At 70.3% G+C, this 57,031-nt stretch carries 50 protein-coding genes (2 of these 50 running past the window's edge); 29 read left to right on the forward strand and 21 right to left on the reverse strand.

From position 1 onward, the window contains the following. Positions 1 to 342 carry the 5' portion of a DUF3515 family protein gene (locus ACYVGD_RS14830; protein WP_460744549.1) on the reverse strand. It extends 150 nt beyond the left edge of the window, so the window shows 342 of its 492 coding nt (coding positions 1–342); its start codon is at positions 340 to 342; the stop codon falls past the left edge of the window. 2 nt (positions 343 to 344) lie between these two features. Then, positions 345 to 584, reverse strand: coding sequence for an Lrp/AsnC family transcriptional regulator (locus ACYVGD_RS14835; protein WP_460744550.1), 240 nt, complete (start codon positions 582 to 584; stop codon positions 345 to 347). 138 nt (positions 585 to 722) lie between these two features. Between ACYVGD_RS14835 and ACYVGD_RS14840 the strand changes: the two genes are divergently transcribed. Continuing rightward, the gene (locus tag ACYVGD_RS14840) at positions 723 to 1,694 is read left to right on the forward strand and encodes a thiamine-phosphate kinase (protein ID WP_460744551.1); all 972 of its coding nucleotides are present in this window, start codon (positions 723 to 725) and stop codon (positions 1,692 to 1,694) included. Positions 1,695 to 1,797: 103 nt separating this feature from the next. Beyond that, positions 1,798 to 4,485 carry an FtsK/SpoIIIE family DNA translocase gene (locus tag ACYVGD_RS14845; RefSeq protein WP_460744552.1) on the forward strand — a complete coding sequence of 896 codons (2,688 nt, stop codon included), beginning with the start codon at positions 1,798 to 1,800 and terminating at the stop codon, positions 4,483 to 4,485. 103 nt (positions 4,486 to 4,588) lie between these two features. On the opposite strand, the gene ACYVGD_RS14850 is transcribed toward ACYVGD_RS14845, so the two are convergent. Continuing rightward, the gene (locus ACYVGD_RS14850; protein ID WP_460744553.1) at positions 4,589 to 5,020 is read right to left on the reverse strand and encodes a cytidine deaminase; all 432 of its coding nucleotides are present in this window, start codon (positions 5,018 to 5,020) and stop codon (positions 4,589 to 4,591) included. A 178-nt stretch (positions 5,021 to 5,198) separates the two neighbouring features. On the opposite strand from ACYVGD_RS14850, the gene ACYVGD_RS14855 reads away from it, so the two are divergent. The 5 genes from ACYVGD_RS14855 to ACYVGD_RS14875 all read left to right on the forward strand — a co-directional run bounded on the left by ACYVGD_RS14855 (position 5,199) and on the right by ACYVGD_RS14875 (position 8,887). Further along, positions 5,199 to 5,945 carry a DUF1361 domain-containing protein gene (locus ACYVGD_RS14855; RefSeq protein WP_460744554.1) on the forward strand — a complete coding sequence of 249 codons (747 nt, stop codon included), beginning with the start codon at positions 5,199 to 5,201 and terminating at the stop codon, positions 5,943 to 5,945. 65 nt (positions 5,946 to 6,010) lie between these two features. After that, a complete protein-coding gene (gene rimO / locus ACYVGD_RS14860) occupies positions 6,011 to 7,453 on the forward strand; it encodes a 30S ribosomal protein S12 methylthiotransferase RimO (protein WP_460744555.1) in 1,443 nt (480 codons plus the stop codon). Then, on the forward strand, positions 7,450 to 8,043 hold the full coding sequence (pgsA, locus tag ACYVGD_RS14865; protein ID WP_460744556.1) for a CDP-diacylglycerol--glycerol-3-phosphate 3-phosphatidyltransferase: 594 nt from the start codon (positions 7,450 to 7,452) through the stop codon (positions 8,041 to 8,043). The genes rimO and pgsA overlap by 4 nt, the downstream gene beginning before the upstream one ends. Then, positions 8,030 to 8,548, forward strand: a complete 519-nt coding sequence (locus tag ACYVGD_RS14870; RefSeq protein WP_460744557.1) for a CinA family protein — start codon at positions 8,030 to 8,032, stop codon at positions 8,546 to 8,548. The genes pgsA and ACYVGD_RS14870 overlap by 14 nt, the downstream gene beginning before the upstream one ends. A 69-nt stretch (positions 8,549 to 8,617) precedes the next feature. Continuing rightward, positions 8,618 to 8,887, forward strand: a complete 270-nt coding sequence (locus tag ACYVGD_RS14875; RefSeq protein ID WP_460744609.1) for a helix-turn-helix domain-containing protein — start codon at positions 8,618 to 8,620, stop codon at positions 8,885 to 8,887. Between the two features lie 27 nt (positions 8,888 to 8,914). Here ACYVGD_RS14875 and ACYVGD_RS14880 read toward each other — a convergent pair whose 3' ends face one another. Beyond that, positions 8,915 to 13,390, reverse strand: coding sequence for an ATP-dependent helicase (locus tag ACYVGD_RS14880; RefSeq protein ID WP_460744558.1), 4,476 nt, complete (start codon positions 13,388 to 13,390; stop codon positions 8,915 to 8,917). 134 nt (positions 13,391 to 13,524) lie between these two features. Here ACYVGD_RS14880 and ACYVGD_RS14885 point away from each other — a divergent pair, with 134 nt between their 5' ends. The 5 genes from ACYVGD_RS14885 (at position 13,525) to rny (ending at position 18,198) form a co-directional block, all read left to right on the forward strand. Continuing rightward, positions 13,525 to 14,391, forward strand: coding sequence for a LuxR C-terminal-related transcriptional regulator (locus ACYVGD_RS14885; RefSeq protein ID WP_460744559.1), 867 nt, complete (start codon positions 13,525 to 13,527; stop codon positions 14,389 to 14,391). Between the two features lie 31 nt (positions 14,392 to 14,422). Further along, a complete protein-coding gene (locus ACYVGD_RS14890; RefSeq protein WP_460744560.1) occupies positions 14,423 to 14,617 on the forward strand; it encodes a DUF3046 domain-containing protein in 195 nt (64 codons plus the stop codon). Positions 14,618 to 14,795: 178 nt separating this feature from the next. Continuing rightward, a complete protein-coding gene (gene recA, locus ACYVGD_RS14895) occupies positions 14,796 to 15,842 on the forward strand; it encodes a recombinase RecA (protein WP_460744561.1) in 1,047 nt (348 codons plus the stop codon). Continuing rightward, positions 15,842 to 16,351, forward strand: a complete 510-nt coding sequence (locus tag ACYVGD_RS14900) for a regulatory protein RecX (protein WP_460744562.1) — start codon at positions 15,842 to 15,844, stop codon at positions 16,349 to 16,351. Before recA ends, ACYVGD_RS14900 begins: the two co-directional genes overlap by 1 nt. Before the next feature lie 122 nt (positions 16,352 to 16,473). After that, a complete protein-coding gene (rny, locus tag ACYVGD_RS14905) occupies positions 16,474 to 18,198 on the forward strand; it encodes a ribonuclease Y (RefSeq protein WP_460744563.1) in 1,725 nt (574 codons plus the stop codon). Between the two features lie 251 nt (positions 18,199 to 18,449). Here the strand turns inward: rny and ACYVGD_RS14910 are convergent, their stop codons facing one another. The 4 genes from ACYVGD_RS14910 to ACYVGD_RS14925 form a co-directional block, all read right to left on the reverse strand. Beyond that, the gene (locus ACYVGD_RS14910) at positions 18,450 to 19,301 is read right to left on the reverse strand and encodes an amino acid ABC transporter permease (RefSeq protein WP_460744564.1); all 852 of its coding nucleotides are present in this window, start codon (positions 19,299 to 19,301) and stop codon (positions 18,450 to 18,452) included. Beyond that, the gene (locus tag ACYVGD_RS14915; RefSeq protein ID WP_460744565.1) at positions 19,298 to 19,984 is read right to left on the reverse strand and encodes an amino acid ABC transporter permease; all 687 of its coding nucleotides are present in this window, start codon (positions 19,982 to 19,984) and stop codon (positions 19,298 to 19,300) included. Before ACYVGD_RS14915 ends, ACYVGD_RS14910 begins: the two co-directional genes overlap by 4 nt. 88 nt (positions 19,985 to 20,072) lie before the next feature. Further along, complete coding sequence (locus tag ACYVGD_RS14920; protein WP_460744566.1) at positions 20,073 to 20,924, reverse strand: glutamate ABC transporter substrate-binding protein; 852 nt, start codon at positions 20,922 to 20,924, stop codon at positions 20,073 to 20,075. A 34-nt stretch (positions 20,925 to 20,958) separates the two neighbouring features. After that, complete coding sequence (locus ACYVGD_RS14925) at positions 20,959 to 21,687, reverse strand: amino acid ABC transporter ATP-binding protein (RefSeq protein WP_460744610.1); 729 nt, start codon at positions 21,685 to 21,687, stop codon at positions 20,959 to 20,961. 224 nt (positions 21,688 to 21,911) lie between these two features. Here ACYVGD_RS14925 and miaB point away from each other — a divergent pair, with 224 nt between their 5' ends. Continuing rightward, entirely contained in the window at positions 21,912 to 23,414 is a 1,503-nt protein-coding gene (gene miaB / locus ACYVGD_RS14930; protein WP_460744567.1) for a tRNA (N6-isopentenyl adenosine(37)-C2)-methylthiotransferase MiaB, read from the forward strand. Between the two features lie 71 nt (positions 23,415 to 23,485). Here the strand turns inward: miaB and ACYVGD_RS14935 are convergent, their stop codons facing one another. Continuing rightward, positions 23,486 to 23,938: an antitoxin gene (locus tag ACYVGD_RS14935; RefSeq protein ID WP_460744568.1), complete on the reverse strand. Its 453-nt coding sequence runs from the start codon at positions 23,936 to 23,938 to the stop codon at positions 23,486 to 23,488. Between the two features lie 147 nt (positions 23,939 to 24,085). On the opposite strand from ACYVGD_RS14935, the gene miaA reads away from it, so the two are divergent. The 5 genes from miaA (at position 24,086) to ACYVGD_RS14960 (ending at position 30,236) form a co-directional block, all read left to right on the forward strand. Then, complete coding sequence (gene miaA / locus ACYVGD_RS14940; protein ID WP_460744569.1) at positions 24,086 to 25,039, forward strand: tRNA (adenosine(37)-N6)-dimethylallyltransferase MiaA; 954 nt, start codon at positions 24,086 to 24,088, stop codon at positions 25,037 to 25,039. 27 nt (positions 25,040 to 25,066) lie between these two features. Next, complete coding sequence (gene dapF, locus ACYVGD_RS14945) at positions 25,067 to 25,903, forward strand: diaminopimelate epimerase (RefSeq protein ID WP_460744570.1); 837 nt, start codon at positions 25,067 to 25,069, stop codon at positions 25,901 to 25,903. 58 nt (positions 25,904 to 25,961) lie between these two features. Continuing rightward, positions 25,962 to 27,446, forward strand: coding sequence for a GTPase HflX (hflX, locus tag ACYVGD_RS14950; protein WP_460744571.1), 1,485 nt, complete (start codon positions 25,962 to 25,964; stop codon positions 27,444 to 27,446). 260 nt (positions 27,447 to 27,706) lie between these two features. Continuing rightward, positions 27,707 to 28,189: a hypothetical protein gene (locus ACYVGD_RS14955; protein ID WP_460744572.1), complete on the forward strand. Its 483-nt coding sequence runs from the start codon at positions 27,707 to 27,709 to the stop codon at positions 28,187 to 28,189. Between the two features lie 121 nt (positions 28,190 to 28,310). After that, on the forward strand, positions 28,311 to 30,236 hold the full coding sequence (locus tag ACYVGD_RS14960; protein WP_460744611.1) for an ATP-dependent DNA helicase: 1,926 nt from the start codon (positions 28,311 to 28,313) through the stop codon (positions 30,234 to 30,236). A 6-nt stretch (positions 30,237 to 30,242) separates the two neighbouring features. On the opposite strand, the gene lexA is transcribed toward ACYVGD_RS14960, so the two are convergent. Continuing rightward, positions 30,243 to 31,040, reverse strand: a complete 798-nt coding sequence (gene lexA / locus ACYVGD_RS14965) for a transcriptional repressor LexA (protein WP_460744573.1) — start codon at positions 31,038 to 31,040, stop codon at positions 30,243 to 30,245. 220 nt (positions 31,041 to 31,260) lie between these two features. Between lexA and ACYVGD_RS14970 the strand changes: the two genes are divergently transcribed. From ACYVGD_RS14970 to ACYVGD_RS14980, 3 genes are all read left to right on the forward strand, one after another. After that, on the forward strand, positions 31,261 to 31,638 hold the full coding sequence (locus ACYVGD_RS14970; protein WP_460744574.1) for a hypothetical protein: 378 nt from the start codon (positions 31,261 to 31,263) through the stop codon (positions 31,636 to 31,638). A gap of 209 nt (positions 31,639 to 31,847) precedes the next feature. After that, a complete protein-coding gene (nrdR, locus tag ACYVGD_RS14975) occupies positions 31,848 to 32,327 on the forward strand; it encodes a transcriptional regulator NrdR (RefSeq protein WP_460744575.1) in 480 nt (159 codons plus the stop codon). Between the two features lie 68 nt (positions 32,328 to 32,395). Continuing rightward, complete coding sequence (locus ACYVGD_RS14980; RefSeq protein WP_460744576.1) at positions 32,396 to 35,272, forward strand: vitamin B12-dependent ribonucleotide reductase; 2,877 nt, start codon at positions 32,396 to 32,398, stop codon at positions 35,270 to 35,272. 80 nt (positions 35,273 to 35,352) lie between these two features. Here the strand turns inward: ACYVGD_RS14980 and ACYVGD_RS14985 are convergent, their stop codons facing one another. Then, positions 35,353 to 36,321 carry an alpha/beta fold hydrolase gene (locus ACYVGD_RS14985; RefSeq protein ID WP_460744577.1) on the reverse strand — a complete coding sequence of 323 codons (969 nt, stop codon included), beginning with the start codon at positions 36,319 to 36,321 and terminating at the stop codon, positions 35,353 to 35,355. A 54-nt stretch (positions 36,322 to 36,375) separates the two neighbouring features. Between ACYVGD_RS14985 and ACYVGD_RS14990 the strand changes: the two genes are divergently transcribed. After that, entirely contained in the window at positions 36,376 to 36,912 is a 537-nt protein-coding gene (locus tag ACYVGD_RS14990) for a TetR/AcrR family transcriptional regulator (RefSeq protein WP_460744578.1), read from the forward strand. Here the strand turns inward: ACYVGD_RS14990 and ACYVGD_RS14995 are convergent. From ACYVGD_RS14995 to ACYVGD_RS15015, 5 genes are all read right to left on the reverse strand, one after another. Further along, positions 36,899 to 37,975 (reverse strand): hypothetical protein, encoded by a 1,077-nt coding sequence (locus ACYVGD_RS14995; protein ID WP_460744579.1) that lies wholly within the window; start codon positions 37,973 to 37,975, stop codon positions 36,899 to 36,901. The genes ACYVGD_RS14990 and ACYVGD_RS14995 overlap by 14 nt on opposite strands. Before the next feature lie 206 nt (positions 37,976 to 38,181). After that, positions 38,182 to 38,406 (reverse strand): hypothetical protein, encoded by a 225-nt coding sequence (locus ACYVGD_RS15000; protein WP_460744580.1) that lies wholly within the window; start codon positions 38,404 to 38,406, stop codon positions 38,182 to 38,184. After that, the gene (locus tag ACYVGD_RS15005) at positions 38,397 to 39,272 is read right to left on the reverse strand and encodes an acyltransferase family protein (protein ID WP_460744581.1); all 876 of its coding nucleotides are present in this window, start codon (positions 39,270 to 39,272) and stop codon (positions 38,397 to 38,399) included. The genes ACYVGD_RS15000 and ACYVGD_RS15005 overlap by 10 nt, the downstream gene beginning before the upstream one ends. Continuing rightward, positions 39,232 to 39,501: a hypothetical protein gene (locus tag ACYVGD_RS15010; protein WP_460744582.1), complete on the reverse strand. Its 270-nt coding sequence runs from the start codon at positions 39,499 to 39,501 to the stop codon at positions 39,232 to 39,234. Before ACYVGD_RS15010 ends, ACYVGD_RS15005 begins: the two co-directional genes overlap by 41 nt. Before the next feature lie 115 nt (positions 39,502 to 39,616). After that, positions 39,617 to 40,135: a ferritin gene (locus ACYVGD_RS15015; RefSeq protein WP_460744583.1), complete on the reverse strand. Its 519-nt coding sequence runs from the start codon at positions 40,133 to 40,135 to the stop codon at positions 39,617 to 39,619. 329 nt (positions 40,136 to 40,464) lie between these two features. On the opposite strand from ACYVGD_RS15015, the gene ACYVGD_RS15020 reads away from it, so the two are divergent. From ACYVGD_RS15020 to ACYVGD_RS15050, 7 genes are all read left to right on the forward strand, one after another. Continuing rightward, a complete protein-coding gene (locus ACYVGD_RS15020) occupies positions 40,465 to 41,391 on the forward strand; it encodes a hydroxymethylglutaryl-CoA lyase (protein ID WP_460744584.1) in 927 nt (308 codons plus the stop codon). Positions 41,392 to 41,472: 81 nt separating this feature from the next. After that, on the forward strand, positions 41,473 to 42,396 hold the full coding sequence (locus ACYVGD_RS15025) for a T3SS (YopN, CesT) and YbjN peptide-binding chaperone 1 (RefSeq protein ID WP_460744585.1): 924 nt from the start codon (positions 41,473 to 41,475) through the stop codon (positions 42,394 to 42,396). Positions 42,397 to 42,523: 127 nt separating this feature from the next. After that, entirely contained in the window at positions 42,524 to 42,934 is a 411-nt protein-coding gene (locus tag ACYVGD_RS15030; RefSeq protein ID WP_460744586.1) for a pyridoxamine 5'-phosphate oxidase family protein, read from the forward strand. A gap of 46 nt (positions 42,935 to 42,980) precedes the next feature. Next, positions 42,981 to 43,889 carry a universal stress protein gene (locus tag ACYVGD_RS15035; protein ID WP_460744587.1) on the forward strand — a complete coding sequence of 303 codons (909 nt, stop codon included), beginning with the start codon at positions 42,981 to 42,983 and terminating at the stop codon, positions 43,887 to 43,889. Positions 43,890 to 43,934: 45 nt separating this feature from the next. Beyond that, positions 43,935 to 47,834, forward strand: a complete 3,900-nt coding sequence (gene hrpA / locus ACYVGD_RS15040; RefSeq protein ID WP_460744588.1) for an ATP-dependent RNA helicase HrpA — start codon at positions 43,935 to 43,937, stop codon at positions 47,832 to 47,834. Between the two features lie 10 nt (positions 47,835 to 47,844). Then, on the forward strand, positions 47,845 to 48,744 hold the full coding sequence (locus ACYVGD_RS15045) for a PAC2 family protein (RefSeq protein WP_460744589.1): 900 nt from the start codon (positions 47,845 to 47,847) through the stop codon (positions 48,742 to 48,744). Beyond that, positions 48,744 to 49,628 (forward strand): acyl-CoA thioesterase, encoded by an 885-nt coding sequence (locus ACYVGD_RS15050; RefSeq protein ID WP_460744590.1) that lies wholly within the window; start codon positions 48,744 to 48,746, stop codon positions 49,626 to 49,628. The genes ACYVGD_RS15045 and ACYVGD_RS15050 overlap by 1 nt, the downstream gene beginning before the upstream one ends. A gap of 218 nt (positions 49,629 to 49,846) precedes the next feature. Here the strand turns inward: ACYVGD_RS15050 and ACYVGD_RS15055 are convergent, their stop codons facing one another. From ACYVGD_RS15055 to ACYVGD_RS15075, 5 genes are all read right to left on the reverse strand, one after another. After that, complete coding sequence (locus ACYVGD_RS15055) at positions 49,847 to 50,824, reverse strand: sigma-70 family RNA polymerase sigma factor (RefSeq protein WP_460744591.1); 978 nt, start codon at positions 50,822 to 50,824, stop codon at positions 49,847 to 49,849. 170 nt (positions 50,825 to 50,994) lie between these two features. Continuing rightward, on the reverse strand, positions 50,995 to 53,130 hold the full coding sequence (locus ACYVGD_RS15060; protein WP_460744592.1) for a S9 family peptidase: 2,136 nt from the start codon (positions 53,128 to 53,130) through the stop codon (positions 50,995 to 50,997). Positions 53,131 to 53,212: 82 nt separating this feature from the next. After that, on the reverse strand, positions 53,213 to 55,996 hold the full coding sequence (locus ACYVGD_RS15065) for a hypothetical protein (RefSeq protein ID WP_460744593.1): 2,784 nt from the start codon (positions 55,994 to 55,996) through the stop codon (positions 53,213 to 53,215). Continuing rightward, the gene (locus tag ACYVGD_RS15070) at positions 55,993 to 56,592 is read right to left on the reverse strand and encodes a hypothetical protein (protein WP_460744594.1); all 600 of its coding nucleotides are present in this window, start codon (positions 56,590 to 56,592) and stop codon (positions 55,993 to 55,995) included. The genes ACYVGD_RS15065 and ACYVGD_RS15070 overlap by 4 nt, the downstream gene beginning before the upstream one ends. A gap of 205 nt (positions 56,593 to 56,797) precedes the next feature. After that, a protein-coding gene (locus ACYVGD_RS15075; RefSeq protein WP_460744595.1) for a thioesterase family protein crosses the window boundary here: on the reverse strand, positions 56,798 to 57,031 show its end. The gene runs 600 nt beyond the window's last position; 234 of the gene's 834 nt are visible here — the last part of the coding sequence; its start codon lies beyond the right edge, outside the window; its stop codon occupies positions 56,798 to 56,800.

Here is a 57,031-nt window from a genome sequence, read left to right on the forward strand (position 1 = left end):
CTCTTCGGCGTACCAGCCGACACCGTTGACCTCGAAGCACCGGGTGTCCTGGGCCATCCCCGGCGGCAGCTCGCCGCCACAGATCAGCGTGATGGGCGGGTCGCCCCAGGCCGCGGTCAGCACTCCCGGTGCGACCTTGCGGCGGGGCTGGTCGAGCACCGTCGGCGGCAGGTTCGCCATCACCTGCGTACAGACGCGGCGTGCGTCGTCGGCTGGGTTCGGGTCAGGCAGGTCCAGCCGGCCCGGCGCGCACGCCGTCAGCAGCACCGCCGGCAGGCACGCATACGCCGCCCGACGCGGGGACGGGCGGCGTACGCGGGGTGTGGCATGCGGGTGGGGCACGATCAGATGTTCACCACGGGGCAGGTGACCGTGCGCGTGATGCCTGCGACGTTCTGGACGCGGGCCACCACGAGCTGGCCGAGCTCGTCGACGTTGTCAGCCTCGGCACGGACGATGACGTCGTAGGGGCCGGTGACGTCCTCGGCCAGCGCGACGCCGGGGAGGTTGCGGATCTCCTCGGCGACCTCGGCGGCCTTGCCGACGTTGGTCTGGACGAGGATGTAGGCCTGAACCTTGCTCATGGGTGCTCCTTCGCTCGGGACGCCGGGCGGGTTCGCTTCGTTGCGTCGGTCGCCACGCTACCGTTTGTTCGGTACGCACGACAGGCGTACGCGACCGGTCACGTCCCGACGTTCCGGCTCGACCCCGACAGGAGGACCATGGCCGCGACGCCGAAGAACCAGGACAACGCCACCGTGGCCGGGGTGGGGGAGTTCGGCCTGATCGCCCAGGTGACGGAGGACCTCCCGCTGAGCGACGCCGTCCTGGTGGGCCCCGGCGACGACTCGGCCGTGGTCCGGCTGACCGGCGACCTGGTCGTGTCCACCGACACCATGGTCGAGGGCGTCCACTTCCGTCGCGACTGGTCGCTCGCCCCCGAGGTGGGCTCGAAAGCCGTCGCGTCCGCGGTCGCGGACCTGGAAGCCATGGGCGCGACACCGGTCGCGATGGTGGTCGCCCTCAGCGCGCCGGCGGACCTGCCGACCTCCTGGATCCGGCAGTGCGCCCAAGGGATGCGCCTCGAGGCCGCCCGCTCCGGCACCAGCCTCGTCGGCGGCGACATGACCCGGGCCCCCCAGGTCGTCATCACCGTGACCGTCCACGGCGACACCCACGGGCACCGGCTCGTCACCCGCTCGGGCGCGCGCCCCGGACAGGTCGTCGCGATGGCCGGTCGCGTCGGCTGGGCCGCCGCGGGGCTCCGCGTGCTCTCCAAGGGCTTCCGCTCGCCGCGCGTCGTCGTCGAGGCGCAGAAGGTTCCGCAGGTCCCCTACGGTCAGGGCCGCGTCGCGGCCGAGGCCGGGGCTTCGGCCATGATCGACGTCTCCGACGGGCTGCTCGCCGACCTCGGTCACGTCGCCGCCGCGTCGGGCGTCGACATCGACCTCGACACCTCCGCGCTCGAGGTGCCCGACCCCATCGCCGCCGTCAGCGCGGCCACCGGCGTCGACCCCATGGTCCTCATGCTCGCCGGGGGAGAGGACCACGCCCTTGTTGCCACGTTCGACGAGGGATCGGTGCCCGACGGCTGGACGGTGATCGGGACCGTCACCGGCCGCAGCGGCGGGCCGACGGTCACCGTCGATGGCGCTGTGTGGGAGGGCGAGGTCGGCCACGACCACTTCCGCTGACCCGTCGCGACCAGCCCCCGCCGGAGATGACAGATCCATAACCTCGGGCGGCGTCGGCGCGGCACGCTTGGGTGGCCAGTGAACGTCGCCTAGGTTTGGCAACATGGCGAGCCGCGCGTCTTCCCCAGCGCGGACGAAGAGCCGGTCGACCACGTCCGGCTCTGGTTCGCGTTCGTCCGGAAGCAAGAAGTCCCAGTCCACCCGCCCCCAGTCCCGGGGGACATCCGGTGCTGCCCGCAAGCAGCCCGCCCGAGGTGGGCGCGGGGCGACCCGTGTCGAGCGCCACCCGGGATTCCTCGAGCTCCTGCTCAAGGGCCTCGTGGCGGCGTACCGCGGTCTGGCCCTCGGGGCGGGAACCGCGGCGCGCTCGGTCGGCACCGGTGCCCGTGACCTCGACCCGGCGCTTCGCCGCGACGGCATCGGCCTGTTCCTGCTCGCCAGCGGCATCGTGCTGGGCGCGACGTTCTGGTTCGAGCTGCCCGAACCCGTCGGGCCCGCCATCCGGTTCGGCGTCACCACGGTGATTGGCAGTCTCGCCTTCGCGTCGCCGCTGTTCTTCGGCTGGATGGCCTGGCGTACGCTGCGCCACCCCGACCTCAACGGTGCCGCAGGACGCCAGATCGTCGGCTGGCTCTCCTTCGCCTTCGGCGTGCTCGGCCTGATGTCGATCGCCAAGGGCCTGCCCCGCCCCGACCATCCCGAGCTCGTCCGGGCCGCGGGGGGCATGCTCGGGTTCATCTCGTCGAGCTTCCTCGCCGACCTGCTGACGGTCTACGTGACCGTCCCGCTGCTGGCGCTGCTCGCGTTCTTCGGCGTGCTGGTCATCGTCGGCATCCCGCTGTATGAGCTGGTCGACCGCGGCCAGGCCCTGATCGACCAGCGGCGCGAGCTGGCCGCCGAGCGGCGCGCCGCCCTCGAGTACGGCGTCGACGAGGCGTACGACACGCCGCTGGTGAGCGATCCCGACGAGGTGGACGACGTCGATCCGGACCCGGAGCCCGGTGCACGCGGACCGCGTGTCGAGGAGAGCAAGGTCCGCACCACCCGCCGCAGGAAGAAGCCCGTCGACGCACTGCCCTCCGAGAAGGGCGACGAGGTCTTCGACATCGAGGCGATGGGCCTCGACCCCGAGCCCGCCGGCTCGACCCGGGTCTCCGCCCGCTCGGCCGCCACCGCGCCGCGCCTCGACGAGGACGACGACAACGCCGGCGACGACAAGAAGGTCACCGCCGGCCTGCCGCCGGACATCGCCGAGCCGCCGGCGGTCGAAGTCCCCAACCCGGGCCCCATGCCGCAGCGTGTCGAGCAGCTCCAGCTCTCCGGCGACGTCCAGTACGTCCTGCCCGACTCCGAGGCGCTCAAGCCCGGCACCACGCCGAAGGCGCGTACGGCCGCCTCCGACGCCGTCGTCGCGTCGCTGACCGAGGTGCTCGACAACTTCAACGTCGACGCCCAGGTCACCGGCTACACCCGCGGCCCGACCGTCACGCGCTACGAGGTCGAGCTCGGCCAGGCTGTCAAGGTCGAGTCGGTGCTCAAACTCAGCAAGAACATCGCGTACGCGGTCGCCTCCGAGGACGTCCGTATCCTTTCGCCCATCCCGGGCAAGTCGGCGATCGGCATCGAGATCCCGAACAAGGACAAGGAGATCGTCTCGCTCGGTGACGTGCTGCGCTCGGCCAAGGCCCGCAACAACCACCACCCGATGATCGCCGGCCTCGGCAAGGACGTCGAGGGCGGCTACGTCGTGGCCAACATGGCGAAGATGCCGCACATCCTCGTCGCCGGCGCCACCGGTTCGGGCAAGTCGTCGTTCATCAACTCGCTGATCACCTCGATCATGATGCGCGCGACGCCCGAAGAGGTACGCATGCTCCTGGTCGACCCGAAGCGCGTGGAGCTGACGGCGTACGAGGGCATCCCCCACCTCGTGACGCCGATCATCACCAACCCGAAGAAGGCCGCCGAGGCCCTCGAGTGGGTCTGCCGGGAGATGGACATGCGCTACGACGACCTCGCCGCGCACGGCTTCCGTCACGTCGACGACTTCAACAAGGCCGTCCGCGCCGGCGAGGTGAAGCTGCCGGAGGGGTCGGAGCGCAAGCTGGCGCCGTACCCGTATCTGCTGGTGGTTGTCGACGAGCTCGCCGACCTCATGTTGTGCGCCCCGCGCGACGTCGAGAACTCGATCGTGCGCATCACCCAGCTGGCCCGAGCCGCCGGTATCCACCTGGTGCTCGCGACGCAGCGCCCGTCGGTCGACGTCGTCACCGGCCTGATCAAGGCCAACGTGCCGTCGCGTCTGGCGTTCGCCACGTCGTCGATGACCGACTCGCGCACCATCCTCGACCAGCCCGGCGCCGAGAAGCTCGTCGGCCAGGGCGACGGCCTGTTCCTGCCCTCGGGCGCCTCGCGCCCGCAGCGCATCCAGGGCGCCTGGGTGTCGGAGGGTGAGGTCCGAAAGGTCGTTGACCACGTCAAGTCGCAGCTCGAGGTGCAGTATCGCGAAGACGTCGCCGCGGCGGCGTCGGAGTCGAAGAAGGTCGCCGAGGACATCGGCGACGACCTCGAGCTCGTCCTCGAGGCCGTCCAGCTCGTCGTCTCGCTCAACCTGGGCTCCACATCGATGCTGCAGCGCAAGCTGCGCGTCGGGTTCGCGAAGGCCGGCCGTCTCATGGACATTCTGGAGACCCGCGGCATCGTCGGCCCCTCCGAGGGCTCCAAGCCGCGCGAGGTGCTGGTCAAGCCCGACGACCTCGAAGAGGTGCTCGCCAACCTGCAGAACGGCTGACGCGCGTACGACCGGGGTCGGCTGCGGGTACGCAGGACGTGACCGCGGCCGGGCCCGTCGTGGGCCGGTGCCCGCCTGCTGGTTCAGCAGTCCAGGCGACGTGCTACCAGCCCGAGTCGAGCTCGTCGGGAAATGCCGTCCTCCAGTAGTCCGGCAGAACCTCGCGCAGCTCCCTCCAGACGACCTGGGTGGCGTCCTGGTCCTGAGCGACCGCGACGAGGACGCGGGGACCATGCACAGCCAGCCGCTCCCGGCACACCCCGCAGGGGCTCAGCACCAGCACGCGACCGTCCTCGTGCCGATGCAGGCAGACGGAAGCCAGGATCTGCTGATCGAGCCGGTGGGCCGCCGCGTACGGCTCGACCTCGTGGCACAGCTCGACCGCCGGATTGATCGCCTTCGGGGACGTACCGGTCAGAATCGTGCCGTCTGCGAGGAGCATCGCCGCCGCTCCCTGGTGACCACCACCGGGGAACCGATCCTCGATCAAGGTGCGGCAGGCCAGGAGGGTCTTGTCCAGCAGCTCTCGGTCCATGCTCGGAGTCTAGGCGGATCCGGGCCGCTTGAGGCGCTCGTCGGGCCTGACGACCTCGAATGGGTCCCGGCCGACCTGGAGAACGGCTGACCCGCGTACGACCGGGGTCGACGGCGGGCGCGCAGGAGGCGACCGCGGTCGGACCCGTCGTGGGCCGCTGCGTACCTAGCCTCGAGGCATGAGTACGCCACACGCCGCCGCCGTCCGTGAGAACCCCGTCCGCGTGGCCCGCCCGGTGGTTCCCCCGGTCGGGCTGGTCGCCACGGTGCTGGCCCTCGCGGCCGGATCGTTCGTCGCGGTCGCGTCGCTGACCCTGCGGATCGCACGCACCGACGAGCTGACCTTCTTCTTCCTCGCCTGGAACCTGTTCCTCGCGTGGCTGCCGTTCCTGCTCACATTGCTGCTGCTCGGGCTGCACCACGCACGTGCCCACGGCCTCGTGCTGCTCGCGGTGGGCGTCCCGTGGCTCCTGCTCCTGCCCAACGCGCCCTACCTGATGACCGACCTCGTCCACGTCCGGCCGCGGGAGGGCGTACCGGTCTGGTTCGACGCCGGCCTGGTGATGGCGTACGCCGCCCTCGGCCTGCTGCTCGGGATCGCCTCGCTGATGCTGGTCCACCGGCTGGTCGCCGCGCGGCTCGGCGCCGTGGCCGGGTGGGCGTTCGCCGCTGTCGTGCTGCCACTGACCGTCGCCGGCGTGTGGCTCGGCCGTGTGCACCGCTTCAACAGCTGGGACGTGCTCACCGCGCTGGAGAACCTGGTGCACGTCGTGCTCATCCGCGCGCACGACCCGTTCGGAAACCGGGACCTGCTGGTCGCGGGTGTGCTCGGCACGGCGGCCCTCGCCGGCGTCTACCTCGGTGCGTGGGCGCTGGTGTCGGCGTACGCGGCGGCGACGCGCCGCACCACACCCTGCGTCAGGTGAGCATCCAGCCGTAGCCGCGGTCGGTCGGTCATACTGGACGGGACATGACGACATCTGATGCACCTGTGACCGTCCACCTGACCACGCTCGGCTGTTCCCGCAACGAGGTCGACTCCGAGGAACTCGCCGCGCGGCTCGAGGCCGGTGGCTTCCGCCTCGTCGACGAGGCGGAAGAGGCCGACGCCGTCATGGTCAACACCTGCGGCTTCATCGAGGCCGCCAAGATGGACTCCATCGAGACCCTGATGTCGGCGTCCGACCTCAAGGAGACGGGCCGGGCCCAGGCGGTCGTCGCCGTGGGCTGCATGGCCGAGCGCTACGGCAGCGAGCTCGCCGAGTCGCTGACCGAGACCGACGCCGTGCTCGGCTTCGACGACTACGCCGACATCGCTGGGCGCCTGCGCTCCATCCTCGCCGGCGACAAGCACGAGGCCCACGTGCCGCGCGACCGGCGCACGCTCCTGCCGCTGTCACCGACCGACCGCCAGGCGGTCGCCGGTGCCGTCCCGGGCCACGGTGCCGTGCGCGGCGAGCAGCCGGACTACTCGGCACTGCCCGACCAGGCGGGTGAAGCCTACGGCGCGCGCGTGCTGCGCCGCCGCCTCGACCGGGGGCCAATGGCACCCCTCAAGCTGGCCTCGGGCTGCGACCGCCGCTGTGCCTTCTGCGCGATCCCGGCGTTCCGTGGCGCGTACGTGTCGCGCCGCCCCGACGAGGTGCTCGCCGAGGCGCGCTGGCTCGCAGAGCAGGGCGTCAAGGAGCTGTTCCTGGTGAGCGAGAACTCGTCGTCCTACGGCAAGGACCTCGGTGACCTGCGCTCGCTGGAGAAGCTGCTGGGCGACCTGTCGGGCGTCGACGGCATCGAGTGGGTCCGCGTCTCCTACCTCCAGCCGGCGGAGACGCGCCCCGACCTGGTGAAGGCCATGTGCACCACCGACAAGGTCGTGCCCTACTTCGACCTGTCGTTCCAGCACGCGTCCAACGCGGTCCTTCGCCGCATGCGCCGCTTCGGCGACCCCGACTCGTTCCTCGCGCTCATCGATTCCGTACGCGCGCTCGCGCCTACCGCCGGCATCCGCTCCAACGTCATCATGGGCTTCCCCGGTGAGACCGACGACGACGTCCAGATCGTCCACGACTTCCTGTCGGCGGCCCGTCTCGACGCGATCGGCGTCTTCGGCTACTCCGACGAGGACGGCACCGAGGCCGCCGCCCTCGACGGCAAGCTCGACGACGACGAGATCGAGGCGCGGCGCTCCGCCACGGCCGACCTCGCCGCCGAGCTGGTCGACCAGCGCGCCGAGGACCGGATGGGGGAGCGCGTACGCGTTCTCGTCGAGTCCGTCGACGTCGACGGCGAGGTCTGGGGCCGAGCCGCTCACCAGGGTCCCGAGGTCGACGGCCAGTGCCTCGTGAACGGCGCCCCCGCGGGCGTCGGACCCGGTATGTTCGTCGAGGCCGACGTCGTCGGCAACGAAGGCGTCGACCTGCACGTGGAGGTGCGATGAGCGAGACCGCTGCGCCTGTGTCGCAGATCAACGGGCCCAACATCCTGACCGGTCTGCGCATCCTCGCCGTCCCCCTGTTCGGCTGGATGCTGCTGTCCCACCCCCAAGACCCCACCTGGCGCAACGCGACGACCGTCGTGTTCGTCGTCGCGATCCTGACCGACCTCGTCGACGGTTGGTGGGCCCGTCGCTTCGGCCTCGTCACCGACTTCGGCAAGATCGCCGATCCCATCGCCGACAAGGCGCTCACCGGGATGGCCTTCATCGGGCTGTCCATCATCGGTGAGCTGTCGTGGTGGGTGACCGGCATCATCCTGGTCCGTGAGTGGGGCATCACCCTGATGCGCTTCCTCCTGCTGCGTCGCGGCATCGTGCTGGCCGCCAGCCGTGGCGGAAAGCTCAAGACCGTCACCCAGGCGGTCGCCCTGGGACTGTTCCTGCTACCGCTGGTGCCGTACGCGTGGGGTCAGCCGTTCCACACCGACCAGATCCCCGAGATCGTCTCGTGGCTCGTGATGGCCGTCGCCGCGATCGTGACCGTCGTGACGGGCATCGACTACGTGCGCGCCAACCTCGATGACGAGCGCTGAGCCACCTCACGGCGAGGCCGGCGAGATCGCCGAGCGCGTCGTGGCGCGCTACAACGAGGTGGGGCTGACCTTTGCAACGGTCGAGTCGCTCACCGGCGGTCTGCTGGGGGCGACGATCACATCGGTGCCCGGTGCCTCCAGCGTGTACCGCGGTGGCCTCATCACTTACGCCACCGACACCAAGGGCACCTTGGCGGGGGTGGACGCGAGCACGCTCGCCGAGCACGGGGCGGTCGCCGAGCCGACCGCCGCGCAGATGGCGGCCGGGGGCGTACGCCGGCTCGAGGCCGACGTCGCGGTGGCGCTGACGGGTGTGGCCGGGCCGGACCCGCAGGAGGGGCACGCGCCCGGGACGGTCTTCGTCGGCTGTGCGGGCCCGCGGGGAGTCGAGGTCTCGCGACTCGCCCTGTCCGGTGACCGCGACGACATCCGGCGCGCGGCGGTGGCTGCCGCGCTCGAGAGGCTGCTCGCCGCCACGGAATATTCGACGGCACGGGGACATTGAGTGGGTGTGCGTCGGCGCGGACACCTGTCCGTGGCGACCGGCGTTGGGTACAGTCAAGGCATGGAGGAGGTGCGGCCGATGCTGATGCGTGAACTCGTCGGTGAGACGCTGCGCGAGGAGCGCGCCGCCCAAGGACGGACCCTGCGCGAGGTGTCCGGTGACGCCCGCGTGAGCCTCGGCTACCTCTCGGAGGTCGAGCGCGGACAGAAAGAGGCCTCGAGCGAGTTGCTCGCGTCCATCTGCCGGTCCCTCGACCTGCCGCTGTCGACCCTCCTGCTGGTCGTCAGCGAGAAGATGGCCGTGGAGGAGTCGGTGCCGCCGGTCCGCGCGGCCGCCTGACCCACCGCCGCCCGAGTCTGGCGCTGTTCAGCCCCTCAGCCGGAACCCCTGCGGGCTCATCGTGAAGCCGGCCTCCTCAAGCGCTGCCCGCGCTGCACGGTGCTCGAACACGTGCGTGCCGTCGACCTTCTCGACCGTGATGCCTGTGGTCACGCCGCGGCGTACGGCGGCTGCCAGCTCGCCGAGGGCCAGCGCGAGCTCGTCGTCGTCCTCGGTGAACGTCAGCAGCGTCCGCGCCCCACGCTCGACGTAGCAGGCCAGCCGCCCGTCCACCTGGACAACCAGCGCCCCGGGCTTGCGACCCGGCCGATGACCGGCGCGCGGCTGGGGCCACTCGAGGGCGGCGCCGTACGCGTTCGCGGGATCGGTCGCCGCCAGCAGCACCGCACCGGTCGACGGTTGGTCGCGGAGCCTGTCGACTGTCGCCGCTGCGGCGAACTGGGCGGCGCCCAACCCGTCGATGAAGTAGCCGCGCAGGCACTGTCCCGACTCCTCCAGGCGGCTGAGGGCGCGGTAGGCGGGTGAAAACGACGCATCCGGCTGCTCCGCGAGGACGCTGCCACGGGTGAGCACCCCGTAGCGGTCGAGCTGGACGAGCAGCCGTTCGGCCTCGGCGACCCGGTCGGCCGGAGAAGTCGCCGACCATCGCCCGGCCGTCGTCTGGGACGTGGGCGTACGCACCTGACGACGCGACGCGCGCACCATGCCGGCGCGGCTGCGTGGGCGGGGAGGGCGGTGGGACTTCAGCGCGCCCGATGCGGCGAGGGCACGGACGGGGGCGAACGTGTCGCTGCGTACGCGGCCCGCCCAGACCAGCGCCCACAGGCCGAGCTCCCACTCCGACCGCGACCACTCCATGCCCACGTCGGCGCGTACGAGGTCGTCGAACCACCAGCCGCCGCCTTCGGCCAGACGCTCCCACAGGGCGTGGGCGGCGGGCGACTCGGGGAGGTCGCGGTGGATCGGGGCGGACCAGTCACCGGGCCACAGCCGAACCCAGCCGTCGTCGGAGCCGATCTGGCCGTCGCCGGTCCACGACACCTCGCCCGAGGCGAGCAGCTCGTCGAGCAGCGCGGGCGTGTAGCCCTCCACGCGGACGGGCAGGATCACCGACTCGAGCATGCTGGCGGGCAGGGCGACCCCTGCCAACGCGTCCACCGCGGTGAGGAGCCCGTCGAGCCCGGTCTGGCCGGAACCGACCCCCTGCCAGGCGGGCAGGAAACGCGCGTACGCGCTCTGGTCGACAGGTTCGACCGCCGACCTCAGCCGCGCCAGCGTCCGCCGCTTGATCAGCGCGAGCACCCGGTGGTGGCAGTATGCCTCGTCGTGCTCCGATCCGAAGTAGCGTCCGCGCACCAGCGTGGCGTCGTCGACCATCCTCTGGCAGGTGGCGCGGACGAGCCCGACGCCCAGACCGTAGCGCTCGGCCAGCGCGGCGGGGACGAACGGGCCGTGCGTACGCGCCCACCGCAGGACGAGGTCGCCGACGGGATCACCGTCCCCGAGCGCGACGACGCCGAACCCGGGTGGGGCGGGGACGCCGAGTCCGTCGTGGAGGCGGGGCAGGTCGTCGACCGAAGCCACCTGGGTCGCTCCCGCGATCCGCACCTCGAACACGCGCCGTTCCGCCAGAAGCGCGTCGACCGCCCCGTCGGCGTCCAGACCGTCGCACCGGGCAGTCACCTCGGAGCGGGTCAGCGGGCCCGTGGTGCGCACCAGGTCGAAGACCTGCTCCACCGTCGTGGCACGGCGCGTCGGCGCGAGCGACTGCAGCTCGGACTCGACCTCGGCGACCACCTCTGCGTCGAGGGTGAGGTCGAGCGCGTCGGAGCCGAGCAGCTCGGCCAGCAGCGACGGGTCGAGCGTCAGCGCGGCCGCGCGCTTCTCGGCCAGCGGCGCGTCGCCCTCGTAGACGAACTCGCCGACGTAACCGAACAGCAGGGACCGGGCGAAGGGTGAGGCCTCACGGGTCTCGACCTCGGCGACGGCGACCTCGCGCGTGGCGATGCGGCGCTGCAGGCCGACCAGCGCCGGCAGGTCGAACACGTCGTGGAGACACTCCCGCATGGTCTCCAGCACGATGGGGAAGTCGGGGTAGCGGGCGGCGACCGCCAGCAGCTGGGACGCACGCATGCGCTGCTGCCACAAGGGTGAGCGCGACCGCGGGTCGCGGCGCGGCAGGAGCAACGCCCGGGCGGCCGACTCGCGGAACCGGCTGGCGAACAGGGCCGAACCCCCGACCTCGTCGATGACGAGCCGCTCGAGCTCGTCGGGATCGATGACCACGAGCTCGGCCCCAGGGGGGGCGGCGTCGGTGTCGGGGACCTGGATGACGATCCCGTCGTTGGTGGCCGTGGCGTTGACCTGGACACCGCGGTCGCGGGCCTGACGTTCGATGGCGAGCGCCCAGGCAGACAGCACCGGGGTGCCGAGCGCGGAGTGGACGCACACGCGCCAGTCGCCGATCTCGTCCCGGAACCGCTCGACCACGATGGTGCGGTCCGTCGGGAGCTGTCCGGTCGCTCTGGCCTGCTCGTCGACGTACGTCAGCAGGTTCTCGACCGCGCGCTCGTCGAGGCCCGAGGAGGCCAGGCGTACGCGTGCCGCCTCCGGGTCGGCCGCGAGCTCGCGCAGGAACGTGCCCAGGGCCAGACCCAGCTCGGCCGGGCGCCCGGGCGAGTCACCTCGCCAGAAGGGGAGCCGGCCCGGTGTTCCCGGGGCGGGGGAGACCTGGACCTGGTCGTGAGTGATGGCCTCGATCCGCCACGACGATGTGCCGAGGGTGAAGACGTCGCCGACCCGCGACTCGTAGACCATCTCCTCGTCGAGCTCCCCGACCCGACGGGCGTCGCCGTCACCGGCCAGGAACACCCCGAACAGCCCGCGGTCGGGGATGGTGCCTCCTGAGGTGGTGGCGAGGCGCTGTGCGCCCGGGCGGCCGCGGAGCACGCCCGCCTCGCGGTCCCAGACGAGGCGGGGGCGCAGCTCGGCGAAGTCTTCGCTCGGGTAGCGCCCAGCGAGCATGTCGAGAACCGCCTCGAATGCGCTGCGCGGGAGGGTGGTGAAGTGGGCCGCCCCGCGCACGAGCGCGAACAGCTCGTCGACGCCGATCTCGTCGAGGGCACAGATGGCCACGATCTGCTGGGCGAGGACGTCGAGTGGGTTGGTGAGCTCGCGGACCTGTTCGATGCGTCCCTCGCGCATCAGGTCCACCACCAGCGCGGAGTCGAGCAGGTCACCCCGGTGGTCGGGGAAGAAGACGCCCTCCGACACGGCACCCACTTGGTGGCCGGCGCGGCCGACGCGCTGGAGCCCGCTGGCGACCGAGGGCGGTGCGGCGATCTGGACGACCACGTCGACCGCCCCCATGTCGATGCCGAGCTCGAGGCTCGAGGTGGCGACCACGCAGGGCAGGTCTCCCGACTTGAGATCGGCTTCGATGCGCGCGCGCTGCTCCTTCGACACCGAGCCGTGGTGGGCGCGCGCCACGGTGGCCGAGACGCCGCGGGTGGTGCCCGACTGGGCCGCCATCTCCGTCGGACGAGCGCCGGTGAGCGACTCGTCGAGGAGGCCCCGACGCTCGGCGTGGAGTTCGTTGAGGTGGGCGGTGAGACGCTCGGCGAGGCGACGGGAGTTGGCGAAGACGATGGTCGACCGGTGGGACTCGATGATGTTGAGCACCTCGCTCTCGACGTGGGGCCAAATCGAGCGTTGGCGCGGGTCGGGCGGGGTCCCCTCGACGGGCGCCGTCGTGGCGGCCGGGTCAGCCATGTCCTCGACGGGCACGACCACCCTCAGGTCCCACTGCTTGGCGGCCGGCGGGGCGATGACCGCCACGGGCTCGGTGGCGTGGAGGAACTCCGCCACGCGCTCGGCGGGGCGCACGGTCGCCGAGAGGCCGATCCGCTGGACCGGCCGGCCGACCAGCCGATCCAGACGCGCGAGCGTGAGCGCGAGGTGGGCGCCCCGCTTCGTCGCTGCGAGCACGTGGATCTCGTCGAGGATCACGGTGTCGACGTCGCGCAGGCTCTCGCGTGCCTGGGACGTCATCATGAGGAACAGCGACTCGGGCGTCGTGATCATGATGTCGGGTGGCCTGGTGACCAGCCGCCGGCGCTCCGCGGCGGACGTGTCGCCCGAGCGCACGCCCACACGAATCTCGGGCACCGGCTCGCCCAGGCGCTCGGCGGCCACCGCGATGCCGCGCAGGGGAGCCGTGAGGTTGCGCTCGACATCGACCGCCAGCGCCTTGAGGGGGGACACGTACAGGACCCGCGGGCCCCGGCGCTCGCCACGGGGTTCACGGGCCAGCCGGTCGATGGCGGACAGGAAGGCCGCCAGCGTCTTGCCCGATCCGGTGGGGGCCACCACCAGCGCGTGCCCACCCGACCCGATCGCCCGCCAAGCCTCGGCCTGGGCGGGGGTTGGCTCGGCGTATGCGCCCGTGAACCAGGCACGCGTCGCGGGGCCGAAGCCATTCATCGGGTCTGACATGGCGTCCATTGTGTCGGGTGCCTCCGACAGCTTTGGGCAGACGGCCCAAGTCATGTCCCGCTGGTCGGTCGGTTCCACGGACCGGCACGGCGCTTCTGGCGTAAGATCGGCAGACAAGGATCGACACAGTGGTCGGGGGCCTGATGGCACAACAGTCGCGGGACGGCGAGTCCGGGACCGACGAGCAGCGCATCATCGAGCGCGGGCTCGCGCGCGTCCGGGACGAGTCCGGCCTGCCGGTGGCCTTCTGGGGCCGCGTGGGCGCGGACGGAAACCGGCTCCACCTCGAGCAGTTCTCCGGCGACGTGATCGGTGCCCTCCGCGGGCTCGCCGTGGGCTTCGGCACCGGGATCGGCGGCAAGGCGGCGTCCATGCGGCGCCCCATGGCGGTCGACAACTACGTCGAGGCAGATCGCATCAGCCACCACTACGACCACGTGATCCGCGCCGAGCGGCTCCAGTCGGTCCTGGCGATCCCGATCGTGCTCAGCCGCAACGTGCGGGCCGTGATGTACGGGGCGACCCGTGAATCCACCTCGTTGGGCGAGCGCGCCCTGCGCTCAGCGGCCGAGGGCGCCCGCGAGATCGAACAACAGCTCGCCGTCTATCGCGCGCTGCGCGGGCGGGCGAGCTCGGCCCAACAGGTCGTCCAGGGCGACGGCTCCGGAGACGCCCCGTCGGCGGCCGACTGGGAGACGGTGCGAGCGACGTTCGCCAAGCTGAGGGTCATGGCGGCGAGCGTCGACGACCCGAAGCTCCGCCTTGAGCTCGCCACGCTCGCCGACGGGCTCACCGCCCCCGAGGCCGATCCCGGCGTCCACCTCACCGCCCGGGAGATCGACGTCCTGGCCTGCGTGTCGCAGGGGCTGACGAACGCCGAGACCGGCCGCACCCTGGGGCTCGGGCCCGAAACTGTGAAGAGCTATCTGCGCTCGTCCATGCGCCGGCTCGACGCGGGCACCCGCTGGGGCGCCGTGATCGCGGCTCGCCGTGCGGGCCTGCTGCCCTGAGCGCCCACCGGCGTACGCGTACACTCATCGGGTGACCGAGACCGAGCTGTGGCGTCGCCTGCGCGCCCACCTGGGAGAGTCGTACGCCGGGGTCTGGGCCGACCAGGTGACCCTGCGTGACCTCGGGTCCCGGACGGTTCGGGAGGCGATCGCCGCCCACGTGCCCTGCAAAGCGATCTGGCGCGCGGTCTGTGCCCAGCTCGAGCTCCCCGCCTCCGAACGCTGATGCGACACGCCGGTTCGCACCTTTTCCTTCGAACATCTGTTCGGTAAGTTGTTCACGTCCCGTCAGGGGCGGGCTGTCCACAGGCCCGGAGCGGTCGTGCCGAATTGTCGGTACCGCTGTCTAGCGTGGAGGACATCAGTCGAACACCCGGCGAGACGGGACAGAAAGGAAGGCCACCATGGCTGTTGCAGATCGCGCGAAGGCACTCGATTCGGCGCTGGCCCAGATCGAGAAGCAGCACGGCAAGGGATCGGTGATGCGGCTCGGTGACGAGACCCGGGCCCCGATCGAGACTATCCCCACGGGGTCGATCGCGCTCGACATCGCGCTCGGCATCGGTGGCCTGCCCCGCGGTCGCGTCGTCGAGATCTATGGTCCCGAGTCGAGCGGCAAGACGACGGTGGCGCTCCATGCCATTGCCAACGCCCAGGCCAACGGCGGCATCTGCGCGTTCATCGACGCCGAGCACGCGCTCGACCCCGAATACGCCAAGAAGCTGGGCGTCGACACCGATGCGCTGCTGGTCTCCCAGCCCGACAACGGTGAGCAGGCGCTCGAGATCGCCGACATGCTGGTGCGTTCCGGCGCCCTCGACCTCATCGTTGTCGACTCCGTGGCCGCGCTGACGCCGCGCGCCGAGATCGAGGGCGAGATGGGTGACTCCCACGTCGGCCTTCAGGCGCGGCTGATGTCCCAGGCGCTGCGCAAGATGACGGGCGCGCTGAGCTCGGCCGGCACGACGGCGATCTTCATCAACCAGCTGCGCGAGAAGATCGGCGTGATGTTCGGCTCTCCCGAGACCACCACGGGTGGCCGCGCGCTGAAGTTCTACTCGTCGGTGCGCCTCGACGTGCGCCGCATCGAGACGCTGAAGGACGGCACCGACATGGTCGGCAACCGCACGCGTGTCAAGGTCGTGAAGAACAAGGTGGCCCCGCCTTTCAAGCAGGCCGAGTTCGACATCCTCTACGGTCAGGGCATCTCCCGCGAGGGCAGCCTGATCGACATGGGCGTCGAGAACGGCATCATCCGCAAGGCCGGCGCGTGGTTCACCTACGAGGCCGATCAGCTGGGCCAGGGCAAGGAGAACGCCCGCAACTACCTCAAGAACAACCCCGACGTGGCCAACGAGATCGAGAAGAAGATTCTCGAGAAGCTCGGCATCGGGGCCAAGGTCGACGTGCCCGAGGGCATAGACCCGGTGACCGGTGAGGTCGACTTCTGATGCGTGACGAGCTGGCGGGCGACCCCGACGAGGTCGCCCGTCAGATCGTCCTCAGGGCGCTCACGATGCGGGCCCACTCCCGCCACGAGCTGGCCGAGACCCTCCGCAAGAAGGAGATCCCGGCCGAGTCGATCGAGCGTGTCCTCGACCGCATGGACGAGGTCGGGCTCGTCGACGACGAGAAGTTCGCGGCCTCCTGGGTCGAGTCCCGCCAACAGCGGCGTCACCTCTCTCGGCGGGCACTGCGGGACGAACTGACGCGCAAGGGGGTCGACCGCGAGGTGGTCGACCAGGCACTCGCCGAGGTTGACCCGTCCGACGAGCATGCGGCCGCGCTGGCGCTCGCCGAGAAGAAGCTGCGTTCGATGGGGCGTCTCGACGCCGCGGTGAAGCGTCGCCGCCTCGCGGGCGCCCTGGCGCGCAAGGGCTTCAGCCACGGCATCGTCAGCGCGGTCCTGGCGGAGGTCCTGTCAGGCCCCGACGAAGACCTGGCCGACCACCCGCACTGACCCGGGCCCCGCTGCCCGCCAGGGCTCCCGCGACTCGCCCCGACAGCCCGGTTGATGTGGGTCGCCCCCGGCCACTAGGTTCGAGGGGTTCTCCGGATCGGTGGGGAGCAGGGAAGGAACACGTGACCACCAGCGAGATCATCCAGCTCGGGCTCCTGATCGCGCTCCTCGTGGGCGTAGTCGTCCTCTTCCGCAGCGTGCGCCGCAGCCGGGAGATCGCGGCGGCCGAAGACGCCGCCCGAGCCAGGGCACTCACGGAGGTCCGTGAACGGGCCGAGGCCGAGGTCGCCGAGCTCCGTCGGGCCGCCGAGGTCCACGTAGCCGACCTGCGCCGACGCGCCGACGACCACCTCGCCGAGGCCGAGCGGACACGCACGGTGGCCGAGGCCGAGCGGGCCGAGGCCAAGTCCCGACGTGAGGCCGACCTCAGGCGCTTCCATGAACAGATGGTCGGGGAGCGCGACGAGCAGAAGCGACGGCTCGGTGCGGAGCGCGACGAGCACAGCCGGCGACTCGAGACCGAGCGCGCCGAGTTGCGTGAGCGCGTGGCCGCTGCCGACCGGCGCGAGGAACGTCTCGCCGAGCGTGAGGACCGTCTGGACGCCGAGTCCCGGTCGGTCGGCGAGCGGCTCGCCTCGATCGCCGAGCTGCGGGCCGCCGCCGAGGCCGCCAAGGCCGAGGCCGACGCCATGGGGGAGAGGCGCTTGACCGAGCTCGAGCGGGTCGCCGGGCTCACGCGCGACCAGGCCCGCACCGAGCTGCTGTCGGGGGTCGAGCACGATGCGCGACTCGAGGCCGTGGCGCTGTCCCGCGACATCGAGGAGGCGGCCCGCCGCGACGCCGACCGGGTCGCCCGCAAGACCATCGTCCAGGCCATCCAGCGGCTCGCCGCCGAGCAGACGGCGGAGTCCGTCGTCGCCACCGTCGCGCTCCCGGGCGATGACATGAAGGGCCGGATCATCGGGCGCGAGGGGCGCAACATCCGGGCGTTCGAACAGGTGACGGGTGCCAACGTGATGATCGACGACACACCCGGGACGGTGCTGCTGTCATGCTTCGACCCAGTGCGCCGCGAGGTCGCGCGCGTCGCGCTCACCGAGCTCGTCAACGACGGACGCATACACCCCGCGCGCATCGAGGAGGCACATGCCCGTGCCGAGCGCACCGTCGAGGAGGTCTGCCTCCGGGCCGCGGGGGACGCGGTCGCCGAGGTCGGCATCACCGACCTCGATCCCGGCCTGATGCCTGTCCTCGGTCGCCTCAGGTTCCGTACCTCGTACGGCCAGAACGTGCTCAAGCACCTCGTCGAGTGTGCCCATCTCGCCGGCTTGATGGCGGGTGAGCTCGGTCTCGACGTCGCCGTGTGCAAGCGTTCGGCCTTCCTCCACGACATCGGCAAGGCGCTCACCCACGAGGTCGAGGGCACCCATGCCATCGTCGGCGCCGACCTGGCCCGTCGCCACGGCGAGCACCCCGACGTCGTCCACGCCATCGAGGCCCATCACAATGAGGTCGAGCCCCGCACCGTCGAGGCCTTCCTCACCCAGGCGGCCGATGCGATCTCCGGCAGCCGGCCGGGTGCGCGCCGGGAGTCGTTGGAGGCGTACGTGAAGCGGCTGGAGCGCCTGGAGGAGATCGCCGCCCAGCACGACGGCGTCGACAAGGTCTTCGCGATGCAGGCCGGCCGTGAGGTCCGGGTCATGGTCGCCCCGGCCGACGTCGACGACCTGGAAGCTCAGGCCCTGGCCCGGGACATCGCCGCCGAGATCCAAGACGAGCTGACCTATCCGGGACAGATCCGCGTCACCGTCGTGCGCGAGAGCCGCGCCACGGGCATCGCCCACTGATCCCGGGCTCAGCCTCGACGGAGCCCCCAGCCGGCGTTGAACCGGTCTCCAGTTTTGGGCTGGGTCAGGGGTTGGGGCCTGCGCGGCAAGGGCCTGTTCCCGGTAGGTGACCGGGGGCAGGCCCTTGTTGCTGTCATGGGGCCTGTGATGGTTGAACCAGAAGAGGTCGTCGGTCAGCTCCGTGACGAGTTGGTCGATGGTTCCCCGAGCAGTTCAACGAACGGCTGCGGGGCCCCGCCATTTGGGACCGGTCACTCGTTGAGGGCGGCCAGATCGTCCATGTCGAGGCGGCCGGAGGTGCGCTTGGCCATCCGCTTCTCGAGCCAGCGGGCTACGACGGTGAGCAGCCAGTTCACGATCACGAACAGAGCGCCGATGACGATGAAGGTGACGATAAGGTTGCCCTGCACCGACGCCAGCGTCTGGCCGGCGCGCAGCAGCTCGGCGTACGAGATCATGTAGCCGAGCGCCGAGTCCTTCAGGACCACGACGAGTTGGCTGACCAGCGACGGCAGCATGGCCGTGATGGCCTGCGGCAGCAGGATCGTGCTCAGCGTCTGGCCCTGGGTGAGACCGATCGCCAGGCCCGCCTCACGCTGGCCCTTCGGCAGCGAGTGGACGCCCGAGCGGATGAGCTCGGCGATCACGCACGCGTTGTAGAACGTCAGGCCCGTGACCACGCCGGCGAGCGTGAGCATGAAGCCCGAGAACAACCCCGCGTATAGGTAGACGTAGTAGGAGAACAGCATCATCATCAGCACCGGGACCGCGCGGAAGAACTCGATGAAGATGCTCGCCGGCACGCGGATGACGGCGTTGTGGGACAGCCGGGCGGCCCCCAGGACGATGCCGAGGACACCAGCCAGGAGCACCGAGATGCCTGCGGCCTGAAGCGTGCCCATGAGGCCGGGGACGATGTACTGGGTCCACGTCTCGGGCTGGGCGAACGGCGCCCACTTCTCGGCCACGAGCTGGGAGCTCATGCCCCACACGAAGCCGACGAGGGCGAGGACGATCACGACCGCCGAGACGATCGACAGGACACGGTTGCGCGCGCGTCCCTTGGGACCGGGGGCGTCGAACAGGACTGCCTGGACACTCATCGCTGGACCGCCAGCTTCTGCGACCAGCGGGTGAACAGCAGGCCCACCGGAAGCGTCAGGATCACGAAGAACAGGGCCATGATCGCGAAGATCAACATGATGAGGTCGGCGTGCTGCTCGATCATGTCCTTCATCACATATGAGGCCTCCGCCACGCCGATGGTCGCGACGACCGTGGTATTTTTCGTCAGCGCGATCAGGGTGTTGCCCAGGGGTGCGATAGCTCCACGGAAGGCCTGGGGGAGGATGACCTCGCTCAGCGAATGGCGGAAGTCGAGGCCGATGGCGCGCGCCGCCTCGGCCTGGCCCAGCGGCACGGTGTTGACGCCGGAGCGCAGTGCCTCGGCGACGAAGCTGGCGTGATAGACCGACAGCGCCACCACGCCCCAGAAGAAGTTCGGCATCCAGATCTGGGAGTTCTTCCAGCCGGCGAAGGGGTTCAGGCCCATCGTGTTGAGGAAGCCCAGCGCACAGAACGCGACGATGAGCGTCAGCGGCGTGTTGCGGACGATGTTGACGTAGAGCGTCCCCAGCTTCTCGAGGAAGGGCACGGGGGACACACGTGCGATGGCGACGATCGTGCCGATGACGAGGGCGCCGATGGCCGACAGGACGGTGAGTCCGATCGTCATCACGCACGCCCACAGCATTTCGTCGCCGTACTCGCTGAAGAGCTCGGTCACTCCAGACACTGTTCTCCCTGGTTGGTGTTGCGGTGGTCACGGAGAGGGGGCGTACGCGGCCTCGCGTACGCCCCCCGGCGCGGCTGGATCAGCTGCAGCCCTCGGGCTTCGGCGGGTTGGTCGACGAGTCGGGCTCGAAGCCGGACGCGCCGACGGTCTTCTCCAGGGCCTTCTTCCACTCGCCGGAGGAGACCATCTTCTCGATGGCGGTGTTGACCTTGGTGCAGGTCTCGGTGTCCCCCTTCTTCACGCCGACGCCGTACTTCTCGGTCGAGAACGGCTTGCCGACGACCTTGAGCTTGCCCTTGTACTGTGGCTGGGCGGCGTAGCCGGCGAGGATGACGTTGTCGGTGGTCACTGCGTCGACGGCGCCGGAGGCGAGTGCCTCGACGCACTTGGAGTAGGTGTCGTACTCCTGGAGCTGGACGTCCTTGGCGTACTTGTCCTTGATGTTTTTCGCGGGCGTCGACCCGGCGACGGAGCACAGCTTCTTGCCGTTCATCGTCTCGGGCCCGCCGATCGCGGAGTCGGTCTTGACGAGGAGGTCCTGGCCTGCGATGAAGTACGGGCCGCCGAAGGACACCTTCTGCTTGCGTGCGTCGGTGATCGAGTAGGTCGCGAAGATCATCTTGACCTGGTCGCCCTGCAGCATCGTCTCGCGCTGGGCCGACGGGGTCTCCACGAACTGGATCTTGGCGGGGTCGTAGCCCATCTCCTTGGCGACGTACTTGGCGACCTCGACGTCGAAGCCCGAGTAGCCCGAGCCCTCCTTGAGGCCGAGACCCGGCTGGTCGAACTTGATGCCGATCTTGATGGCCTCGCCGCCACCGGCGTTGCCGCCGGGGGTCGAGCCGCCGCCGGCCTGGGTATTGCACGCGGCCATCGAGGCCGTCAGGACGAGACCGGCCGAGACGGCCAGGATCTTGCGGGTGGACTTCATGGTTCCTCCGGTGGGGTCGTTGGGACGCGGGTGTTCAGTGGGTGAGGATCTTGGACAGGAAGTCCTTGGCGCGATCGCTCTGCGGGTTGGTGAAGAAGGTCTCGGGGTCGTTCTGCTCGACGATCTGGCCGTCGGCCATGAACACGACGCGGTCGGCGGCCTTGCGCGCGAAACCCATCTCATGCGTGACCACGACCATCGTCATGCCCTGGTCGGCGAGGTCGACCATGACGTCGAGGACCTCGTTGACCATCTCGGGGTCGAGCGCGGACGTCGGCTCGTCGAAGAGGATGACCTTCGGGTCCATGGCGAGCGCACGGGCGATGGCGACGCGCTGCTGCTGACCACCCGATAGCTGGGCGGGATATTTCTGGGCCTGGTTGGCGACACCCACGCGCTCGAGCAGCTTCATGCCGCGCTCCTTGGCCTCGGCGGCCGACTTGCCGCGGACCTTGGTCGGGCCGAGCGTGACGTTCTCGAGGATCGTCTTGTGGGCGAACAGGTTGAACGACTGGAAGACCATGCCGACGTCGGCGCGCAGCTTGGCCAGAGCCGTGCCCTCCTCGGGCAGCCTCTTGCCGTCGATCGTGATCGTCCCGGAGTCGATCGTCTCGAGGCGGTTGATCGTGCGGCACAGCGTCGACTTGCCGGAGCCCGACGGGCCCAGGACGACGACGACCTCGCCCCTGCCGATCGTCAGGTTGATGCTTTTCAGCACGTGGAGAGGGCCGAAGTGCTTGTCCACGTCGGTCATCTCGACGATGGGCTCGCGGGTGCGGGCACTGCGCGACGACACGTCGGACGCCGTCGCCGGCTGGTCGGTCGTGGGCTCGACGTTCGTGGAACCGGTGTTCTCGCTTTGTGCCATGCGGGAACAGTAGAGCAACGAGGGCGACCTGCGTCACAGGACGGGATTCCGATTCGGTTACGGAAAGACGGGCGGGCGGATTACGGATCGAGGGGTGCGGACCGTAGAATCGGCCCGCCATGCCGAACGCATCCGACACACTGCCCGAGAAGCCCGTGACCCGCACCTACGAGGTGCGCACATACGGGTGCCAGATGAACGTCCACGACTCCGAGCGCATCTCGGGTCTCCTGGAGGACGCCGGGTACGCCCGTGCCGAGGCCGGCACAGACGCCGACGTGGTCGTGTTCAACACGTGCGCGGTCCGCGAGAACGCGGACAACCGTCTCTACGGCAACCTCGGTCACCTGTACGCGGTCAAGGAGACCAAGCCCGACATGCAGATCGCCGTCGGCGGGTGCATGGCACAGAAGGACCGCGACACCGTCGTGAAGCGCGCGCCCTGGGTCGACGTCGTCTTCGGCACCCACAACGTCGGCGCGCTGCCGGCGCTGCTCGAGCGTGCGCGCGTCGAGCAGCAGGCGCAGGTCGAGATCAAGGAAGCCCTCGAGACGTTCCCGTCGAACCTCCCGACGCGGCGCGACTCGGCGTACTCGGCCTGGGTGTCGATCTCGGTGGGCTGCAACAACACGTGCACCTTCTGCATCGTCCCCAGCCTGCGCGGCAAGGAGACCGACCGCCGGCCCGGCGACATCCTGCGCGAGATCGAGGCTCTGGTCGCCGAGGGCGTCCAAGAGATCACGCTGCTCGGCCAGAACGTCAACGCCTACGGTGTCGAGTTCGGTGACCGACAGGCGTTCGCGAAGCTGCTGCGCGCCTGCGGCGAGGTCGACGGGCTGGAACGCGTCCGCTTCACCTCGCCGCACCCCAAGGATTTCACCGACGACGTCATCGCCGCCATGGCCGAGACCCCCAACGTCATGCCCCAGCTGCACATGCCCCTGCAGTCGGGGTCCGACCGGGTGCTGAAGGCGATGCGTCGCTCCTACCGCAGCGAGCGATTCCTCGGCATCCTCGACCGCGTGCGCGAGGCCATGCCCCACGCCGCGATCACGACCGACATCATCGTCGGGTTCCCCGGCGAGACGGAGGAGGACTTCCTCGAGACGATGCGCGTGGTGGAGCAGGCGCGCTTCTCGGCGGCCTTCACGTTCCAGTACTCCATCCGCCCGGGCACGCCCGCGGCGACGATGCCCGACCAGGTCGCCAAGCCGGTCGTGACCGACCGCTACAACCGGCTGCTCGCGCTGGTCAACGACATCGCGTTCGAGGAGAACAAGCGTCTGGAGGGCACCGAGGTCGAGGTCATGTTCGCCGACGGCGAGGGCAAGAAGGACGCCGAGACGCGCCGCATGTCCGGGCGGGCCCGCGACAACCGCCTCGTCCACGTCGCCGTTCCGGACGACCCGGCGCTGCGGCCGCGCCCGGGGGACATCGCGTACGCCACCATCGACCACGCCGCCCCGCACCACCTGAACGCCGACCGTGGCATCCGGGGCCTGCGGCGTACGCGCGGCGGCGACGCGTGGCAGGCTCGTCACGACGCGCCGAAGCCGGCCGTGGGCCTCGGCATGCCGGGCATCGGTCGACCCGCCACGCGCCAGGACGCCTGCGGCGCCTGAACGCGAGAGGGCCGCCCCACACATGTGGTGGGGCGGCCCTCGTGCTCACGCCGCGTCGGCGTTCACGTGGGTCAGCGGGGCAGGCCGGGGCCGTCCTGGCCGGGCTCGCCGAAGCCGGGCTCGCCACCCATGTCGGGCGATCCGAGGCCCGCGCCCTCTTGACCGGGCGTCGCCTCGTTCTCGAGACCGGGGGCGTCGTTCGGGGCGAGCCCCTGGTCCTGACCGAATCCCTGGTCCTGACCGAATCCCTGGTCCTGGCCGAAGCCCTGGTCCTGCTGGCCCGGGTCCTGCACGTTGCCCGGCTCCTGCATCGGGTCGTGGTGCTGGCCGGGGACCGGTTCGCTCGGGTCCGGGGCCTGACCGCCGCCGTACTGCTGCTTCACGAAGTCCTGGCCGCGGTCCACGTGTTCGGCGTACTTGCCGCCGGTGCGCTGGTCGAGCATGTCGCCCGCCGCCTCAACACCCTTGTCGGCGTGGGACTCGTGGCCCTTGATCATGTCCTTGGCCTTGTCGAAGATGCCCATCGTCGTCTCCCTTCGTCGTGCCGTCGGTGGGGGCCGGCGGCTGCCTCGGCGACCGCACACCCGGTCGGTGTGCTGCGGGTCACAGTGACATGTCCACACTAGGCCGTCGATTTGCGGCACTCGTCACCACCCCTGACACTGGGCGGCGTGGCAGGTACGGACGGGGGCCCCGCGACCCTGGTGGTGATCGGCGCGACGGCGACCGGCAAGTCGGCGCTCGCCGTGGCGTACGCATGCCGCCTGCGCGAGCGCGGCGTGCCGGCCGAGATCGTCAACGCCGACTCGATGCTGGTCTATCGCGGCATGGACATCGGGACGGCCAAGCCCACGCCCGCGGAGCGCCGAGGCGTACCGCACCACCTGGTCGACATCCTCGACGTCACCCAGACGGCCTCCGTCGCGGAGTTCCAGGCGCTGGCGCGCACGGCGATCGCCGACTGCCACGCTCGGGGGGTGCTCCCGATCGTGGTGGGTGGCTCGGCCCTGTACACCCGGGCGATCGTCGACGTGTTCGAGTTCCCGGGCACCGACCCGGCGCTGCGCGCCCAGTGGGAGGCCGAGCTCGAGCGGCGGGGCGCCGCGGACCTGCACGCCGAGCTCGCACGCCGAGCCCCGCGGGTCGCCGCCGACATCCTGCCCGGCAACGGCCGTCGCGTCGTGCGGGCGCTGGAGGTCCTCGAGCTCGCCGGTGACTTCACCCCGGTCCTGCCGAGCTGGGAATACGCGCTTCCCGGCGTCGTCCAGGTCGGCCTCGAGATCGAGCGGGCGGCGATGGACGAACGCATCGAGCGCCGGGTCGACCTCATGTGGGAGCAGGGGCTGGTCGCGGAAGTCGAGGGGCTCGTGCCGCGGGGGATCCGGCAGGGGCGCACCGCTTCGCAGGCGCTGGGCTACCGGCAGGTGCTGGCCTACCTCGACGGCGGGATCACCGAGGACGAGGCTCGCGACCAGACCGTCCGGGGCACGCGGCGCTTCGCCCGCAAGCAGCTGTCCTGGTATCGCCGCGACCACCGCATCCACTGGAGCCCCGCCGGGCACGACGAGCCCACCATGGACACCATCGATCGCCTGCTTGACGCCGGCGTCCCGGATGGACACTGAACCCGCGCGGATGAAACGCTCATGCGCATGCGCAGCTGGACGGTGGCCAAGGGGCACGGGACCGAGAACGACTTCGTGGTGATCAACGACCGCCACGGGATGCTCGACCCCTCACCCGCCGACGTGCGCTATCTGTGCGACCGACGCGCCGGGATCGGCGGCGACGGGCTGCTGCGGGCCATCAAGGCGGAGCACATGCCGGAGTGGGACGGCGACCCCGGCCTGTGGTTCATGGACTACCGCAACGCCGACGGCTCGATCAGCGAGATGTGCGGCAACGGCGTACGCGTCTTCGCCCGCTACCTGGCGGATGAGGGCCTGGTCGAGACCTCGACCATCCCGATCGCGACCCGCGCCGGCCTGCGGGAGGCCGTGCTCGGGGCCGACGGCCAGATCCGCGTCGACATGGGCGAGGTCACCCTCGGCGTGGCGGAGACGACCGTGACGGTCGACGGCCGCGACCTGGCGGCGTGGCCCGCCGACGTCGGCAACCCCCACGCCGTCGCGTTCGTCGACGACGTGGCCGACTTTGACCTCCACCACGCCCCCCGGTTCGACCCGGCGGTGTTCCCGCACGGCGTCAACATCGAGATCGTCCAGCCGGTGGGCCCGGGACATGTGCGCATGCGGGTGCACGAGCGCGGGGTGGGTGAGACCCGGTCCTGCGGCACAGGCACCGTCGCGGTCGCGGCCGCCTCCGCCAAGCACCTCGGCGGGAGTGACCACTGGCGCGTCGACGTGCCGGGCGGCACCCTGCGGATCGACCTGGGTGAGGGCGACGGGGCCCGCACCGCCGCGATGACCGGCCCCGCGGTGATCGTCATGACCGGTCAGGTCCACCTGCCGGATCCCTCTGACGACTGAGTGCCGGCGCCGATATCCGCTCGCCGTGGTGTCGTCCCGCGTGGGAGGATGTCGGGCAATGACCTCACAACGCAGCGCTTTCTACTCCTTCGACCCGGCCGACGAGCCCGACGACGCGTACGACGACGTCGAGCTGGCCGACGACGACCTGGACCCCTTCGGTGACGACCCGGAGGCGTATGACGGTGACCAGCAGGACCTGGCCGACCGCATCTCGCTCAAGCGTGTCGCCGGCATGTCGACCGAGCTCGACGACATCACCGAGGTGGAGTACCGCAAGCTCCTCCTCGAGCGGGTCGTGCTCGTGTCGGTGTGGACCTCGGGCTCCGAGGTCGACGCCGAGAACTCGCTGGCCGAGCTGAAGCAGCTCGCCGAGACCGCGGGCTCCCAGGTGCTCGAGGGGCTGGTCCAGAAGCGCAAGTCGCCCGACCCCGCGACCTACATCGGCCGCGGCAAGGTCGACGAGCTGCGCGAGGTGGTCGTCGCCACGGGCGCCGACACCGTCATCTGCGACGGCGAGCTCGCCCCCGCCCAGCTGAGGAACCTCGAGGACCGGGTCAAGGTCAAGGTCGTCGACCGCACCATGCTGATCCTCGACATCTTCGCCCAGCACGCGAAGTCGGTCGAGGGCAAGGCCCAGGTCGAGCTGGCCCAGCTCAACTACCTCAAGCAGCGCCTGCGCGGTTGGGGCGGCAACCTGTCGCGTCAGGCCGGCGGTCGTGCCGCGGGAGGCGCCGGCATCGGTGGCCGTGGCCCCGGTGAGACGAAGATCGAGACCGACCGGCGTCGCATCTCGTCGCGCATCGCCCAGCTGCGGGCCAAGCTGCGCGAGATGGACTCGACGCGTGACGCGAAGCGCGCCGAGCGCCGCCGCCACCGCATCCCCTCGATCGCGATCGTCGGCTACACCAACGCGGGCAAGTCGTCGCTGCTCAACCGGCTGACCGGTGCGGGCGTGCTCGTCGAGGATGCGCTGTTCGCCACCCTCGACCCGACGACGCGTCGCTCCGAGACCGGCGATGGCCGTGTCTACACGCTCACCGACACCGTCGGGTTCGTCCGCCACCTGCCGCACGACCTCGTCGAGTCGTTCAAGTCGACGCTGGAGGAGTCGCTCGAGGCCGACCTGCTCCTCCACGTGGTCGACGGCTCTGACGCAGACCCGGAGGGCCAGATCCAGGCCGTGCGTACGGTCCTGAACGACATCGGCGCGGGCGACCGGGCCGAGCAGCTCGTGGTCAACAAGATCGACCGGGCCTCCGAGGAGGCGTTGCAGGCGCTGCGTACGCGCCACCCCGACGCCGTGTTCGTCTCGGCCCGCACGGGTGTCGGCGTGGCCGACCTGCGCGCCGTCGTCGAGTCGCGCCTGCCGCACCCCGAGGTGGAGGTGCGTGCTCTGGTGCCGTACGAGCGCGGTGATCTGATCAACAAGATTCACCACTCGGGCGAGTTCCTGACGACCGAGCACGTCGCCGAGGGGACGCATGTCGTCGCGCTCGTGCACCCCGAGCTGGCCGCCGAGCTGGCCCCGTACGCGGAGTAGACCGGAGTCGTAGTGCGCACGGCCCGCCGGGGCCTACGGTGGGGACCCATGAACCGTACGCGAGGAATCGCTCGGCAAGACCCTCTACCCGCCCGCCGCTCGTACCGACTGCTCCGAGCTCGCCGGGCGAGGCTCTGATCGACGTTGCACCGCGTACGAGAACAACGGGCAGATGTGGACCCGTGCGGTCGCCCCCGACGGCTCCCTCATCGTCCACATCCGCAACTCCTGGTACGACTGAGCCCACCGGAGAGGAACACATGGCCCACGTACAGCCCGCGCCCCGGCGCAACCCCTGGCCCATCCGCATCGCCGTCGGCTGCTTCGGCCTCCTCGTGCTGGGCTTCCTGTCGGTGGTGACCCTCGTCGTGATCGCCTTCTTGCCCCAGCGCGGCGAGATGGGGCTGTGCCGCTCCGAGGGGCTCGGTGCGTCGTGCACCGACGTCCCTGCCGCGAAGATCGCGTCGATCATGAAGATGGAGTTGCCGCCGGGCACGACCGTGCAGTCGTCGAACTACGTCGACTGGCAGGACGACGTGCTGGACGCCGTGGTCGTCGTACCCGCCGCCGGCGTACCAGCGTGGGAGGCCTCGCTGACCGGTTGGCCGCCCGCCACCCCCTGCGCCCTGGGCCGGTGCGCCGGGATCCCGTTCGGCAACGGTCAGCCCGACCAGCGAACGTACGCCCGCAGCGACAACGCCGACGGATCCGTCACCCTGAAGCTGCACTGGGGCCAGTTCTGAGACCGGTCCTGTCGGTGGTACTCGATAGGTTGGACCGGTGAGCAAGCCAGTCGATCATCGTGACGTCCTCCAGGCCGCCGTCGAGGGCATCGGGGGCAGCCCGCGTCCGGGCCAGGAGAAGATGGCCGACTCCGTCGCCGAGGCGCTCGAGACGGGTCAGCACCTGCTGGTCCAGGCCGGCACCGGCACCGGCAAGTCGCTGGGCTATCTCGCGCCGGCCCTCACGCGTGTGGTCAACCACCCCGACGAGCGCGTCGTCGTCGCGACGGCCACGCTCGCGCTCCAGGCCCAGCTGGCCTCGAAAGACATCCCCTCGGCGCTCGACGCGGTCGAGCAGGCCACGGGGCGGCGCCCGCGCGCGGCGATCCTGAAGGGACGCAGCAACTACGCATGCCTGCTGCGCGTACGCGAGGGCGTCGCCGACCAGGACACGCTGCTCGGCTCCGGCGAGGTTGTCGAGGCCCTGCGCGCCACCGCGCAGTCGCCCGAGTCGGTCGTGGGCGCCGAGGTGGTCGCCCTGCGCGAGTGGGCCGAAGACGAGCTGACCGAGGGCAACCTGGCCGACCGTGACGACGCCCCGACCCACGGCACGAAGGCGTGGGCGCAGGTGTCGGTGCCGGTGCGCGAGTGCCTGGGTGCCCAGCGCTGCCCGTTCGGCGAGGAGTGCTTCGTCGAGAAGAGCCGGGAGCGCGCCCGCGAGTCCGACCTCGTGGTGACCAACCATGCCCTGCTCGCCATCGACGCCATGCACGGAGGAACGGCCCTACCCGAGCACGACCACGTCATCATCGATGAGGCCCACGAGCTCGTGTCCCGGGTGACGGGCGCCGCCAGCGTCGAGATGAGCCCCCAGCAGATCGAGCGGGTCGGCCGGCGCGCCACCGCGTGGCTCGACGACGACCTGGGGCTCGAGCTGCTCGACCTCTCCGACGCCCTCAACGACGCGCTGCTGGCCGTGGCCCCGGAGCGCGTGACCGAGCCGGACTCGCCTGTGGTGCGGGCGTGCGAGCAGATCCGAGAGGTGACGCGCCGCGTCCTGTCGTCGATGAACACCAAGGACGCTGAGAACGACCAGCGCCAGGCCGCAGCTGCGGTCAAGGAGGTCTACGACGTGGCCGAGCGGGCCGCGGCCCTCGCCGACGCCGATGTCGTCTACGTCAACGACCGCGGGGAGAGGTTCGGCCGTGAGCTGCGCGTCTCACCGCTGAGCGTGGCCGGGCTCATGCGCGAGCGCGTCCTGGGGGAGGCGACCACCGTCCTCACCTCGGCGACGCTGACGATCGGCGGCGAGTTCGGCCAGGCCGCCGGCTCGGTCGGCCTGTCCAGCCGCGAACGACGCGAACACCCCGAGCCCGCCGGCGCCGAGGTCACCTGGCGTGGCGTCGACGTCGGCTCACCGTTCGACTACCGTCGTCAGGGCATCCTCTACGTGGGGCGTACGCTCCCGCCCCCGCGTCGCGACGGCATCGCCGACGAGGTCCTCACCGAGGTCGCCGAGCTCGTGTGGGCGGCGGGCGGGCGTACGCTCGGTCTCTTCGCATCCCAGCGCTCGGCCGAGCTGGCAGCGACCCACGCGCGCAAGCAGCTGCCGAAGCAGACGATCCTGTGCCAAGGTGACGCCCAGCTGTCCGAGCTGACGAGGCGCTTCATCGCCGAGCCCGACACGAGCCTGTTCGGCACGGTCTCGCTGTGGCAGGGCATCGACGTGCCGGGCGACACCTGCGAGCTGGTGATCATCGACAAGATCCCGTTCCCGCGTCCCGACGACCCGCTCATGCAGGCGCGTCAGAAGGCGGTCGCCGAGGCGGGAGGCAACGGGTTCATGGCCATCGCGGCGGGGCACGCCGCACTGCTCATGGCACAGGGAGCCGGGCGGCTGATCCGGCGCGCCAGCGACCGCGGCGTCGTCGCGGTGCTCGACCCGCGTCTGGTCACCGCACGCTACGGCTCGTTCCTGCGCGCGAGCATGCCCGACATGTGGATGACCACCGATCGCGAGGTTGCGGTCGGGGCGCTCAGGCGGCTTCAGGAGAGCCGGGCGGACTGAACGCCGTCAGAGGCGGCGCAGCACCGCCACGACCTTGCCCATGATCGACGCGTGGTTGCCGTCGATCGGGTCGTACGCCTCGTTGTGGGGGAGCAGCCAGATCTGGTTGCCCTGGCGCCGGTAGGTCTTCACGGTCGCCTCGGTGTCGAGCAGGGCGGCCACGATGTCGCCATTGACGGCCGTCTGCTGCTGGCGGACCACGACCCAGTCGCCGTCACAGATCGCGGCGTCGATCATCGAGTCGCCACGCACCTCGAGGAGGAACAGCGTGCCGTCGCCGACGATCTGACGGGGGAGCGGGAAGACGTCCTCGACCTGCTCCTCGGCCAGAATCGGGCCACCGGCGGCGATGCGGCCGACGACGGGCACCGGCACGGCGTCGGGGAAGGCGTCACGGACACCGGTTTCGTCGTAGCCGTGGTCGAGCGGATCACGGCCGGACGGGGGCATGAGCACCTCGAGGGCGCGCGGCCGGTTCGGGTCCCGGCGGAGGAAGCCCTTCTGCTCCAGCACCTTGAGCTGGTGGGAGACCGACGAGGGGGACGCGAGGCCCACGGCCTCCCCCATCTCGCGGATGCTGGGCGGGTAGCCACGCGAGTCGACCGAATGCTTGATGACCTCGAGAACGCGGCGCTGACGCGGGGTGAGTCCGTCGGCGTCGACGGGACCGTCTGGCAGCGAGGTCACCGAGGCACCCGCCTCGGCCAGCTGGGCGGCGATCGCCTCTCGAGTGGGGCGACCACGCTTGCGCGGCGGTTTCTGCGGCGCGGGGGACTCGGGGTCGGGGGTCTCGCGTTCGGCCATGTCTCGAGGCTAGGGCAATCGAATGCGTGAATCAAACATCTGTTCGACGTGTCGCCGTGCCCGCGTCGTCCAAAAATTGTCAGACCCCCCTGATGGACTCGGGACTTGCGGGTAACGGTTCGAACACGTGTACGAGGTTCGCACTTGTGTTCGAATGCGAGACCGTCTAAAAATAAGATCCGTCGAACACTCGTTCGAACACTTCCCGAGGAGATTTACCATGACTGCACTCGCTTCCCGTCACGCCGCCCCTATCGGCGCGCGTAGCACCGAGCGCTGCCAGGCCCCGGCGGGCCGCGCCGACCGCTCGGTGCGCCCCGAGGTGGCCCGACCCCAGGTCGTGGCGTCCAGCTCCCGTGCGGCGGTCGCCGCTCGCTCCTGCAGCGGTGTCGCGCCGGTGCCCGCCGCCGGCGTGCGGCCGCGGGTGGGCGTGGGGGAGGCGCCCGTTGTGGTGACCCGCCTGACCGATCGCGGGCTCGCCCTGGTGTTGGCGCTGGTTGCCCTCTTCGTTGTAGCCGGGGTGGCCTGCGTGGGGCTCACCGCTGCCCGTGTGATGTCCGACGCCGGGCCGATGGCCGCCGCTGCAGCCTCTCGATGAGGAATTCGACACGAGCCGCCCCGCGTCTTGCGATTGTGGTCCGATCGGCCTAGGGTACCTACATCTAGTAGTTACACGACTGTCGTTTGTCCACAGTTAGTGGTCGATATCCACAGTTGTCCGCATGGTCGCGCACAGGTTTATCCCCAGCGGGACCCCACCTCAGGGGTGGGTGACCTTGTCGTGACCCGTCACGAGAGGAGGGTGTCATGCACTGTCCGTTCTGTCGCCACGACGACTCGCGCGTGCTCGACTCCCGCACGACCGATGACGGGTGCAGCGTCCGACGGCGGCGTCAGTGCCCCTCGTGCGAACGGAGGTTCACGACCATCGAGCAGATGCAGGTCGTGATCGCCAAGCGCTCAGGGGTCCTCGAGCCCTTCAACCGCGAGAAGGTGATCCAAGGCGTGCGCAAGGCCTGCAAGGGCCGGCCCGTCACCGAGGAGCAGCTGGCGCGGCTGGGGCAGCGTGTCGAGGAGACGTTGCGGTCGTCCGGCCAGTCCGAGATTCCCGCCGACGAGGTGGGGGTCGCGATCCTCGGCCCGCTCCGCGAGCTCGATCAGGTCGCCTACCTCCGGTTCGCCAGCGTTTACCGCCAGTTCGAGTCGGTCGACGACTTCGAGGTTGAGATCAGGGCGCTGCGCGAGCAGCAACCCGGCCAGTTCCCTCTCGAGCCGGCCACCGTCTGAGCGGCTGCGCCGCCACCACCACACACTTCGAACCCCACTGCAGATCCGCATCCAGGAGGAGCATCACGATGACCGAAACCACGCGCGCGACGACGGGCCGCCGGTCCAGCGCCAAGTCGTCGGGCAAGGGCCTGACCATCGAGCGTGTCCACACCACCGAGGGTGTGCATCCCTACGACGAGGTGACCTGGGAGCGTCGGGATGTCGTTCAGACCAACTGGAAGACCGGCGAGAACGTCTTCGAGCAGCGCGGTGTCGAGTTCCCCGACTTCTGGTCGATGAACGCCACGACGATCGTGACCTCGAAGTACTTCCGCGGCGCGGTGGGCTCCGACCAGCGCGAGACCGGCCTCAAACAGCTCATCGACCGTGTCGTGAAGCAATACGTCCGCGCCGGTCAGGAGCACGGCTACTTCGCTACGCCGAAGGACGCCGAGGTCTTCGAGCACGAGCTGACCTGGATGCTGCTCCACCAGGTGTTCTCCTTCAACTCCCCGGTGTGGTTCAACGTGGGCACGCCCTCGCCCCAGCAGGTCTCGGCGTGCTTCATCCTCTCGGTCGACGACTCCATGGAGTCGATCCTGAACTGGTACAAGGAGGAGGGCTTCATCTTCAAGGGCGGCTCCGGTGCCGGTCTGAACCTCTCGCGCATCCGTTCCTCCAAAGAGTTGCTGAGCTCCGGCGGCACCGCCTCGGGCCCCGTGTCCTTCATGCGCGGTGCCGACGCCTCGGCTGGCACCATCAAGTCGGGTGGCGCCACCCGCCGCGCCGCCAAGATGGTTGTGCTCGACGTCGACCACCCCGACATCGAGGAGTTCATCGAGACCAAGGCGCGTGAGGAAGACAAGATCCGCGCCCTGCGCGACGCCGGGTTCGACATGGACCTCGGCGGCAAGGACATCACCTCGGTGCAATACCAGAACGCGAACAACTCCGTGCGTGTCTCCGACTCCTTCATGCAGGCGGTCGAGGATGGCTCCGACTTCGCCCTCACCTCGCGCTCCGACGGCTCTGAGGTCGACCGCGTCGACGCCCGCGACCTGTTCACCAAGATGGCCAAGGCCGCTTGGGAGTGCGCCGATCCCGGCATCCAGTACGACGACACGATCAACGACTGGCACACCAACCCCGAGACCGGCCGCATCACCGCGTCCAACCCGTGCTCGGAATACATGTCGCTCGACAACTCCTCGTGCAACCTGGCCTCGCTCAACCTGCTGAAGTTCCTTACGGCTGAGAACACCTTCGACGTGGCGAAGTTCGCCAAGTCGGTCGAGCTCATCATCACCGCGATGGACATCTCGATCTGCTTCGCCGACTTCCCGACCGAGTCCATCGGTGAGACGACTCGTGACTACCGCCAGCTCGGCATCGGGTACGCCAACCTCGGCGCCCTGCTGATGGCCACCGGCCACGGCTACGACTCCGAGGGCGGCCGCGCGTTCGCGGCCTCGATCACGTCGCTGATGACCGGCACCTCCTACCGTCGCTCGGCCGAGCTGGCCGCCATCGTCGGTCCGTACGCCGGCTACGCGCGCAACGCCGAGGCCCACAAGCGCGTGATGCGCAAGCACCAGGCGGCCAACGACTCGCTGCGTACGCTGTCCGACGTCGACGGCGCCGTCCACAAGGCCGCCACGGCCGAGTGGGCGCAGGTCGTCAAGCTGGGTGAGACCAACGGCTTCCGCAACGCGCAAGCCTCCGTGCTGGCCCCGACCGGCACCATCGGCTTCATGATGGACTGCGACACGACGGGCATCGAGCCCGACTTCTCGCTGGTCAAGTTCAAGAAGCTCGTGGGTGGCGGGTCGATGCAGATCGTCAACCAGACGATCCCGCGTGCCCTCAAGAAGCTCGGCTACGCCGACGAGACCGCCGAGGCCATCGTCGAATACATTGCCGAGCACGGTCATGTCATCGATGCGCCGGGCCTCAAGCAGGAACACTACGAGGTGTTCGACTGCGCCATGGGTGAGCGCGCGATCAAGCCGATGGGTCACGTCCGCATGATGGCTGCGGTTCAGCCCTTCCTGTCGGGCGCCATCTCGAAGACCGTGAACCTGCCCGAGTCGGCCACGATCGAGGAGATCGCCGATGTCTACATGCAGGGCTGGAAGCTGGGCCTCAAGGCCCTGGCCGTCTACCGCGACAACTGCAAGGTTGGCCAGCCGCTGTCCGACGGCAAGAAGAAGGAGGAGCCAAAGGCCGAGCCCGCGCCGGTTGTCGAGTACCGTCCCCGCCGCAAGCGCCTGCCGAAGAAGCGTCCCTCCGAGACGGTCTCGTTCACCGTCGGCGGTGCCGAGGGCTACCTGACCTCGGGGTCCTACCCCGATGACGGTCTGGGCGAGGTCTTCGTGAAGCTTGGCAAGCAGGGATCCACGCTGGCCGGTGTCATGGACGCCTTCTCCATCGCGATCTCGATCGCGCTGCAGTACGGCGTGCCGCTGGAGACCTACGTCCAGAAGTTCACCAACATGAAGTTCGAGCCGGCCGGCATGACCGACGACCCGGACATCCGCATGGCCCAGTCGATCATCGACTACATGTTCCGTCGTCTGGCCCTCGACCACCTGTCGTTCGAGGAGCGTGCCGAGCTCGGCATCTACACCGCGACCGAGCGTGCCCGCTACGTCGAGACCGGCAGCTACATCGACGAGTCCGACGACGAGCAGATCGAGTCCGAGTCGCTGAAGAACGACCAGGGTGACGACGTCGACACCGACGCCGACCCGGTCACGGCCAACCCGACGAAGCTCAACGATCCGACCTCCTCGGCGGCGGTCCGCAGGGCCCCGTCCGAGGCGCACACCTCGGCCGAGCTGATGGAGTCGATCACCGGCAACGTCGTCGATGCGCCGCTGTGCTTCACCTGTGGCACGAAGATGCGTCCGTCCGGCTCGTGCTACGTCTGCGAGGGCTGCGGCTCGACCAGCGGCTGCAGCTGATCGGTCCCGCACGGATCGCGAGGGAGGGCCCCGGGATTGATCCCGGGGCCCTCCTCTTGTCCGATGGTTGTCGCCCGTGGTCAGTCGGCGCGTGTCCAGAACTCGCGCATGACCGTGCCGATCGGTCCGGCGACGTCCATTGGTAACGAGTGGGTCGTGTCGGGCCAGACCGTCACGGTGGCGTGCGGGATGAGTCGCGCCCGTCCAGCGGCCTGCCCGCCGGACAGGGAGCGGGTGGCCAGACCCACGTAAACGGGCATCGTGAGTGCAGCCAGCTGCTCGTCCGTCAGCGGGGCCGGCGTGGGCACGGCTGCGGAGTAGTGACGTGACCCGGCATCGATCATCTCCGCGATGGGGGTGCGGCGCCGGACCTCGTCGACCGTCGTGCCGCCGATCTCGGCCAACGCGCGGTCGCGCCACGACTGCGGTGTGGGCAGGCTCAGCACCGAGGCCCAGAAGAAGGTGGAGGCGGGCGGGGAGCCCAGGGTCATGACGGGATCGAGCAGGGTCAGGCTGGCCACCCGGCCGGGCTGGTGGACGGCCAGCCGTGCCGCCGTCGCGCCACCGAAGGAGTGGCCCACGACGTGCGCGCGGGGCACCTCGAGCGCCTCGAGGACGTCGGCCACCCAGGCGGCCTGCTCCTCGGTCGAGGTGATCGGGACCGACTGGATCGAGAGTCCGGCGTCACCGAGCGCATCGACGGCGTACACGGGCCGGTCGCCGAGGAGGTGGGGCAGGTTCTCCTGCCACATCGGTGCACCGGATGACATGCCCGGGAGGAGGAGCGCCGGCGTACGGCCCCGGCTGCCCTCGGGCTCCCAGGCGGCGACATGGACCGAGCCGAAGGCGGTCGTCACCTGGAGACGGCGGGTGGGGGCGGGCGCCCCGGCCAGGGCCGCCTCGTACGCCTTCGCGTAGGCCGTGCGGCCGGCGGGGGAGCGGAAGTGGCCAATCTGTGGCTCGGCCGTGGCGACCAGGACGAGGCGGTCGGCGGCCACGACGGCCGCGACGAGGGCGAGGACTGCGAGCAGGGTGCGGCGACGTGACATGGGGCGGCTCCGTTCATCAGCGGACAATACAGGTGTATTGGATAGGGTGGCGGCATGTCACAGGGGAGCCGGCAGGCCATCTTCCACGCCACCTGGGCGGTGATCGCCCGGGGTGGGCTCACCGCCGTCACCATGCGGGCCGTCGCACAGGCCGCCGGTGTGTCCCTCGGTCGCGTACAGCACTACTTTCCGACCAAGGACGCCCTCGTGCTCGAGGCCTGTGCCGCGATGCTGGCCGGTGCCGAGTCCGTGTACGCCGCCGAGGACGACGAGCCCGCGGCGCGACTGCGCTTCGCCGTCGGTCACGTGCTCCCGTCCGACGAGCGGTCGCTGGCGGGCACGCGGGTCTGGTACGCGTACGCCGCCCACGCCCAGGTCGACCCCCGCATCGGCACCCTGCTCGCCAACGCCAAGCGGGGGCAGGAGGACGAGGCGACCCGTCTGCTGGAGGAGCTGGGCACGAAGAACGCCCGGGCCGTGGCCCGGGCGTTGGTCGGTCTGGCGGACGGCCTCGCCCAGCGGGTGCTGATCGGCGACCTGACGGCGGCCGAGGCAGGCGCGACCCTCGACGAGGCGCTCAGCTCATCGTGACGACGGGCGTGCCCGTGTCGAGCGCCACCTTGGCGATGACGAACGAGGTCTGGTCGCCCGACAGCGTCAGCGAACCACGCGGGGACGTGCCCCTGCCGTTCGCGTTGATCGACACCGAGTAGCTCACCCGGCACGAGAGGGTGGACGCCGTGCAGGTCGGGGTTACCCCGGCGAACGGGTCGCCCTTGACGGTATAGCGCATCGAACTCACCTTGACGTCAGCGTCGGCCTTCCAGCGAATCATCGGGCAGCCGGCCGGTGCGAGCTCGGACTTGCCCACGCAGTCGTTGAGGGCCTTGCGGGCCGCCTCCATCGAGGCGTTGCGACCGGCCTCGCTGACCTCGAAGTCGATCGACTTCCTCTGGCCGGTCGTGCCCTGGAGGTCGGTGACGACGAAATCGCCGTTGGTCACGACCAGCATGGGGTTGGACGTAGTCACCGTGTAGCCACCCGGAAACATCAGGTAGCGGCCCGCATCGACCTCCTTGCCGTTCACGGAGCGCTTGGGGCCGGACACGCCGAGGCTGACGTCGGCCGCGATGTCGGTCAGCTTCCACACGTCGTCGGTGCGGGTGAGCTCGTGGGGCTTCTGGAGGGTCTTGTCGCCGATCGTGTAGGTGGCATTGACATAGGCGCGGGTCCCCGCGACCGAGCTGACGCTGACGCTGACGTCCTTGATCGGCGCCTTCTTCATCGCCTCGGCGAGCACCTCGTTGGTGAGCAGGTCGGCCTTGCCCGTCGGGGGTGTCTGGGCCATGCCCTTCACGGCCTCGGCGTCACCGGCGGCCAGTTTGTCGTAGAAGAACTTGACGGCGTCGCCGGCGAGGCCCTTCTGGCGGTTCTCCTCCGCGATCCGCGCCTCCTCGGCGCGCCGTGCGGCCTGCTCCTTCTGGTGGCCGTTCCACAGGAGAAACGCACCCAGACCGAGGACCAGGACGAGGACGCCGGCGAGCACGCCGAACAGCACCTTCTTCTGTTTGCCGGGGTTGGTGGGCGGGGCCGGAGGGACGGGACCCTGGGTGCCGCCCGGGCCCATCATCGGCCGTTGGCCGCTCGGGCCCATCGCCTGCGGGTAGGGCAGCGTGCCCTGTGGTCCGGTCGGCGGGCCGCCTAAGCCCTGGGGGCCTCGAGACGGCTGTGGTCCCTGTGGCATGCCCGGGTTGAATCCCGGACCCGGCTGGCCTGGAGGGCCGGCGGGTCCCTGGCTCTGCGGGGGGACGGACATGGAAGCCTCCTCGAGGACGGGATTCAGAGTCGGTTCACGGTTCATCAACTATGCGCGGTCGATGGGTCAGCATGCCTGCTGTCCGCGCCGCTTCGCAGCAAGTGTGCCCCGATCGTGATCAGGGCCGCGCCGAGGGCGGCGTACGGGCTGGCCGGGTGCAGGGCGAGGCCGTTGCGCCAGACGAAGCCGGTGCCGACGAGCAGCGCGAGCGTACCGGCCAGCGTCGGCCCCAGCCGGGGGTGCGGTCCGAGCGCGGGGATCAGGCGCAAGTCGAGACGGGCGATCCACGGGGCGACGAGCGCGAGCACCGGCAGCCCGACGGCCAGCTGGACCGCCGCCGAGAGCCACCACGACTGCCAGCCGAAGGACTGGGAGGCGAGCAGCCAGACGCCCATGCCCACCGAGACCGCGGCACGTGCCACAGGTAGATCGTCATGAGCAGCAGGTTGAGCGTCTTGACCACCTTCTGGGTACGCGGGCCCTCCAGCACGGGCAAGTCATGTCGGTCCACCATGGCGAGGAGGCCGGTCTGGGCGAGGCACAGCAACGCCATGGCTGCGGTGGGCGGCAGCAGGTTTGACACGATCCGGTCGCCGAACCCGACGGCCGGATAGGGGTAGGGGCCGGGGCCGACGAGCGCCCAGATGCCGCCCACCCCGACGACGACGGAGGCCAGCGCCACCCAGCGGGGCCAGTGCTGCCACCAGCCGCGGTGGTACGCGATACCCAGCTGGTGGCAGAACAGCCACACGCAGATGATGTTGAGGTGGCGCACGTCGATCGCCGACACGGGGTCGTGCGGCCAGTAGGTGAACGACCAGGCGTCGACGGCGAACGCCGACGCCAGCAGCACCACCAAGGTGACCGCCCCGGCCCGGTCCTGCAGGGTCACCATCAGGGGAGCCACGGTCACCACGAACAGGTAGACGAACAGGAACCACAGCACCTTGGTGAGGCTCGAGCTCATGAACACCGCCTGATTCGGCAGCCCGAGCCAGGCCACCGCGGTCGCCACCAGGCCGATGATCCCCACGAAGGTCGACAGCGGGCCTACGAAGCGGCGTACGCGGTTGGCGAGGTAGGTGGCGTACGACTCACCGCGCGCGGGACCGGTCCACGACCACGGCGTGCGCATAGCCCCCCGCGACGAAGAACAGCGGCATGATCTGGACGAACCAACTCAGCACCGCCCCCGCTACGCCGGGTTCGGCGACCGTGGCCCGAACCGCCCCGTCGGCACCGAGGCCCAGACGGAACAGGCCCATGTGGAACAAGACGACGACGGCGACCGACAGCACGCGCACCGTGTCCACGAGCACGTTGCGAGTTGCGGCGGGCGGCGTCGTGGGGCGTTCTGCAGTCACGCCGTGAGGATAGGCGAGGAGACGCTGCCACAAGGGAGCGCGACCGGCCCCGGCGGGTGCCGGGGCCGGAGGGACGTCCAGGGGACGTCGAGCGGGCGGGGAGACGGGGGCGGGTTCAGCCCGCGTTCTCCGTGGTGCGCGTGGGGCGTGAGCCGAGCTCCTCGTCGAGGCGCAGCAGGCCCGGACCGTCGTCGTTGACGCGTTCCACCCGGCCGACGATCTCGGAGACGGTGGCCTCCTCCTCGATCTGCTCGGAGAGGAACCAGTTGAGCAGGGGGCGCGAGTCGAGGTCGCCCGCGTCCTCGCATGCGCGGTAGAGGTCGCGGATGGAGGCCGAGACCTTCTGCTCGTGGGCGAGCGCCGCCTCGAAGACGTCGAGGACCGTCATCGACGGCTTCGTATTCGGTGCCGCGATCGAACCGATCTTCGGCTTGTTGTCGCGATCGAGCAGGTGGTCGATGAACTTGTTGGCGTGGACGATCTCCTCGTCGGCCTGGTGGCGCAACCATGCTGCCATGCCGGGCAGGTCCTGCGCGTCGACCTCGATCGCGAGCTGGCGGTAGACCAGCGAGGCCTCGAACTCCAAGGTGATCTGGGCGTTGAACTGATTCTCCAGTGCGGCTGTCAGCTTCATGGAGCGATCCTAGCGAGCGCGTCCGGCCGGTCGGGGGCGTCCTACGGTGTGAGGTGCAAGGAGTCATCACGGGGTTCGTCACGATCGGCGTCGTCATCGCCGTCGGTTATCTGCTGGCACGGTGGGGATCGTTGACGAGCCTGCCCAGCAGGCGCTCACCCGCGTGTCGTTCATGGGCGCGTTGCCGGCGCCCGCGACTCGGTGTTCCTGACCACGGTCGGGTCGATCCCGGTGTTGCTCGCCGTGGCACTCCTGCTCCATCCGTAGCTGGTCCACCCCAAGGGAGGCGGGGCTCCCCAAGCGTGGCGGCGGCGGGTAGATTCCGCGCCATGTCGTTCCCCACCGCTCATCCGCGCACCGACCTGCCCCAGCAGGTCACCGTCTACGAGGTCGGCCCCCGTGACGGCCTGCAGGCCGAGAAGTCCACAGTCCCCGCCGCCACGAAGATCGAGTTCGTCGGCCGGCTCGCCGACGCCGGCCTGACGACGATCGAGACCACGAGCTTCGTGTCGCCCAAGTGGGTCCCGCAGCTCGCCGACGCCGCCGACGTGCTCGCGGGCATCGACCACACGCGTGGCCCGCGGCCGGTGCTCGTGCCCAATGCCCGCGGGTTGGAGCGTGCGCTCGAGGCCGAGGTCGGCGACATCGCGGTGTTCGTGTCGGCCACGGAGTCGTTCGCGAAGGCCAACTGGAACTCGACCGTCGAGGGCGCGCTCGCGCTGGCGGGGCCCGTCGTCGAGGGCGCGCTCGCGGCCGGCATGAACGTCCGCGGCTACGTCTCGATGTGCTGGGGAGACCCTTGGGAGGGCCCCGTTGCCCCCGAGCAGCCCGCGCAGATCGCCCGTCGCCTGCTCGACCTGGGCGTCTCGCGAGTCAGCCTCGGCGACACGATCGGTGTCGGCACGGCGGGTGGCGTACGCGCGGTCCTGGACGCGTGCGCGCAGGCGGGCGTCGGACCCGACCGGCTGGCCCTGCACTTCCATGACACCTACGGCCAGGCGCTGGCCAACGTGCTCGCCGGTCTCGAGGCGGGGGTCAGCGAGTTCGACTCGTCGGCCGGCGGCCTCGGCGGCTGCCCGTACGCGAAGTCGGCGACCGGCAACCTGGCGACCGAGGACCTCGTCTGGATGCTCCACGGCCTCGGCATCACCACCGGCATCGACCTCGACCGGCTCGTCGAGACGTCGGTGTGGATGGCCGAGCAGCTCGGTCGCCCGAGCCCGTCCCGCGTGGTCCGCGCACTGTCCGGGTCCTGACGCGCGTGCCGCGCGTGGACACGTCTGCGCGCGTTCGCTAGGTTCGCACGGGATGGGCAGCTGCCCAGTGAGGAGAACCCGGTGACCGACTACGAGGACTTCGATCTCGACAAGAGCACGGCCGATGCATGGCGGGGGTTCCAGGGCCGCCTGTCCGAGGTCGTGTCGGTGATGGACGACACCTCCGACCTCACCATCGGGTCGGTCGCTGCCACCACCGAGACCGTGCCGTTCGTGCGTTTCAGTGCCGTCGATCGGACCACGGTGCGTCTCGAGGCGGCGTCGAACGGGGTCCTGGGCGACGACTACCTCCTGAGCCCGGTCCAGCTGGACCTGTTCGAAGAGCAGGGCTGGCACGCCCCGACGGCAGAGGGGCCACGACCCACGGCGAACTTCTGGGTCGAAGCCGACCAGGAACAGTCGGACCACCTTGCCGCCATGGCGGTCGGCGCACTGCGCGACATCTACGGCATCCAGCACCCGGTGTTCCTCGCCCCCGACCAGCTCGCCGAGATCCTCCAGCCGCGCCCCGAGCCGCTCGAGGGATACTCCGAGTTCGACCCGGAGGACGTCGTGGCAACCATCCCCGTGAGCCACGAGCACCTGCACGACATGATCGAGGCCGAGCTCGCCGAGATGTTCGGGCACGAGCCGCTCAAGGACGCCGAGGGCGACTTCGCCATCCGCGTCGGGTCGACCATGCTCCTGGTCCGGACGACGCCCGACCACCGCGAGATCATCGTGTTCGCCTGCCTCGTCCACGACACCGAGGGCCGCTCGCGGGCCATGGAGGTCCTGTCTGACCTCAACACCGAGGTACGCCTGGTGAAGTTCCAGCTCATCCGTGACCGAGTCTTCGTCACCACCTCGATCTTCGCCCACCCGTTCGTCCCCGCCCACCTTCACCAGGCCGTACGTATCCTCGCGGAGGTGGCCGACGGCATCGACGATGAACTGGCCGCCAAGCTTCGCGGTCGCACGGTCTTCGACGAGCCCGGCGCCTGACCCGTCGCATCACTGGCGGTCCTCGCGCCGGGACTCCGCGCGGTTGACCACGACCCGCCGTTGAATGTCGTAGGGTGGGCGGCGATCCGTGGGGAGGTTCTCCACCGGGCCTGACGAAGGGGTGGCTGTGGACGCTGGATTCGGGCAGTTCACCACGCTCGGTGCCGACGAGTGCCGCGACCTCCTGCGTACGCACAGCGTCGCTCGCGTCGGGTGGGCCAACGACTCCGGCCCCAACATCCTGCCGGTCACCTACCGCCTCGACGGCGGTGACCTGATCTTCCGGACCAAGCCGGGAACCCAGCTCTCGCGCCTCGACGGCCATCGGGTCGCCGTGCAGATCGACGGGCTCGACGACGAGACGCGCACTGGCTGGAGCGTTCTGGCCCGTGGCACCGCGTCGACGGTGACCGGTGAGCACGCGCTCGACGCCTGGCAGGGTGAAGGCCCCCAGCCGTGGGTCGGGGACGACCGTTCCATGCTGGTGCGGATCCGCCTCGACGAGATCGGTGGCCGGGTTGTGGCTGCCGCCGACTGACCTGCAGTAGGCTGGGCTACTACGAAGCGTAAGAGAGGTCGAGCCGATGTCTTACAACGGTGTGAAGTCGTCCCGCCCGCGCGTGGTCGTGGGTGTCGATGGTTCGGAGGACGCGCGTCGCGCAGTCGCGTACGGCGTCCGTGAGGCGAAGCGGCGCGGCTGCGAGCTCCACCTGGCCCACGCCGTCGACGACGCGGTGCTCGCCGGCGCCTGGGGTGTGGTCTACGACCCCGACCTGCTCCGCGACTCCGGCGAGCAGGCCACGGCCGACGCCCGCGCGTACGCCCTCGAGGTCGGCGCCGACGAGGCCGATGTGACCAGCGACGTTTACATGGGCAGCCCCGGAGCGGTGCTGACCCGCCTGTCCGAGGAGGCCGACACCATCGTGGTGGGGCGACGCGCGATCAGCGGCCTCGAGCGGCTCTTCGTCGGTTCGACGTCGGTCGGTGTGGCCGCCACCGCCCACTGCCCGGTCATCATGGTCTCGGCCGCGTCGCACGAGCCCGTCACCGGCGGACTGAATCTCATCGGTGCCGGGGTGGACGCGACCGACCGCGGCAAGGAGACCCTGGCGTACGCGTTCGAGGAGGCCGCCCACCGCGGCGCCCGGCTGGAGATCCTCCACGCCTGCGAGCTGCCGACCGGCTTCTTCGCCGACAACCGCAACCGTGAGGAGCGCGAGGCGGCCCTGGCGAAGGCCGCCGAGAAGGGCATCTCGGAGCTCGTCGGGCCCCTGCGTCAGCAGTTCCCCGACGTCGAGGTGACCACGACGATCGTCAAGGGCCACCCCGTGGAGGAGCTCACCCGTCGGTCGGTCGACTTCGACCTCCTGGTCGTCGGTGTCCACGGCGTGGGGCTGCCCGGTTTCGCGCCCGGGGCGACGATCCGTGCGCTCATGGCCCACGGCGCCTGCCCGCTGGCCCTGATCCGGCACGGGGTCTCGCGTCGCCGCTGAATCGGCTCGCGGCCCGTGCCGCGGTCCGCGTAGGCTGGGGCGGCCATGCCTGAGCCCCAGATCACCTATCCCGACCTGCCGATCTCTGCGCGGGTCGACGACATCCAGTCGGCCGTGCGCGACCATCAGGTCGTCGTCGTCGCCGGCGAGACGGGCTCGGGCAAGACGACCCAGCTGCCGAAGATGTGCCTGCAACTGGGGCTGGGCCGCATCGCCCACACCCAGCCCCGCCGGCTCGCCGCCCGCTCGGTGGCCGAGCGCATCGCCGAGGAGATGGGCTCCGAGATCGGTGAGCTCGTCGGCTATCAGGTCAGGTTCACCCGCCGCGCGGGGCGCGACACGCGGATCAAGGTGATGACAGATGGCGTCCTGCTGGCCGAGATCAGCCACGACCGCCTGCTGAAGCGCTACGACTGCATCATCATCGACGAGGCCCACGAGCGGTCGCTGAACATCGACTTCCTGCTCGGCTACCTGAAACAGCTCCTGCCGAGGCGCCCCGACCTCAAGGTCGTCATCACCTCGGCGACCATCGACACCGAACGTTTCGCCCAGCACTTCGCCGCCCCCGACGGGACCCCGGCGCCGATCATCGAGGTCTCGGGCCGCACCTACCCGGTCGAGGTCCGCTACCGGCCCATCCGCGAGGACGGGGCCGACGGCGAACCGGGCGACATCGAGCCCCGAGACCAAGTCGACGCCATCTGCGACGCCGTCACCGAGCTCCGCGCCGAGGGCACCGGCGACATCCTCGTCTTCCTGTCCGGCGAGCGGGAGATCCGCGACACCGCCGACGCTCTGGAGGCCATGAAACTGCGCTTCACCGAGGTCGTGCCGCTGTACGCGCGCCTGTCGGCCGCCGAGCAGCACAAGGTGTTCACCCCGCACACGGGCACCCGCATCGTGCTCGCCACCAACGTCGCCGAGACATCGCTGACCGTGCCGGGAATCCGCTACGTCATCGACCCGGGCACCGCCCGCATCTCGCGCTACTCCGTGCGCACCAAGGTCCAGCGCCTGCCGATCGAGCCCGTGTCCCAGGCCTCGGCCAACCAGCGCTCGGGTCGTTGCGGCCGCGTTGCGCCGGGCATCGCGATCCGCCTCTACTCCGAGGAGGACTTCGAAGCCCGTCCCGCGTTCACCGAGCCCGAGATCCTGCGTACCAATCTCGCATCCGTCATCCTCCAGATGGCCGATGCCGGGCTGGGCGACATCACCGACTTCCCGTTCGTCGAACCACCCGACTCGTCCCAGATCGCCGACGGCCTGCGCCTGCTCGACGAGCTGGGTGCCCTCGAGCCGGCGAAGGGCGGCGCACGCACCGCGCCGCGACTGACGAAGACCGGTAAGCGGTTGTCGCGCATCCCGCTCGACCCGCGCCTGGCCCGCATGCTCGTGGAGGCGGAGAAGCAGGGCTGCCTCGACGAGGTCATGGTCATCGTCGCCGGGCTGACCGTCCAGGACCCGCGCGAGCGGCCGACGAACAATCGGGAGCAGGCCGACGCCCTGCACCGGCGGTTCTGGGCGGCGATGCCGGCGGAGGGGCTCACCCCACCGACCGAGGCGAAGAGGCGTCCCGGAAGCGGGCAGCAGGAGGAGCGGCGGCGTACCCGGGACGGGGCGGGGGACCAGCCCGACCCCGATGGCTCGGACTTCCTGGCCTACCTGCGGCTTTGGGACTACCTGCGCGACCAGCGGCGCGTGCTGTCGGGCAACGCGTTCCGACGCATGTGCCGCGACGAGTTCCTGAACTTCTTGCGGGTGCGCGAGTGGCAGGACCTCCACCAGCAGCTCGTTGAAATCACCCGCGACCTGAAGCTCGAGCGCAATCGGCAGCCCGGTACCCCGCAGGCCATCCACACCGCCATCCTGTCGGGTCTGCTCTCGCACGTCGGCCTGGCCGACCTGCGCGACGAGAAGAAGGCGCAGCCGGGCGGGAAGCGGCGCCGGGGTCCCCGCGAATATCTGGGGGCGCGCGGGGCGCGGTTCGCCATCAACCCGGGCTCGTCGGTGGCCCGGACCCAGCCCGAGCTGGTCATGGCCGGTGAGCTCGTCGAGACGACGCGCCTGTGGGCGCGTGACGTCGCCGGCATCGAGGCGGCATGGGTCGAGGAGGTCGGCGCCCACCTGCTGAAGCGTTCCTACTCCGAGCCCCATTGGTCGGCCCGCAGCGGATCGGTCATGGCTATGGAGCGCGTCATGCTGCTCGGAGTCCCCCTCATCGCGCAGCGCCCCGTGGCGTACGCGAAGATCGACCCGGTCGCCGCCCGCGAGATGTTCATCCGCTCCGCGCTGGTCGAGGGCGATTGGCGTACACGACACCACTTCTTCGCGCGCAACGAGAAGGTCCGCGCGGACGCGGCCGAGCTCGAGGAGCGTACGCGCCGCCGCGACATCGTCGTCGACGACCAAGTGATCTTCGACTTCTACGACGCGCGCGTGCCGCACGACGTGGTGTCCCAGAACCACTTCGACGCGTGGTGGCGCAAGAAGCGCCACGAGGACGATGCGTACCTCGACCTGGTGCTCGACGACCTCGTCGCCGACCCCGACGCGGTGGGCGCCGACGACTTCCCCGACCACTGGACCACCGCGGGCCACGACCTGCCGATCACGTACGTGTTCGACCCGGGCTCGGGCCAAGACGGCGTGACGGTCGAGATCGACCTGCCGCTGCTCAACCAGGTCTCCGAGCGGCCGTTCACGTGGCAGGTCCCCGGCCTGCGCCACGAGCTCGCCACCGAGCTGATCCGCTCGTTGCCCAAGCAACTGCGCACGTCGTTCGTGCCCGCGCCGGACTGGGCGCGCAAGGCCCTCGACGACATCACCGGCAGGGGAGTGGATCCTGACTCCACGACGCTGCCCGAGGCCCTCGGCGACGCGCTGCGCCGCCTGCAGGGCACCACGATCCCCGCCGAGGCGTGGGGCACACACGCCGTCGACGACCACCTGGCCGTGGGCTTCGCCGTCGTCGACCCGGCCCAGAACCGCAGGGTGGTCAAGCGCGGCAAGGACTTACGCGCGCTGCGCGACGAGCTGGCGCCCACGGTCACCCAGCGCCTGACGAAGGCGGCGTCGTCGACCGCCCGCAGGGGCGCGACCGACTGGCAGTTCGGCACCATCCGCGACTTGATCGCAGTCGGTGCCCGCGGGGTCGGCTACCCGGGACTCGTCGACGAGGGCAGCAGCGTCGCCCTGCTCGTCCACGACTCGGCCGCCGCCCGCGACCGGGCCCGCCCGCCCGGCCTGCGCCGGCTCGTCCTGCTCAACACGCCCGACCCGACGAAGTGGGTCGTGTCCCACCTGTCGGCCACCGACAAGCTGTCGCTGGGCCACAGCCCGTACACCACGGTCCGGGCGCTGCTCGCCGACGCGCGGCTCAAGGCCGTCGGCGACCTCGTCGCCGCGCGGACCGACGGCTCCGACATCACCACGGCCGAACGGTTCACGGCGCTGTGCGACGCCGTCCGCCAGGACAACCCCGAGCGAATGCTCGCCGTCGTGCGCACGGTCGCCGACATCCTGCGACGAGTCCAGGACCTCCGGATCAGGCTCGAAGGCGTCGCCGACGCCGACCTGCGCGCCGACATGTCCGAGCAGGTCGACAACCTGGTCTTCGGCGGGTTCGTCGCGGCCACGCCCGAACCCCACTTCTCCGATCTCCCGCGCTACCTGCACGGCATCGACGTACGGATCATCGGCCTGGCCAACAACCCGTCGCGCGACTTCCAGGCATCCGAGGCGGTGTGGGCGGTCGAGGACGCGTACGCCGAGTTGTGCGCTGCCATGCCCGCCGGGGCGCTGCCGCCCGACGTCGACGCCATCGGCTGGATGATCGAGGAGCTGCGCATCTCCGCGTACGCCCAGGCGCTGGGCACCCGCGTACCCGTCTCACGCAAGCGCGTCATGAACGCGATCGCCGACGCCCGTGCACGACACCGCTAGATTGGATCCCATGCTCGATCCTCGACTGCTCTACCAGCTCAACCCGGCCGTGTGGGACCAGCATCGGGGGCGGCAGCCGGTGATGATCCATCTGCTGCAGGGCTACATCGACGCCGGCCAGGTCGGACGCACGCTCGCCGAGCACATCCGGGCCCAGTGCAAGACCGAGACGCTGGTCCGCTTCGACGTGGACCAGCTCCACGACTACCGCTCGCGACGGCCCGCGATGGTCTTCGACACCGACCACTGGAAGTCGGTCGAGCCGTTCCGCCTGGAGCTGCTGCGCGCCACGTCGCCGGCGGGGGAGGACTTCCTGCTGCTGACCGGCCCGGAACCCGACGTGCAGTGGGAGCGGACCGCCGCCGCGATCCGTGGGTTGGCCCAGCGCCTCGAGGTGAGGCTGGCGGTGACGGCGTACGGAATCCCGATCGGCGTGCCGCACACCCGCCCGACCCTGCTCACCGGCCATGGCACGCGTCCCGAGTTGAGCGGCATCGTCAACCCTGTCTGGGTGGGGCGCATGGAGATCCCCGGCAGCTTCCCCGCGCTGCTCGAGCTCGAGCTCGGCCAGCACGGCATCGATGCCGCCGGGATCGCCGCGAACGTGCCGCACTACCTGTCGAACTCTCCGTTCCACCAGGCCACGATCGCCGCGCTCGAGCGGCTGAACGAGATGACGGGCCTCGGGTTCGCGCTGGGCGACCTCGAGGAGCGGGCGTTGGTGAACCTCGCCGAGATCTCTCGCGAGATGGAGGCCTCGCCCGAAGTCCAGGAGGTCGTGTCACAGCTCGAGGTGGCGTACGACGAGGTACAGGACCAGACCCGGCCGGTGCCGTCGGCCGACGAGATCGGTGCAGAGCTGGAGCGATTCCTGGCCGAGCAGAACCACAAGGACGACGAGGGACACTGATGCCGCAGGAGATCCGACGACTCACCGAACTGCTCGACCTCGAGCAGCTCGACACCCGCCTGTTCCGGGGAGACCATGACCAGACGAGCCGCCAGCGCACGTTCGGCGGCCTGGTGATGGCCCAGGCTCTCGGGGCGGCCGCCCGCACCGTCGAGGAAGACCGTCGTCCGCATTCGTTGCACGCATACTTCCTTCGCCCCGGGCGGGCGGATCTGCCGATCGTGTATGAGGTCGAGGTCGCGCGCGACGGCGGGTCGTTCTCGCAGCGCCGCGTCGCGGCCATCCAGAACGGCGAGCACATCTTCCAGCTCGCCGCGTCGTTCCAGGTTCCCGAGGACGGCCTCGACCACCAGGACCGCATGCCCCCGGCGCCCGATCCCGAGTCGTGCCCGCGCCTGTCCGACGTGCTGGCGAAGGCGTCCGGCCAGAGCCCCGACCTGTGGGAGCAGGAGTGGGGCGTGCTCGACGTCCGCTACGTCGGCGACTCCGCCGCGCCCGGGAGCCGTCGCATCGACGCCCACAACCACCGCGGCCACGCCCGCGTGTGGGTGCGTGTCGATGGCCAGCTGCCCGAGGCGCAGAGCGTCCACGAGGCGGCGGTGGCGTACGCGTCGGACCTGACGCTGCTGTCGATCAGCGTCATGCCGCACAACGTGCGCTGGGGCACCCGTGACGTGCAGGCCGCCTCGCTCGACCACGTGATGTGGTTCCACCGCCCGATCCGGGCCGATCAGTGGTGGCTCTACGACCAGACCACCCCGTCGGCGTCCAACGCGCGCGGGCTCGCGATGGGCCGCATCTTCCAGGACGGCGAGCTCGTCGCCACCTGCGCGCAGGAGGGGTTGATCCGCGTCACGCGAGAGGTGCTCGAAGGCGGCCGATGACGCGCGCCGACCCGAAGGGGGCCTATTGGCGCGTCGTTGGTTCGTGTGGACCTTCCTCGGCGAGGTCCTCCGGCGGCCTGGCGGTCGGGTTCTGGCTGCTGGCGGTCATGCTGCTCCCCGCGAAGAGGGCCGTCGTCCGCACGCGTCCGGTTCGGCCAGGGCGGTGAACGACGAACGGCACGACGGTCGAGGACCGTCGTGCCGCTCGCGTCCGCGGGTCAGGCGGCGAGGTCGGTGTTCTCCCGCAGCTTGGCCAGCGCGTGGCGCTCGATCTGGCGTACGCGCTCGGCGGTGATGCCCCACACGGCACCGATGTCGGCGAGCTTGGCCTGGCGTCCGTCGACGAGGCCGTAGCGGCGGCGCACGACGTCGGCCGAGCGGTCGTCGAGGCTGGACAGCATCGACTCGAGTCGCTCACGGTCCTCGGCGTCGATGACCATCTCGTCGGGACCGGGCAGCGGCTCGCGGGCGATCAGGTCGCCCAGCGAGGTGTCGCCGTCCTCCTCGACGGGGGCGTCCAGCGAGATGTGCTCGCGGCCGTAGCGGATGAGGTCGACGACCTTCTCGGGCTCGATCTCCATCTCGGCGGCGATCTCCTCGATCTCCGGCTCACGACCCAGGCGGCGCTCCAGCGTGCGGCGCACGGAGCCGACCTGGTTGACCTGCTCGGCAACGTGGACGGGGAGGCGGACGATGCGACCCTGCTGGGCGATGCCGCGGGAGATCGACTGGCGGACCCACCAGGTCGCGTACGTCGAGAACTTGAAGCCCTTGGTGTAGTCGAACTTCTCGACGGCGCGGATCAGGCCGGTGTTGCCCTCCTGAACGAGGTCGAGCAGCGGCATCTGGGCGCGGCCGTACTTGCGGGCGACCGACACAACCAGGCGGAGGTTGGCCTGGACGAAGCGGGCCTGAGCCCGGTGGCCCAGCTCGACGAGCTGTTCGAGTTCGGCGGTGGAGACGCGGCGGGCGGCGTTCCCGTTCTCGCGGGCGCCGGCGGTGCGCTGGGCGCGGGTGACCTCGCCGGACAGGATCTGTTCGGCGTACAGGCCGGCCTCGATCGTGCGGGCGAGCTCGACCTCCTCCTCGGCGGTCAGCAGGGGCGTCTTCGCGATTCCGTCCAGGTAAAGACCGACCGCGTCCTTCCCGTCGATGCCGTCGTTCGACCGGACGCGGGTGGCGGTGCTCGTGGCCATGTGGATGGCTCCTTCCGTTGCCTACATCCCCACAACGACGAGCCCGCCCCAAGGATTCCCCGCAAACCCTGACTCGCCCCTGATGATCGACCCTGAGATGAGCCGGTTGGTCGGCCCTCAGACCAGGGTTGTATGACATGCGTCACACAACCCTGATCCTGATTCGTCGATCAGGGCCGCTCGGGTATCACCTGGTCGATCACCCAGGCGATCTCGAACGCGTGCTCGCGCCAGACCTTGTAGCGCCCGGTCACCCCGCCATGCCCGGCGACCATCTCGGTCTTGAGCAGGATCGGCCGGTCGTCGCCGTTGGTCGCGTGCTCGCGCAGCGCCGCCACCCACTTCGCCGGCTCCACATAGAGCACGCGGGTGTCGTTGAGGCTCGTCGTCGCCAGGATCGCCGGGTATGCGGTGTCGCGCACGTTCTCGTAGGGCGAGTAGTCGCGCATGTACGAGTACACCTCGGGATCCTCCAGCGGGTTGCCCCACTCCTCCCACTCGGTCACCGTCAGCGGCAGGTCCGGGTCGAGAATGCTCGTGAGGGGGTCGACGAACGGCACGGCGGCGTGGATCGCTCGGAAAGCCTCCGGCGCGAGGTTGGCGACGGCGCCCATCAGCAGGCCGCCCGCCGAGCCCCCTTCGGCGGCGAGCCGGTCGGCCGACGTGTAGCCCTGGTCCACGAGGTGGCGGGCGCAGGCGACGAAGTCGGTGAAGGAGTTCTTCTTGGCCAGCAGCTTTCCGTCGTCGTACCAGTGGCGGCCCATCTCGCCGCCCCCGCGTACGTGGGCGATGGCGAACACGAAGCCTCGGTCCAGGAACGACAGCCGCATGATCGAGAAGTACGGGTCCATCGAGATCTCGTACGCCCCGTACCCATACAAGACTGCGGGCGCGGACCCGTCCAGCGGCACGTCGCGGCGACGGACGACCGACATGGGGATGCGCGTGCCGTCGTCGGCCGTCGCCCAGACCCGCTCCTGGACGTAGTCGTCCCGGTCGTAGGCGCCGTGGACCGGGTGGTCGAGGACCGGGGTTTCCTTCAGCAGGGTGGTGCCGCCGGTGGCCAGGTCGAGCTCCAGCACCGACGACGGGGTGATCATGGAGGTGTACGACAGGCGAACCGACGTGGCGTCGACGTCGAACGCGCCCACCGCACCGACGGTGTGCAGGGGCTCGTCGAACACGACGTCGCGGCCGGGCGCGAACCCGCCGTCCGGAGTACGCGGGATGACGTGGAGCGCCGTCTGGCCGTCGCGGCGCAGCGACACGACCGCGAACCCCGTGTAGGCGTCCACGCCGAGGATGCGGTCGCCGCAGCGGTGGGGGAGCACGTCGACCCACTGGTCGGACGAGGTGGCATCCAGGGGTGCCTCCGCGAGCGCGAAGTCGGCGCCGTCCCGGTTGTGGACCACCAGCAGCCGGTCGCCGGCCGGTTCGACCTCATACTCGACGCCGTCGGCGCGCGGTGCCACGCAGCGCAGGTCCCCGGTCGGGTCGGCGCTGTCGAGCAGCCACACCTCGCTGGAGGTCTTCGATCCCAGTGAGACGACGACCTGGCGCTCGTCGCGGGAGTCGGTCACGTCGAGCCAGAACCGCTCGTCGTCCTCCTGGAAGACGACGGGGTCGGCGTCGGCCGGGTCGCCCAGCCGGTGGCGCAGCACCTGGTGGGGCCGCCACGACTCGTCGGCGCGCGAGTAGAAGACGTGCTCTTCGCCGGCCCACGACAGCCCCCAAGCGGTGTTCTCGATCGTGGTGGGCAGGTCCTCGCCGGTGGCGAGGTCGCGGAAGCGCAATGTGTAGCGCTCGGCGCCGGTGTGGTCGACCGAGTATGCGAGGACACGGCCGTTCGGGGAGACGGCGAAGGTGCCGACAGAGAAGAACTCGTGGCCCTCGGCCTCGGCGTTGCCGTCCAGGAGGACCTCCTCGCCCTCGACGTCGTCGGCCAGGTCGGGAGGCGTGGTCCCGGTGGCGGCGACCCGGCAGTGGATGGCGTAATCGAGGCCCTCGACTGTGCGCGTGTAATACCAGTACGGTCGGTCGCTGCCGGCGTCGTGGTGGGTCGCCAGCGCGGGCACGCTCAGGTCGGTCTCCCGCGTGCGGGCGCGCACAGACTCGAACACTTCCTCGATCAGCGGGTCCAGGTGCGCCGTGCGGGACCGCGTCCACGCGTTCTCGGCCTCCAGGTGGGCGATGACCTCGGGGTCGTCGGAGTCGCGCAGCCACTCGAACGGGTCGGTGAAGCGGTGGCCGTGGTGCTCTCGGACGGTGTCGACGTGCTTGGCGTGGGGGAGTCGTGCGTCATCCATGCCGGCCACCCTAACCGCGTCGGGAGCCCCGGGCAGCGCGACGGCGGCGACCCGGTCGGGCCGCCGCCGTCCGGGCGGTGCGTCAGACGAACCGTCGGCGCACGACCGCCGTGGCGGCTGCGGCGGCGAACAGACCGAGCCCGGCGAGGCCGTGGCCCATGCTGCGCGACTCGGACGCGTCGGCGCCGGCGATCTCCAGCGAGTACGCGGTCAGGCCCGTCGCACCCTCGGGTGCGCCGACCGGCATCGCCTCGCGGTCGGCGCGCTGGGCGCCGGCCTCGACGGCTGCGTACTTCAGGCCATAGTCGACGGCGGTGCTGCGGCCGGCTTCCATCAGCTTGCTGCTGCCCTTCTCGTGGAGCTGCTGGGCGCCGTCCGGGATCTTCGCCGCCCCGTCTGCGGCCTGGCGGTTGCCGTCGGCGACTTGGCCGGCACCGTCGGCGGCCTTGGCGAGGCCGGGGGCGAGGCGCTTCGCACCGTCGTCGAGCTGGCCCGCGCCCTCGTCGAGCCGGCCGGCACCGTCCTGCAGCTGTCCTGCACCCTTGTTCAGCTCGCCAGCGCCGCTGTCGAGCTCGCCTGCGCCCTTGGCGAGCTTGCTGGCGCCCTTGTCGAGGTCACCGGCGCCCTGGCTGAGGCGACTCGTGCCGTCCTTGAGCTTCCCGGCGCCCTCGTCGAGCTTCACGACGCCGTCTTGCAGCTGGGCGCCGCCGGCCTGGATCAGCTCCATGCCGCCCGACAGCGCGCCGGTGCCGCCGCGGAGGCTGCCCGGATCGACCGGCTGCTTGGCCTTCGAGCGGTTGTACGCGTCGTCGTGCTCGGCCTGCGACCCGACGCCCTTGTGGACGGCGTCGACGACACCGTTGACGAGGGTGTCGACACCCTGGTCGACGAGGGTGAGGCCCTCGAGCAGGCCGGGCTGGAACTGCTTCGCCGACCGGTCGTAGCAGGGACTGGAGGTGTCCTTACCGAACGAGTACGCGCTGAGTCCGCACTCGACCTTCGTGAGGCCTGGGACTGCGCGGTTCTTGAGACGGCCGCCGATGTAGGACAGCGCCTGCTGCATGGTGGCGTTCGACGGGTCGGGCTTGGGGCCGTCGATGTAGGACGGGTCGTCGGCGTTCCCCAGACTGTTGGGGTTGGCGAGCTGGTCGCGGCCCTTCTCGAGCTCGGTCGCCAGCGCGTCGAGAATCTGCTTCTTGGCGATGTTCGACTCGGGCATGGAGGCGATGGCCTTCACGAGGTCGCTGTTGAGCGTACTGGCCTTGTCGCCGTAGCAGAACGGGTCGAACGACGTACGCGGGCTGCCGTCGCGGTTGGTGCCCTGTCCGCCGTTGTTGAGCTGCTTGATGACGCGGACGGCGCAGTCGAGCTTCTGGTAGGCGCCGGCGTCGGCCTTGTTCTGGGCATCCTTGTAGACCTTGTCCTCGAGGGTGAGCAGGCCGTCGGCGCCCTGACCGATCTGGGTGCGGAGCTGGTCGACACCGTTGAGGAGCGTGCCGGGCTGGTCGGTCGTGCCGATGCCCGCGCGCAGCTTCTGGATGCCCTCGTGCAGCGGCCTGGCCTTCTCGGGCAGCCCGCCGATCTGCTGGTGCATGGTCGTCAGGCCCTCGTCGAGGTCCTTGAGGCCGTCCGCCACCTTCTGCAGGCCAGCGATGAGCTCGGGGGCGCCGGCGCGGGCCTGGCCCAGGCCGTCCTTGAGCTGGGCCGCGCCGACATCCAGCTGTCCGGCACCGTCCTTCAGCTGTCCGGTTCCGTCCTTCAGTTGTCCAGTGCCGTCCTTGAGCTGTCCGGTGCCGTCCTTCAGCTTCGACGTGCCGTCGACGAGCTTGCCGGTGCCGTCGACGAGCTGTCCCGTGCCGTCCTTGAGCTGGCCGGTGCCGTCGGCGAGCTTGCGTGCGCCGGGGGCCGCCTCGTCGGCGAGGCCCTTGTGGAGCTCGGAAGAACCCTCGCGGAGCTTGACCAGCCCAGCGAGCAGCTGGTTGCCGCCGTCGCGGAGCTTGATGAGGTTCTCGTCGATCTGGGCTGCGCCCGAGCTGAGGTCGCGTCCCGACTTCGCGCCGGCGTTGTAGGACGCCGCACCGGCCTTGAACGACGGGCTCTGCAGCGGGTTCACTGGCAGGCCGGAGATGGTGGCGGCGGGGATCTGCCCGTCACGGATGCGGGCGCTGTAGCCGAACTCGGCGCGCGGCGTCCCGATCGGTCCGAACAGCGTCATGGTGAACGACAGCTTGGTGCCACCCCGTCCGTCACCGGCGACGGCGGCCTCGCCGCTGCGAACCTCGGAGAACTCCTTGGGCAGCGTCGTCTGGAGCTGGCCGACCATGGGGATAACGACCTTCTCGGTGCGGTTGACCATGTTGCCTGTGCCGTCGTCGAGCGAGAACGTGCGGTCGACGCTCGTCACGTTCTCGACCACGTAGCGCACGTCGAGCTGGCCGGAGCGGCCCACGACCTGCTTGGCGGTCACGGGCTTGCCGTCGAGGAGGTAGGTGACCTTGACCTTGAGGGGGATCTTCTTGGCGTCGAAGTTTGACACGGCGCGCTTGCGAAGCTGGCCGTCGACGTTCTCGTCCACGCGCAACTTGCCCCCGACGGCGTCGAAGGAGCCGAACTCGTCCAGGTTGCGCAGCCCGTCGGTGGCGACGGGGTTGGCCAAGTGGACGGGGCCGTGGCCCTCCATCGACAGCTGTTCGTAGATGCGGGCCTCGCGGACGCTGCCGTCGGGTGCGAGGTATGCCTGGACCGTCTCGGTGTTGGTGATGTCCACGCGGTCCTCGGCAGGGGCGACAGGGGCCGTCGTGCCGAGGGCGAGGAGGGCGGCGCCGGCGACGGCGGTCGCGCGGGCGATGTGACGGGTCGGGGTCATGCGCGGCCTCCCAGGGCATCGTCGAGGATCGGGTCGTCGGAGTCGGCGTGGTGGGCGTGTCGGTCGGGATCGGCGGGCGCGTCAGCCTCGTCGTGCTCGGCGGGCCCGCGGCCGCCGACGCGTACGCCGTGGGCCAGCGTCGTGGTGAGGACACCGACGGCGCAGGCCAGGAGCATGGTCGTCGCGGCCTGAGGCGACTCGGTGAGGAATCGTGCCGGTGCCTCGGTGTAGGTGGTCTCGTACGCGGCCACGAGGGCCGCGCAGCCCAGCAGGGCCGACCAGAGCGGGACGCGGTCGCGCGAGGCGACGGCCACGACGGCGAGGAGGGCGATGACCACGGCGGCCGCGACGGCGCGGCCGGCGGTGGAGTCGGGGAGCACGGCCGCACGTACGGCGAAGCCGGCCCAGGCCAGAACGAAGCCGAGCGCGAAGCCGATGAAGCGACCCACGTGCTGCTCGGCCGGGACCAGTCCAAGGGCTCCGCCGAGCGCGGCCCCGACGAGGGCCAGGTGCTCGAGCTGGGAGCCCGATCCTAGGGTCAGGACGACCGCTGCGCCGATGGCGAGCAGGCAGCCGCCGGCAAGGTTTCTGAACATTCCACACCTCGTTGTGCAGACTCGGAACGCCTTGGGCGTTTACCCCCGGTCGGGGGGTTACGGGACAGTAACCATACTGATCAGTTGGTCGCCAGACCCATGAGCAGAAAGGTTGCGATCCTCTCAGAATGTGAGACCAGGCACACTCAGACGGGCATGACGACGCCCGGCCCGACGGCCGGAGCGGGCGTCGAGAAGGCTTGTTTCAGTCCTGCGGGATCGGACGGACCGTAAGGATCTGCTCGGCCCGGCCGACGGGGCCGTCGACGTCATGCAGCGTCGTGGAGGTCAGGCCCAGGCCCGTCGGTCCGAACGCGACCTCGGTGTCGAACCCGACCCACTCGGCGCGCGGCTGGCGGAACAGGTGGATCGTCAGATCGGTGTTCGGGAACATCCACTGGGTGGGGGAGACGCGGGGCGCCACGCCGTTCGCGGTGTC

It is taken from the genome of Mariniluteicoccus endophyticus (genome assembly GCF_054780035.1).

Excerpts from the sequence above, each read along its gene's own strand:
- ACYVGD_RS14980 (WP_460744576.1), top strand. The coding sequence starts at position 32,396 with ATGACCGAAACCACGCGCGCGACGACGGGCCGCCGGTCCAGCGCCAAG.
- ACYVGD_RS14910 (WP_460744564.1), bottom strand. The coding sequence starts at position 19,301 with ATGAGTGTCCAGGCAGTCCTGTTCGACGCCCCCGGTCCCAAGGGACGC.
- ACYVGD_RS14990 (WP_460744578.1), top strand. The coding sequence starts at position 36,376 with ATGTCACAGGGGAGCCGGCAGGCCATCTTCCACGCCACCTGGGCGGTG.
- ACYVGD_RS15020 (WP_460744584.1), top strand. The coding sequence starts at position 40,465 with ATGTCGTTCCCCACCGCTCATCCGCGCACCGACCTGCCCCAGCAGGTC.
- ACYVGD_RS15015 (WP_460744583.1), bottom strand. The coding sequence starts at position 40,135 with ATGAAGCTGACAGCCGCACTGGAGAATCAGTTCAACGCCCAGATCACC.
- pgsA (WP_460744556.1), top strand. The coding sequence starts at position 7,450 with ATGAGCGAGACCGCTGCGCCTGTGTCGCAGATCAACGGGCCCAACATC.
- ACYVGD_RS14960 (WP_460744611.1), top strand. The coding sequence starts at position 28,311 with ATGGCCGACTCCGTCGCCGAGGCGCTCGAGACGGGTCAGCACCTGCTG.
- ACYVGD_RS15055 (WP_460744591.1), bottom strand. The coding sequence starts at position 50,824 with ATGGCCACGAGCACCGCCACCCGCGTCCGGTCGAACGACGGCATCGAC.
- ACYVGD_RS14855 (WP_460744554.1), top strand. The coding sequence starts at position 5,199 with ATGAGTACGCCACACGCCGCCGCCGTCCGTGAGAACCCCGTCCGCGTG.
- ACYVGD_RS14955 (WP_460744572.1), top strand. The coding sequence starts at position 27,707 with ATGGCCCACGTACAGCCCGCGCCCCGGCGCAACCCCTGGCCCATCCGC.
- ACYVGD_RS15035 (WP_460744587.1), top strand. The coding sequence starts at position 42,981 with ATGTCTTACAACGGTGTGAAGTCGTCCCGCCCGCGCGTGGTCGTGGGT.
- ACYVGD_RS14900 (WP_460744562.1), top strand. The coding sequence starts at position 15,842 with ATGCGTGACGAGCTGGCGGGCGACCCCGACGAGGTCGCCCGTCAGATC.
- ACYVGD_RS15070 (WP_460744594.1), bottom strand. The coding sequence starts at position 56,592 with ATGTTCAGAAACCTTGCCGGCGGCTGCCTGCTCGCCATCGGCGCAGCG.
- ACYVGD_RS14970 (WP_460744574.1), top strand. The coding sequence starts at position 31,261 with ATGACTGCACTCGCTTCCCGTCACGCCGCCCCTATCGGCGCGCGTAGC.
- hflX (WP_460744571.1), top strand. The coding sequence starts at position 25,962 with ATGACCTCACAACGCAGCGCTTTCTACTCCTTCGACCCGGCCGACGAG.
- ACYVGD_RS15050 (WP_460744590.1), top strand. The coding sequence starts at position 48,744 with ATGCCGCAGGAGATCCGACGACTCACCGAACTGCTCGACCTCGAGCAG.
- ACYVGD_RS14920 (WP_460744566.1), bottom strand. The coding sequence starts at position 20,924 with ATGAAGTCCACCCGCAAGATCCTGGCCGTCTCGGCCGGTCTCGTCCTG.
- ACYVGD_RS14885 (WP_460744559.1), top strand. The coding sequence starts at position 13,525 with ATGGCACAACAGTCGCGGGACGGCGAGTCCGGGACCGACGAGCAGCGC.
- ACYVGD_RS14870 (WP_460744557.1), top strand. The coding sequence starts at position 8,030 with ATGACGAGCGCTGAGCCACCTCACGGCGAGGCCGGCGAGATCGCCGAG.
- miaB (WP_460744567.1), top strand. The coding sequence starts at position 21,912 with ATGCCGAACGCATCCGACACACTGCCCGAGAAGCCCGTGACCCGCACC.
- hrpA (WP_460744588.1), top strand. The coding sequence starts at position 43,935 with ATGCCTGAGCCCCAGATCACCTATCCCGACCTGCCGATCTCTGCGCGG.
- ACYVGD_RS14840 (WP_460744551.1), top strand. The coding sequence starts at position 723 with ATGGCCGCGACGCCGAAGAACCAGGACAACGCCACCGTGGCCGGGGTG.
- lexA (WP_460744573.1), bottom strand. The coding sequence starts at position 31,040 with ATGGCCGAACGCGAGACCCCCGACCCCGAGTCCCCCGCGCCGCAGAAA.
- ACYVGD_RS15065 (WP_460744593.1), bottom strand. The coding sequence starts at position 55,996 with ATGACCCCGACCCGTCACATCGCCCGCGCGACCGCCGTCGCCGGCGCC.
- ACYVGD_RS14995 (WP_460744579.1), bottom strand. The coding sequence starts at position 37,975 with ATGGGCCCGAGCGGCCAACGGCCGATGATGGGCCCGGGCGGCACCCAG.
- ACYVGD_RS15045 (WP_460744589.1), top strand. The coding sequence starts at position 47,845 with ATGCTCGATCCTCGACTGCTCTACCAGCTCAACCCGGCCGTGTGGGAC.
- ACYVGD_RS14850 (WP_460744553.1), bottom strand. The coding sequence starts at position 5,020 with ATGGACCGAGAGCTGCTGGACAAGACCCTCCTGGCCTGCCGCACCTTG.
- dapF (WP_460744570.1), top strand. The coding sequence starts at position 25,067 with ATGCGCAGCTGGACGGTGGCCAAGGGGCACGGGACCGAGAACGACTTC.
- ACYVGD_RS15060 (WP_460744592.1), bottom strand. The coding sequence starts at position 53,130 with ATGGATGACGCACGACTCCCCCACGCCAAGCACGTCGACACCGTCCGA.
- ACYVGD_RS14935 (WP_460744568.1), bottom strand. The coding sequence starts at position 23,938 with ATGGGCATCTTCGACAAGGCCAAGGACATGATCAAGGGCCACGAGTCC.
- nrdR (WP_460744575.1), top strand. The coding sequence starts at position 31,848 with ATGCACTGTCCGTTCTGTCGCCACGACGACTCGCGCGTGCTCGACTCC.
- ACYVGD_RS14845 (WP_460744552.1), top strand. The coding sequence starts at position 1,798 with ATGGCGAGCCGCGCGTCTTCCCCAGCGCGGACGAAGAGCCGGTCGACC.
- ACYVGD_RS14985 (WP_460744577.1), bottom strand. The coding sequence starts at position 36,321 with ATGTCACGTCGCCGCACCCTGCTCGCAGTCCTCGCCCTCGTCGCGGCC.
- recA (WP_460744561.1), top strand. The coding sequence starts at position 14,796 with ATGGCTGTTGCAGATCGCGCGAAGGCACTCGATTCGGCGCTGGCCCAG.
- ACYVGD_RS14835 (WP_460744550.1), bottom strand. The coding sequence starts at position 584 with ATGAGCAAGGTTCAGGCCTACATCCTCGTCCAGACCAACGTCGGCAAG.
- ACYVGD_RS14880 (WP_460744558.1), bottom strand. The coding sequence starts at position 13,390 with ATGGACGCCATGTCAGACCCGATGAATGGCTTCGGCCCCGCGACGCGT.
- ACYVGD_RS15005 (WP_460744581.1), bottom strand. The coding sequence starts at position 39,272 with ATGCGCACGCCGTGGTCGTGGACCGGTCCCGCGCGCGGTGAGTCGTAC.